General features: G+C 60.9%; 55 protein-coding genes and 3 tRNA genes (1 of these 58 only partly in view). 40 read left to right on the top strand and 18 right to left on the bottom strand.

Translation table 11 applies throughout. The features are described 5' to 3' along the window. From gshA to AC8GFZ_RS16900, 4 genes are all read left to right on the top strand, one after another. Positions 1–583, top strand: partial view of a glutamate--cysteine ligase gene (gene gshA / locus AC8GFZ_RS16915; protein WP_506646097.1) — the final stretch only. 713 nt of this gene lie to the left of the window's left edge; the window shows 583 of its 1,296 coding nt (coding positions 714–1,296); its start codon lies off the left edge, out of view; the stop codon is at positions 581–583. A 103-nt stretch (positions 584–686) separates the two neighbouring features. Continuing rightward, positions 687–2,555, top strand: a complete 1,869-nt coding sequence (locus AC8GFZ_RS16910; protein ID WP_506646096.1) for a potassium transporter Kup — start codon at positions 687–689, stop codon at positions 2,553–2,555. A gap of 43 nt (positions 2,556–2,598) precedes the next feature. Next, on the top strand, positions 2,599–3,543 hold the full coding sequence (gshB, locus tag AC8GFZ_RS16905) for a glutathione synthase (RefSeq protein WP_506646095.1): 945 nt from the start codon (positions 2,599–2,601) through the stop codon (positions 3,541–3,543). Between the two features lie 181 nt (positions 3,544–3,724). After that, a complete protein-coding gene (locus AC8GFZ_RS16900; RefSeq protein ID WP_506646094.1) occupies positions 3,725–4,921 on the top strand; it encodes an FAD-binding domain-containing protein in 1,197 nt (398 codons plus the stop codon). On the opposite strand, the gene AC8GFZ_RS16895 is transcribed toward AC8GFZ_RS16900, so the two are convergent. After that, positions 4,906–5,376, bottom strand: a complete 471-nt coding sequence (locus AC8GFZ_RS16895; protein ID WP_506646093.1) for a hypothetical protein — start codon at positions 5,374–5,376, stop codon at positions 4,906–4,908. The two genes, AC8GFZ_RS16900 and AC8GFZ_RS16895, sit on opposite strands and share 16 nt — an antisense overlap. Positions 5,377–5,446: 70 nt before the next feature. Here AC8GFZ_RS16895 and AC8GFZ_RS16890 point away from each other — a divergent pair, with 70 nt between their 5' ends. Continuing rightward, the gene (locus tag AC8GFZ_RS16890; RefSeq protein ID WP_506646092.1) at positions 5,447–7,900 is read left to right on the top strand and encodes a penicillin acylase family protein; all 2,454 of its coding nucleotides are present in this window, start codon (positions 5,447–5,449) and stop codon (positions 7,898–7,900) included. Positions 7,901–7,919: 19 nt separating this feature from the next. Here AC8GFZ_RS16890 and AC8GFZ_RS16885 read toward each other — a convergent pair whose 3' ends face one another. Together AC8GFZ_RS16885 and AC8GFZ_RS16880 are read right to left on the bottom strand one after the other, a co-directional pair. After that, positions 7,920–8,915 (bottom strand): Bug family tripartite tricarboxylate transporter substrate binding protein, encoded by a 996-nt coding sequence (locus AC8GFZ_RS16885; RefSeq protein ID WP_506646091.1) that lies wholly within the window; start codon positions 8,913–8,915, stop codon positions 7,920–7,922. 29 nt (positions 8,916–8,944) lie between these two features. Then, a complete protein-coding gene (locus AC8GFZ_RS16880) occupies positions 8,945–9,718 on the bottom strand; it encodes an SDR family NAD(P)-dependent oxidoreductase (RefSeq protein ID WP_506646090.1) in 774 nt (257 codons plus the stop codon). Between the two features lie 137 nt (positions 9,719–9,855). On the opposite strand from AC8GFZ_RS16880, the gene AC8GFZ_RS16875 reads away from it, so the two are divergent. From AC8GFZ_RS16875 to AC8GFZ_RS16855, 5 genes are read left to right on the top strand one after another with little or no spacing between them, the layout of a single operon-like run. Then, entirely contained in the window at positions 9,856–10,794 is a 939-nt protein-coding gene (locus AC8GFZ_RS16875) for a branched-chain amino acid ABC transporter permease (protein WP_506646089.1), read from the top strand. Then, the gene (locus tag AC8GFZ_RS16870) at positions 10,794–11,696 is read left to right on the top strand and encodes a branched-chain amino acid ABC transporter permease (RefSeq protein ID WP_506646088.1); all 903 of its coding nucleotides are present in this window, start codon (positions 10,794–10,796) and stop codon (positions 11,694–11,696) included. Before AC8GFZ_RS16875 ends, AC8GFZ_RS16870 begins: the two co-directional genes overlap by 1 nt. Further along, on the top strand, positions 11,693–12,451 hold the full coding sequence (locus tag AC8GFZ_RS16865) for an ABC transporter ATP-binding protein (RefSeq protein ID WP_506646087.1): 759 nt from the start codon (positions 11,693–11,695) through the stop codon (positions 12,449–12,451). The genes AC8GFZ_RS16870 and AC8GFZ_RS16865 overlap by 4 nt, the downstream gene beginning before the upstream one ends. Beyond that, positions 12,441–13,142 carry an ABC transporter ATP-binding protein gene (locus AC8GFZ_RS16860; protein WP_506646086.1) on the top strand — a complete coding sequence of 234 codons (702 nt, stop codon included), beginning with the start codon at positions 12,441–12,443 and terminating at the stop codon, positions 13,140–13,142. The genes AC8GFZ_RS16865 and AC8GFZ_RS16860 overlap by 11 nt, the downstream gene beginning before the upstream one ends. Positions 13,143–13,157: 15 nt before the next feature. After that, a complete protein-coding gene (locus AC8GFZ_RS16855; protein WP_506646085.1) occupies positions 13,158–14,330 on the top strand; it encodes an ABC transporter substrate-binding protein in 1,173 nt (390 codons plus the stop codon). A 134-nt stretch (positions 14,331–14,464) separates the two neighbouring features. Here AC8GFZ_RS16855 and AC8GFZ_RS16850 read toward each other — a convergent pair whose 3' ends face one another. Beyond that, positions 14,465–15,367 carry a polysaccharide deacetylase family protein gene (locus AC8GFZ_RS16850; RefSeq protein WP_506646084.1) on the bottom strand — a complete coding sequence of 301 codons (903 nt, stop codon included), beginning with the start codon at positions 15,365–15,367 and terminating at the stop codon, positions 14,465–14,467. A 102-nt stretch (positions 15,368–15,469) separates the two neighbouring features. Between AC8GFZ_RS16850 and AC8GFZ_RS16845 the strand changes: the two genes are divergently transcribed. Then, the gene (locus tag AC8GFZ_RS16845; protein ID WP_506646083.1) at positions 15,470–16,369 is read left to right on the top strand and encodes an MBL fold metallo-hydrolase; all 900 of its coding nucleotides are present in this window, start codon (positions 15,470–15,472) and stop codon (positions 16,367–16,369) included. Between the two features lie 14 nt (positions 16,370–16,383). Here AC8GFZ_RS16845 and AC8GFZ_RS16840 read toward each other — a convergent pair whose 3' ends face one another. Next, positions 16,384–17,055, bottom strand: coding sequence for a GntR family transcriptional regulator (locus tag AC8GFZ_RS16840; RefSeq protein WP_506646082.1), 672 nt, complete (start codon positions 17,053–17,055; stop codon positions 16,384–16,386). 192 nt (positions 17,056–17,247) lie between these two features. On the opposite strand from AC8GFZ_RS16840, the gene AC8GFZ_RS16835 reads away from it, so the two are divergent. Genes AC8GFZ_RS16835 through AC8GFZ_RS16820 form a run of 4 tightly spaced genes read left to right on the top strand, consistent with a single transcriptional unit; the run spans position 17,248 to position 20,728 of the window. Beyond that, on the top strand, positions 17,248–18,444 hold the full coding sequence (locus AC8GFZ_RS16835) for an FAD-dependent oxidoreductase (RefSeq protein ID WP_506646081.1): 1,197 nt from the start codon (positions 17,248–17,250) through the stop codon (positions 18,442–18,444). Further along, positions 18,441–19,349, top strand: coding sequence for an isocitrate lyase/PEP mutase family protein (locus tag AC8GFZ_RS16830; protein ID WP_506646080.1), 909 nt, complete (start codon positions 18,441–18,443; stop codon positions 19,347–19,349). Before AC8GFZ_RS16835 ends, AC8GFZ_RS16830 begins: the two co-directional genes overlap by 4 nt. Positions 19,350–19,358: 9 nt before the next feature. Continuing rightward, complete coding sequence (locus AC8GFZ_RS16825; protein ID WP_506646079.1) at positions 19,359–19,973, top strand: isochorismatase family protein; 615 nt, start codon at positions 19,359–19,361, stop codon at positions 19,971–19,973. An 11-nt stretch (positions 19,974–19,984) separates the two neighbouring features. Next, positions 19,985–20,728, top strand: coding sequence for a maleate cis-trans isomerase family protein (locus AC8GFZ_RS16820; RefSeq protein ID WP_506646078.1), 744 nt, complete (start codon positions 19,985–19,987; stop codon positions 20,726–20,728). Between the two features lie 188 nt (positions 20,729–20,916). Here the strand turns inward: AC8GFZ_RS16820 and AC8GFZ_RS16815 are convergent, their stop codons facing one another. The 4 genes from AC8GFZ_RS16815 to AC8GFZ_RS16800 all read right to left on the bottom strand — a co-directional run bounded on the left by AC8GFZ_RS16815 (position 20,917) and on the right by AC8GFZ_RS16800 (position 25,955). Then, on the bottom strand, positions 20,917–22,206 hold the full coding sequence (locus tag AC8GFZ_RS16815) for a type II toxin-antitoxin system HipA family toxin (protein WP_506646077.1): 1,290 nt from the start codon (positions 22,204–22,206) through the stop codon (positions 20,917–20,919). Beyond that, positions 22,196–22,534, bottom strand: coding sequence for a helix-turn-helix transcriptional regulator (locus AC8GFZ_RS16810; RefSeq protein ID WP_506646076.1), 339 nt, complete (start codon positions 22,532–22,534; stop codon positions 22,196–22,198). Before AC8GFZ_RS16810 ends, AC8GFZ_RS16815 begins: the two co-directional genes overlap by 11 nt. A 151-nt stretch (positions 22,535–22,685) precedes the next feature. After that, complete coding sequence (gene cuyA, locus AC8GFZ_RS16805) at positions 22,686–23,723, bottom strand: D-cysteate sulfo-lyase (RefSeq protein ID WP_506646075.1); 1,038 nt, start codon at positions 23,721–23,723, stop codon at positions 22,686–22,688. Positions 23,724–23,750: 27 nt separating this feature from the next. Next, positions 23,751–25,955, bottom strand: a complete 2,205-nt coding sequence (locus tag AC8GFZ_RS16800) for a malate synthase G (protein WP_506646074.1) — start codon at positions 25,953–25,955, stop codon at positions 23,751–23,753. Positions 25,956–26,151: 196 nt separating this feature from the next. Here AC8GFZ_RS16800 and AC8GFZ_RS16795 point away from each other — a divergent pair, with 196 nt between their 5' ends. From AC8GFZ_RS16795 to AC8GFZ_RS16755, 9 genes are all read left to right on the top strand, one after another. Next, positions 26,152–26,829, top strand: a complete 678-nt coding sequence (locus AC8GFZ_RS16795; protein ID WP_506646073.1) for an SIMPL domain-containing protein — start codon at positions 26,152–26,154, stop codon at positions 26,827–26,829. Between the two features lie 92 nt (positions 26,830–26,921). After that, positions 26,922–28,655, top strand: a complete 1,734-nt coding sequence (gene argS, locus AC8GFZ_RS16790; protein WP_506646072.1) for an arginine--tRNA ligase — start codon at positions 26,922–26,924, stop codon at positions 28,653–28,655. A gap of 11 nt (positions 28,656–28,666) precedes the next feature. Further along, a complete protein-coding gene (locus AC8GFZ_RS16785) occupies positions 28,667–29,257 on the top strand; it encodes an SPOR domain-containing protein (protein ID WP_506646071.1) in 591 nt (196 codons plus the stop codon). Positions 29,258–29,286: 29 nt separating this feature from the next. After that, on the top strand, positions 29,287–29,934 hold the full coding sequence (locus AC8GFZ_RS16780) for a thiol:disulfide interchange protein DsbA/DsbL (RefSeq protein WP_506646070.1): 648 nt from the start codon (positions 29,287–29,289) through the stop codon (positions 29,932–29,934). A 587-nt stretch (positions 29,935–30,521) separates the two neighbouring features. Beyond that, positions 30,522–31,109, top strand: coding sequence for a lipopolysaccharide transport periplasmic protein LptA (lptA, locus tag AC8GFZ_RS16775; protein ID WP_506646069.1), 588 nt, complete (start codon positions 30,522–30,524; stop codon positions 31,107–31,109). Next, positions 31,106–31,885 (top strand): LPS export ABC transporter ATP-binding protein, encoded by a 780-nt coding sequence (gene lptB, locus AC8GFZ_RS16770; protein WP_506646068.1) that lies wholly within the window; start codon positions 31,106–31,108, stop codon positions 31,883–31,885. The genes lptA and lptB overlap by 4 nt, the downstream gene beginning before the upstream one ends. Further along, positions 31,885–33,450, top strand: coding sequence for an RNA polymerase factor sigma-54 (locus AC8GFZ_RS16765; RefSeq protein ID WP_506646067.1), 1,566 nt, complete (start codon positions 31,885–31,887; stop codon positions 33,448–33,450). The genes lptB and AC8GFZ_RS16765 overlap by 1 nt, the downstream gene beginning before the upstream one ends. Before the next feature lie 9 nt (positions 33,451–33,459). Beyond that, positions 33,460–34,845, top strand: coding sequence for a THUMP domain-containing class I SAM-dependent RNA methyltransferase (locus tag AC8GFZ_RS16760; RefSeq protein WP_506646066.1), 1,386 nt, complete (start codon positions 33,460–33,462; stop codon positions 34,843–34,845). An 8-nt stretch (positions 34,846–34,853) separates the two neighbouring features. Further along, positions 34,854–35,270, top strand: coding sequence for a putative toxin-antitoxin system toxin component, PIN family (locus AC8GFZ_RS16755; protein ID WP_506646065.1), 417 nt, complete (start codon positions 34,854–34,856; stop codon positions 35,268–35,270). A 75-nt stretch (positions 35,271–35,345) separates the two neighbouring features. On the opposite strand, the gene AC8GFZ_RS16750 is transcribed toward AC8GFZ_RS16755, so the two are convergent. After that, positions 35,346–35,882 (bottom strand): DinB family protein, encoded by a 537-nt coding sequence (locus tag AC8GFZ_RS16750; protein ID WP_506646064.1) that lies wholly within the window; start codon positions 35,880–35,882, stop codon positions 35,346–35,348. Between the two features lie 150 nt (positions 35,883–36,032). Here AC8GFZ_RS16750 and AC8GFZ_RS16745 point away from each other — a divergent pair, with 150 nt between their 5' ends. From AC8GFZ_RS16745 to AC8GFZ_RS16730, 4 genes are all read left to right on the top strand, one after another. Further along, positions 36,033–36,338: a type II toxin-antitoxin system Phd/YefM family antitoxin gene (locus AC8GFZ_RS16745; protein WP_506646063.1), complete on the top strand. Its 306-nt coding sequence runs from the start codon at positions 36,033–36,035 to the stop codon at positions 36,336–36,338. Next, a complete protein-coding gene (locus AC8GFZ_RS16740) occupies positions 36,328–36,768 on the top strand; it encodes a putative toxin-antitoxin system toxin component, PIN family (protein ID WP_506646062.1) in 441 nt (146 codons plus the stop codon). Before AC8GFZ_RS16745 ends, AC8GFZ_RS16740 begins: the two co-directional genes overlap by 11 nt. Positions 36,769–36,826: 58 nt before the next feature. Then, positions 36,827–37,213 carry a YybH family protein gene (locus AC8GFZ_RS16735; RefSeq protein WP_506646061.1) on the top strand — a complete coding sequence of 129 codons (387 nt, stop codon included), beginning with the start codon at positions 36,827–36,829 and terminating at the stop codon, positions 37,211–37,213. A gap of 103 nt (positions 37,214–37,316) precedes the next feature. Beyond that, on the top strand, positions 37,317–38,279 hold the full coding sequence (locus AC8GFZ_RS16730) for a Bug family tripartite tricarboxylate transporter substrate binding protein (protein ID WP_506646060.1): 963 nt from the start codon (positions 37,317–37,319) through the stop codon (positions 38,277–38,279). A gap of 45 nt (positions 38,280–38,324) precedes the next feature. Here AC8GFZ_RS16730 and AC8GFZ_RS16725 read toward each other — a convergent pair whose 3' ends face one another. The 6 genes from AC8GFZ_RS16725 to apaG all read right to left on the bottom strand — a co-directional run bounded on the left by AC8GFZ_RS16725 (position 38,325) and on the right by apaG (position 42,445). Next, positions 38,325–39,242, bottom strand: a complete 918-nt coding sequence (locus AC8GFZ_RS16725) for an alpha/beta fold hydrolase (protein ID WP_506646059.1) — start codon at positions 39,240–39,242, stop codon at positions 38,325–38,327. A gap of 75 nt (positions 39,243–39,317) precedes the next feature. Further along, complete coding sequence (locus tag AC8GFZ_RS16720; protein ID WP_506646058.1) at positions 39,318–39,935, bottom strand: pyridoxamine 5'-phosphate oxidase family protein; 618 nt, start codon at positions 39,933–39,935, stop codon at positions 39,318–39,320. Between the two features lie 78 nt (positions 39,936–40,013). Continuing rightward, on the bottom strand, positions 40,014–40,562 hold the full coding sequence (locus tag AC8GFZ_RS16715) for a CinA family protein (RefSeq protein WP_506646057.1): 549 nt from the start codon (positions 40,560–40,562) through the stop codon (positions 40,014–40,016). Continuing rightward, a complete protein-coding gene (locus AC8GFZ_RS16710; protein ID WP_506646056.1) occupies positions 40,559–41,059 on the bottom strand; it encodes a phosphatidylglycerophosphatase A family protein in 501 nt (166 codons plus the stop codon). The genes AC8GFZ_RS16715 and AC8GFZ_RS16710 overlap by 4 nt, the downstream gene beginning before the upstream one ends. After that, positions 41,060–42,043 (bottom strand): thiamine-phosphate kinase, encoded by a 984-nt coding sequence (thiL, locus tag AC8GFZ_RS16705; protein ID WP_506646055.1) that lies wholly within the window; start codon positions 42,041–42,043, stop codon positions 41,060–41,062. A gap of 9 nt (positions 42,044–42,052) precedes the next feature. Then, on the bottom strand, positions 42,053–42,445 hold the full coding sequence (gene apaG, locus AC8GFZ_RS16700) for a Co2+/Mg2+ efflux facilitator ApaG/CorD (protein ID WP_506646054.1): 393 nt from the start codon (positions 42,443–42,445) through the stop codon (positions 42,053–42,055). A 75-nt stretch (positions 42,446–42,520) separates the two neighbouring features. On the opposite strand from apaG, the gene rpe reads away from it, so the two are divergent. After that, the gene (rpe, locus tag AC8GFZ_RS16695) at positions 42,521–43,204 is read left to right on the top strand and encodes a ribulose-phosphate 3-epimerase (RefSeq protein WP_506646053.1); all 684 of its coding nucleotides are present in this window, start codon (positions 42,521–42,523) and stop codon (positions 43,202–43,204) included. 92 nt (positions 43,205–43,296) lie between these two features. On the opposite strand, the gene AC8GFZ_RS16690 is transcribed toward rpe, so the two are convergent. Together AC8GFZ_RS16690 and AC8GFZ_RS16685 are read right to left on the bottom strand one after the other, a co-directional pair. Next, positions 43,297–46,362, bottom strand: coding sequence for an efflux RND transporter permease subunit (locus tag AC8GFZ_RS16690; protein WP_506646120.1), 3,066 nt, complete (start codon positions 46,360–46,362; stop codon positions 43,297–43,299). Next, complete coding sequence (locus AC8GFZ_RS16685; protein WP_506646052.1) at positions 46,362–47,507, bottom strand: efflux RND transporter periplasmic adaptor subunit; 1,146 nt, start codon at positions 47,505–47,507, stop codon at positions 46,362–46,364. Before AC8GFZ_RS16685 ends, AC8GFZ_RS16690 begins: the two co-directional genes overlap by 1 nt. Positions 47,508–47,640: 133 nt before the next feature. Here AC8GFZ_RS16685 and gph point away from each other — a divergent pair, with 133 nt between their 5' ends. The 11 genes from gph to AC8GFZ_RS16630 all read left to right on the top strand — a co-directional run. Continuing rightward, positions 47,641–48,351: a phosphoglycolate phosphatase gene (gene gph / locus AC8GFZ_RS16680; RefSeq protein ID WP_506646051.1), complete on the top strand. Its 711-nt coding sequence runs from the start codon at positions 47,641–47,643 to the stop codon at positions 48,349–48,351. A gap of 226 nt (positions 48,352–48,577) precedes the next feature. Next, the gene (trpE, locus tag AC8GFZ_RS16675) at positions 48,578–50,107 is read left to right on the top strand and encodes an anthranilate synthase component I (protein ID WP_506646050.1); all 1,530 of its coding nucleotides are present in this window, start codon (positions 48,578–48,580) and stop codon (positions 50,105–50,107) included. Beyond that, positions 50,104–50,676, top strand: coding sequence for an anthranilate synthase component II (locus AC8GFZ_RS16670; RefSeq protein ID WP_506646049.1), 573 nt, complete (start codon positions 50,104–50,106; stop codon positions 50,674–50,676). Before trpE ends, AC8GFZ_RS16670 begins: the two co-directional genes overlap by 4 nt. Then, on the top strand, positions 50,673–51,734 hold the full coding sequence (gene ltaE, locus AC8GFZ_RS16665; RefSeq protein ID WP_506646048.1) for a low-specificity L-threonine aldolase: 1,062 nt from the start codon (positions 50,673–50,675) through the stop codon (positions 51,732–51,734). Before AC8GFZ_RS16670 ends, ltaE begins: the two co-directional genes overlap by 4 nt. Positions 51,735–51,778: 44 nt before the next feature. Continuing rightward, complete coding sequence (trpD, locus tag AC8GFZ_RS16660) at positions 51,779–52,810, top strand: anthranilate phosphoribosyltransferase (RefSeq protein ID WP_506646047.1); 1,032 nt, start codon at positions 51,779–51,781, stop codon at positions 52,808–52,810. 3 nt (positions 52,811–52,813) lie between these two features. Then, positions 52,814–53,617, top strand: a complete 804-nt coding sequence (trpC, locus tag AC8GFZ_RS16655; RefSeq protein WP_506646046.1) for an indole-3-glycerol phosphate synthase TrpC — start codon at positions 52,814–52,816, stop codon at positions 53,615–53,617. 27 nt (positions 53,618–53,644) lie between these two features. Beyond that, positions 53,645–54,451, top strand: a complete 807-nt coding sequence (locus AC8GFZ_RS16650) for a uracil-DNA glycosylase (protein ID WP_506646045.1) — start codon at positions 53,645–53,647, stop codon at positions 54,449–54,451. A 45-nt stretch (positions 54,452–54,496) separates the two neighbouring features. Then, positions 54,497–54,582, top strand: a tRNA-Tyr gene (locus AC8GFZ_RS16645). 52 nt (positions 54,583–54,634) lie between these two features. Then, positions 54,635–54,708, top strand: a tRNA-Gly gene (locus tag AC8GFZ_RS16640). 28 nt (positions 54,709–54,736) lie between these two features. Continuing rightward, a tRNA-Thr gene (locus AC8GFZ_RS16635) sits at positions 54,737–54,811 on the top strand. Between the two features lie 52 nt (positions 54,812–54,863). Continuing rightward, on the top strand, positions 54,864–55,104 hold a 241-nt coding region (locus tag AC8GFZ_RS16630), incomplete at its 3' end, for a GTP-binding protein (RefSeq protein ID WP_506646044.1).

The following is a 55,104-nucleotide window of genomic DNA, read 5'->3' as shown; positions in this document are numbered from 1 at the left end:
ATGCGGCGAGGTGGATTTCAGCGAAAGCGCGGGCATGGAGTCGTTGCGCAGCCATGTGGACGCTTTGCTGACCAAAACCCGGCGCAAATACAAAGAGTACGGCATCAATGAAAAGCCGTTTGTGGTGGTCAAGGCCGACAACGGCACCTATGGCATGGGCATCATGACGGTGCGCGATGTCAAAGACCTGGAGGTGATCAACCGCAAAACCCGCAACAAAATGAGCGTCATCAAAGATGGTCAAGAGGTGAGCGAGGTCATCATTCAAGAAGGCGTGCTGACCAACGAGCGCATCAACGACGCGGTGGCCGAGCCGGTGGTCTACATGATGGACCGCTATGTGGTGGGCGGCTTTTACCGGGTGCATGCCGAGCGCGGCGTGGACGAAAACCTCAACGCCCCAGGGTCGAGCTTTGTGCCCTTGGCGTTCGAGCAAAGCGCCCACACGCCCCAACCTGGCGTCAAAGCGGGGGCCAGCGTGCCCAACCGTTTTTACATGTACGGCGTGATTGGCCGTTTGGCCATGTTGGCGGCCAGCTACGAGCTCGAATCCACCGACCCGGACGCGGAAATTTACGATTAAAGGCCTCAGGCGCGATATTTAGAGTCGCCAGCCGATCGAAAAGGGTTTCCAAACGCCCGGAAGCTCGCATAATGCCGCTCTTGCCCGGCTCCGCGCGAATTTCATGCAACATCAAAAATCTTCTTTGGCCGCCCTCACCTTGGGGGCCATCGGTGTGGTCTACGGCGACATTGGCACCAGTGTCTTGTATGCGGTCAAAGAGGTGTTTGGTTCGGGCCATGTGGCCTTCACCCCCGACAATATTTACGGTATTTTGTCCATCTTCTTTTGGACCTTGACCGTCATTGTTTCGCTCAAATATGTGAGTTTGGTGCTGCGGGCCGACAACAACGGCGAGGGTGGTTTGGTGGCCATGTTGGCGCTGGCTTCGCAATCGGTCAAAGACAAGCCCAAGCTGCGCCGGGTGCTGCTGGTGGTGGGTATTTTTGGCACCTGTTTGTTTTATGGCGACGGGGTGATCACCCCGGCCATCTCGGTGCTGTCGGCGGTGGAGGGCTTGGAGGTGATTTCTCCAGGGCTCTCCAAATATGTGGTGCCCCTGACCTTGGTGATTTTGTTTTGTTTGTTTGCGGTGCAAAAGCACGGCACCAGTGGCATTGGCAAGTTGTTTGGCCCGATCACCGTGGTGTGGTTCATCACCATTGCGCTGCTGGGTGTGTATCACATCGCCACTGAACCGATGATTTTGTGGGCCATCAGCCCGCACCATGCCATCCGATTCATGTGGAACGACCCGGGTACCACCTTCATCATTTTGGGCGCGGTGGTGTTGTGCGTGACCGGTGGTGAGGCCTTGTATGCCGACATGGGCCACTTTGGCAAACAGCCCATCCGCATCGCTTGGTTTTCGGTGGTCATGCCTGCGCTCACCCTGAACTACTTTGGCCAAGGTGCTTTGCTGCTCAACAACCCCGATGCGGTGAAAAACCCCTTCTACAACATGGCGCCCGATTGGATGCTGTTGCCCTTGGTCATTTTGGCCACTGCCGCCACGGTGATTGCGTCGCAGGCCTTGATTTCGGGCGCATTCAGCGTGACCAAGCAGGTCATTCAGTTGGGCTTTTTGCCGCGTTTACAGGTGCTGCACACCAGCGTGCGCGACACCGGGCAAATTTACATCCCCTTTGTCAACTGGGGACTGTTTGTGGCCATCGTGTTGGCGGTGGCGCTGTTCAAATCGTCAAGTAATTTGGCGGCGGCTTACGGCATTGCGGTGTGCACCGACATGCTGATCACCACGGTGCTGACGTTTTTTGTCATCCGCTACAGCTGGAATTACCCGCTGTGGTTGTGCCTGGCCGCGACCGGCTTTTTCTTTGTGGTGGACTTGGCGTTTTGGGCCTCCAACTTGCTGAAATTTTCCGATGGTGGCTGGTTCCCCCTGGCCATTGGTGGGCTGATTTTGTTGTTGATGCTCACCTGGCGCGATGGCCGAGAGCTGCTCAGCAACAAGTTGCGTGACGACGCCATTGACCTGCGCTCGTTTTTGGATTCGGTGTTCACCGTGCCGCCCACCCGGGTGTCGGGCACGGCGGTGTTTTTGACCGCTGACCCGGGCGCTGTGCCCAATGCCTTGTTGCACAACCTCAAACACAACAAGGTGCTGCATGCGCAAAACCTGTTTGTCACGGTGCGCAACCACGAGGTGCCCTGGATTGGGCTGGACAAGCGCATTGAGACCGAGTCGCTGGGCCATGACTGTTGGCAGGTGACCATCCATTACGGTTTTAAAAACGACCCCGATGTGCCCTTGGCGCTGAGCTTGTTGCACGGGCGTGGTTGCGACCTCGAGCCGATGAACACCAGCTACTTTTTGTCGCGCGACAGCATCGTGCCCACGGTGCATGGCGAGATGGCGCAGTGGCGCGAAAAACTGTTTGCGCAAATGCACCTCAACGCCAGTGCGGCGGCCGACTTCTTGAAGTTGCCCAGCAACTCGGTGGTGGAGCTGGGCAGCAAAATCGAAATTTGAGCGCGCTGCGCCCAAGTTGCTTTCACTGCTAAGCTTGCCGGCCATGGACATCCTATTTGTTGCCGACCCGCTTGCGTCTTTCAAAATCTACAAAGACAGCACCTTTGTGATGATGCGCGAGGCCCAGCGCCGGGGCCACGCCATCTGGGCCTGCGAAACCCAAGACCTGTCGTGGCGCAGTGGTGGCCAGGTGCAAGCGCCCATGCAGCACATCGTGTTGCAAGAGGGTGCCGACCCGTGGTTTCGCGTGCAAGACAGCGCTGTGCGCGCTTTGCACAGCTTGGGCGCGGTGGTGATGCGCAAAGATCCCCCCTTTGACAGCGAATTTTTTTACGCTACGCATTTGCTCGAGCGTGCCGAGGTGGAGGGCGCGCGGGTGTTCAACAAACCTGCGGCCTTGCGCGACCACCCCGAAAAACTCGCCCTGATGGAATTCGCCCAGTACGCCAGCCCCACGCTGGTCACGCGCAGTGCGCAAGACGTGCGTGACTTTCATGCCGAGCACCACGACATCATCTTGAAGCCCTTGGATGGCATGGGAGGGATGGGCATTTTTCGGGTGCGCGCCGATGGCCTGAACCTGGGCGGCATCATCGAAACCCTGAACCGCGATGGCGCCCAAAGCCTGATGGTGCAAAAGTACATCCCTGCCATTGAACAGGGCGACAAACGCGTGCTGGTGATTGGTGGCCAGGCCGTGCCGTTTGCGCTGGCACGCATCCCCCAAGGCGGTGAGGTGCGCGGCAACCTGGCCGCCGGTGGCAAAGGCGTGGCGCAGCCGCTGAGCGTGCGCGACCAGGCCATTGCCGCCGACCTCGGCCCCCAGTTGGCAGCCCGTGGCCTGTTGTTGGTGGGCTTGGATGTGATTGGCGACTGCCTCACCGAGGTCAATGTCACCAGCCCCACCTGCTTTCGCGAAATCATGGACCAAACCGGCTTTGATGTGGCCGCCATGTTCGTCGACGCCTTGGAACAGGCCCTGGCCTGACCGCGCGGGCCTTCGGCCTGCGCTTGTCGCATGGGGCAGTGGCTTGCGCCCACAAGGTTTGCAACGCAGGCCTGCACCCACCCCCGGGCCTGGGGGTGGTCTGGTTAGAATTCCGCGACTCCCAAGTCCTTGGGACCGCGCGGCCAGTGTGAGCGTGCACAATCTGCTCCCTTTTTGCGCCATGCTGATACACCCTGAATTCCCCCCCACCCTGGAAGCTGCACATGCCCGCATGGCGGCGGTGCAAGTGCACGACTACGCGCGCACGCGCCAATCGCTGCACGGTGCGGTGACGCAACTCTCGCCTTACATCACCCATGGTTACCTGAGCGTGCCAGATGTGGCGCGGGCCATGGTGGCGCGGTTTCGCATCGGCGTCCAACACCGCTTGATCCATGAGCTGGGCTGGCGTGAATATGCGCAGCACCTGTATGTCCATTTGGGCGAAAGCCTGGGCCAGCAGGCCTTGCACCCCGGCCCCTTGCAGGAGGGCGACTTCAAAGCCGAACTGCCGCTGGACGTGCGCCACGCCGCCACCGGGATTGCCGCCATCGACTTGGCGGTGAGCATGTTGTACAGCTGTGGTTACTTGCACCACCAAGCGCGTTTGTGGCTGGCCAGTTACATCGTGCATGTGCGCAAAATCGATTGGCGGGTGGCCGCGCAGTGGATGCAAGGCCATTTGCTCGATGGCGATGTGGCCAGCAATTGGCTCAATTGGCAGCGCGTGGCGGGATTGGCCGGTGACCCGCCATGGGTGTTCAATGCCGAAACCGTGGCCCGCCATGCCCCCGCAGATTGGCACAGCCGGGGCTCGATGATCGACAAGCCCATCGAGATGATGGAGATCATGGCGCACAACGCGGCCTCGTTCACCATTTCTGAAGAACTCAAACGCATCCCCTGGGCCATGAGCGAGCCCGAACTGTTGCACCGTCCCCCCGCTTTGCTGGATTGGCAAAGCCCTGATCCGCAGGCATGGGCCGGACGCGATGTGTGGCTGGTGCATCCGTGGTCGTTGGCCGCCTTGCCCAGCGATTTGCCCAGCGGCGTGGTCGCCGTGGGCTTGTGGTGCGAGGAGTGGATGCAGGCCATGCCTTGGAGTTTCAAGCGCTGGATGTTTGTGGCCCAGCGCATGGGCGCATTGGCACCGGTGTGTGCTTTTGGTTCGGCCACCGATTGGCAGACCGCTTTGTCCCAGGCCAGCAGCGTGGCTTGCTGGGACCACCCGCGGTTACCCGCGTGGACAGGGCTGGCGGTGCAGCGCCGGTCACCAGCGCGTTTGTTCAAAAGCCTGGACGAGCCTTGCCTGTCCTTCACCGCTTGGTGGCAGCAGGTCTCAAGTGGCGTGCGCCACTTTCGTCACTTGGCGGCTTGATCGGGCTCACCCGTTGTGGGTGCGGGGCGCACGGCGGTCACAAAATGCTCGGTATCGCCAAAACAGGCGGGCAAGCCTTTGTGCTGGGCGTACTCGAGCACCACCTTTTGCCCAATGTGGGTGTTGATCTGATCGACCACCGCCGCGTCGCGCACGGTGAACGCAAATTTCTCTGGCATCGCTGGAACTGCCGCCAAGGCGCGCACTTGTTCACCCTCCCAGGTTTTGCAGACCCAGCCTTTGTGCGAAATTTTTTGCACATAGCCCACGCTCTCGCCGCGCGAATACGCAAAGTGATAGGCAGCAAAAAAATAAGCCACCACCAACACCAAGGCGGCCACGCTCAACCACAGCAAGCTGCGCACCAGTTTCAAGGCCCAGCGGCGCAGGGTGAAGGTGGCGTTGTCCATGGTTTGTTTCATGGAGGCATGGTAGCGCACCACTGTCGCAACCATGCGCGCAGGTGTGATGAAATCGGGCACGGGCACCTGTGCGATACAGGGGCCACCATGACTGAGGCAGGGAATGAAAAAAATTGCGGTTTGGGTGTCGGGGCTGGTCTTGGGGGCGGTGTTGCTGGCACTGGGCGTGTGGCGCTACAGCTTGCCCCAGCGCGATGGAAACTTGCCGTTGACAGGTTTGAGCGCTGCCGTTCAGGTGCATTACGACAACTTTGGCGTGCCCCATTTGCAGGCCCAAAACGAGGCCGACTTGTACCGCGCATTGGGCTTTGTGCACGCGCAAGACCGTTTGTTCCAGATGGAGATGATGCGCCGCTTGGCCAAAGGCGAGTTGGCCGCCGTCCTGGGGCCCAAACTGCTGGACACCGATCGGGTGTTTCGCACGGTGGGCCTGCGCCACCATGCCGAGCAAGCAGCTGCGCGCTTTGACACCCAAAGCGAAGCCGGGCAAGCGATGCTCGCGTATTTGGATGGAGTGAACCAGTTTCAAAGCAGCCGGCCTTTGCCGCTGGAGTTTCACCTCTTGCGCATCCAACCCCAGCCGTTCACCCTGGCCGATACCTTCAGCGTGGCCGCATACATGGCCTACAGCTTTGCCGCGGGGTTTCGCACCGAACCGGTGTTGACCCAGATCCACAATGAACTCGGCCCCGCCTACAGCGCTTTGTTTGACCGGCCTTGGCAAGCCGATGGCGTTTGGCGTCAACCGGCCCCGGCCCCAGTGTCGGCACCAGCGGTGGCGCTGGCCGACAGCGGTGCGCCGCGTATGCCAACTGGAGTTTCCATTTCCAAGAGCCCCGCAGCGTTGAGCGATGCCCGCCAATGGATGCGCTGGTCGCATGCGGCGATGGATGTGGCGGGCATGCCGGTGCTCGAGGGCAGCAACGCCTGGGTGGTGTCGGGTCAGCGCACGGCCAGTGGTCGCCCCTTGTTGGCGGGAGACCCGCACATCGCCTACTCGGTGCCAGCGGTTTGGTACGAGGCCCACCTGAGCAGCCCGGGCTTTGAGTTGTATGGCCACTTTTTGGCCCTCAACCCGATGGCCTTGTTGGGCCACAACCGCGACTTTGGTTGGAGCCTGACCATGTTCCAAAACGACGACACCGATTTGGTGGCGCTCACGGTGGACCCGAAAAACCCCAACCGCATTTGGCACCAAGGTGCCTGGGTGGATTTGAGCCTGCGCGAAGAAACCATTGCGGTCAAAGGCGCAGACAGCGTGGTGCTGCAAGTGCGTAGCTCGCCACACGGGCCGGTGATCAATGACGCTTTGCCTTCACCTTCCAGCGGCCAACCCTTGGCCCTGTGGTGGACGCTGTACCACACCGAAAACCCCATCGTGGAGGCTTTTTACCAACTCAACCGCGCCAACACCCTGGACAAAGCGCGCCAGGCGGCCAGCCTGGTCCATGCGCCAGGTTTGAACGTGCTGTGGGCCAATGCGCAAGGCGACATCGGTTGGTGGGCCGCAGCCCGCTTGGCCATTCGCCCCGATGGCGTGGACCCATCGCGCATCTTGGACGATGCGCGTGGCGAGGCGGTCAAACTGGGGTTTTTGCCCTTTGAGCGCAACCCCCAAGAAGAAAACCCAGCACGTGGTTACATCGTGTCGGCCAACCACCAGCCTGCGGGGCCCACCGTGGTGCCCGGTTACTACAACCCCGGCGACCGGGCCCGGCGCTTGTACCAACAGCTTGGCCAAGACACGGTGCGCTGGGACACCAGCAACACCCAAGCCCTGCAACTGGACAACCAAACCGATTACTTTGTGCGCAGCTGGCGACCCATGGCAGATGACTTGCGTGCCGCCGCCGCCAACGACGAGGAGCGCATGTGGGTTGAGTTGCTGCTGGCTTGGGATGGCCAGCACGGTGCCGACAAAATTGCCCCCACCTTGTCGAACCAGTTGGCCTTTGATGTGTTGCAACAAGCCATGGCCGATGAGATGGGGCCGGAATGGATGGCGTTGCTCTTGCGCACCCGCTTGGCCGACATGGCTTTGCCCCGCTTGGCCGCCCATGCCCAGTCGCCGTGGTGGGATCGGCGCGATACCTCTGGCGTGGAAACCCGTGCCCAGGTGGTGGCCGATGCCTGGCGCGCCAGCGTCAAACACTTGAAAACCACTTTTGGTCCTGTGGTGCAAAACTGGGCGTGGGGCCAGGTGCACACCTTGACCCATGTGCACCCCTTGGGCCGTGTCAGCCCTTTGGACCGGGTGTTCAATGTGGGGCCGTTTGCCATGGCCGGTGGGCGCGAAGTGCCCAACAACCAAAGTTATTCGTTGGGTCCTGCACCCTGGTTGGTCACTTATGGGCCTTCTACCCGGCGCGTGATTGACTTTGACCGACCGCAAGCGGCACAAGGTGTGTTGTCGGTGGGGCAAAGCGGCGTGTGGGGCGATCCGCACTACAGCGACCAAGCGCTGATGCATGCCCAAGGCCGCAGCCGAGGCCAGTGGCTGGACGCGCCCGATGTCGACGCGCACACCCGCAGCGTGCTGTTTTTGCGCGCCCCGTGATGGCCGTCAGCGAGGTGGCTTATTCGACTTGGATGCCCGCTGCTTTGACCACCGGTGCATAGCGGCCCAAGTCGCGGCGAATTTCATCGCGAAATGCCTCGGGGCTGCCCGGCGTGGCCTCGATGCCGAGCACGCGCAGTTTGTCGCGCACCACCGGGTCGTTCAAGGTGGCATTGAGTTCGGTATTGAGCTTTTGGATGATGGCCGCCGGTGTTTGCGCTGGTGCCAAAAAACCCACCCATGATGCAGCGTTGAAATCGTTCACGCCGCTCTCGGCAAAGGTGGGCACATCGGGCAATGAACTGGCGCGCTGGAGGCTGGACACGGCCATGGGTTTGAGCTTGCCCGACTTCACATGGTTATAGGCGCCAGCGACTGCGGTGTAGACCAGCGGGATGTTGCCGCCCATCACATCGATCATGGCCTGGCCACCGCCTTTGTAGGGCACGTGGGTGAGTTGCGCGCCCGAGCGAATTTTGAACAGCTCACCGGCGATGTGCGGTGTGCTGCCGGTGCCCGAGGTGCCATAGGACAAACCGCCCGGTGTTTTTTTCGACAAGGCGATCAGCTCTTGCAGGTTTTTGGCTGGCACGTTGGGGTTGGCCACCAAGATCAAAGTGGCGTCTCCAATCTTGCCAATCGGCGCGTAATCATTGATGGGGTCGAAACCCACTTTGGCAAACACGTGGGGGTTGATGACCATGGTGCCGTCAAAGCCCATCACCCAGGTGTAGCCATCCGGCGGCGCGGCCTTGGCCAAGGCCATGCCGATGTTGCCCGAAGCACCAGGTTTGTTGTCGATCACGATTTGCTGGTTCAGCCGCCGCCCCAGGTGCTCGGCCACCAAACGCGCACTGGTGTCGGTCACGCCGCCGGGGGTGAAGGGCACGATGATGCGAATGGGTTTGCTGGGAAAATTGTCGTCGGCGGCGATGGCGCCAGATGCCCACAAGCTGGCCCCCAGGGCCAAGGCCCCTGCGAAGCGACGGCGGTTGAAATGGGAAGTGAAAGCCATGGTGTGTCTCCGTGAAAAGGTGATGTGCCTCAGGGCATGTAAGCGCCGCCGTTGACGAACAGGGTTTGGCCCGTCATGTAGGCAGAAGCGTTGGAAAGCAAAAACAAAACCGGGCCCACGATGTCCTCGGGTGTGGCCATGCGGCCCATCGGCGCGAGCTTGGCCAAAACCTCGGTGGGCAAGGGCGGCTCGCCTTGCTCATCAGAGCGCCCGGTGCCACCACGCAGAAAAGCCGTGTCCACGGGGCCCGGTGCCACGGCGTTGACGCGCACATGGGGCGCGTTTTCCAAAGCCAACTGGCGCATCAGCAACAGCAAGCCTGCTTTGGCCGGTCCATAGGCACCATACATCGGCCTGGCCCAAGCGCCCAAGCCCGAAGAAATATGCACCATGCTGCCGTTGGCGCTGGCGCGCAAATGGGGCATCACTGCGCGAGAAATGTAAAACGCCGAGTCCAAGTTGCCTTGCATGACCTCGTGCCACACCTCGGTGGGCGTGTCTGCCAAGGCCAATGGCGCGGACATATAACCCACCAAATTCACACAGCCATCCACGCCGCCGAGTTTCGCCGCCGCTTGGGCCACAGCCTGGTCCACGCTGGCGGCGTCTTTGGCGTCGATTGGAAACAGGTGCACGCCGGGCAAGGGGTGGCGTTCAATAGAGGCCAGCAAATCCAGCACCGCCACTTGCGCGCCGGCATGCACGGCCGCTTGCGCCACGGCACGGCCTATGCCGCCACAGCCGCCCACCAGCAGCAAGCGCTGCCCAGTTTGGGCCAGGGGGTTGGTTTTCAATTCAGACATCGGTGTACTCCAGGCAAGGGGTGTGGGCAGCTCGCGCGCACCAGCATGGGCTGCGCCAGCACCAAAAACGGTCACAAAGCAGTGGCATGTTAAGGGCTTTTCCGGGCATGGTGCGGCGAATTTTCTGGCATGATGCAATGCATTCATTTGAATCAAATACCTTGCAACTCTTACAACAAATCATCAATGGCTTGATGCTCGGTGGGGTCCTGGCCTTTGTGGCCGTGGCCTTCACCCTCACCATCGGCATGCTCAACTTTTTGAACTTCACCATTCCCGCGCTGTTCATGCTGGCGGGCATGGTCACCTGGGCGTTGTCCACCGCTGGCCCACACTGGATGGGCTGGGGTTGGCACTGGGCTTGGGCGGCGCTGGCGGGTGTGGGGGTGGCGGTGCTGGCCTCCTTGGTGATCGAACGCTTCACCTACCGCTACATGAAGGCGCGTTTTGGTGACGCCACCGAACATGCCTTGCCCCTGGTCAGCTCCTTGGGCTTTTTGATTGTGTTTGAGCACCTGGCCATGGCCTTGTGGGGCGGTGATCCGCAGCGTTTTGAGTTGCCCTTCAAAGACACCAATTTGCAATGGGCGGGGTTGTTTGTGGGTGTGCCGCATTTGATCAGCCTGTGCCTGGCCATTGCTTTGGTCGCGGTCTTGCACCAGGTGCTGGCGCGCACCCAAACGGGTCGCGCTTTGCGCGCGATTGCCGAAAACCCCGATGCCAGCACCTTGATGGGCGTGGAAGTGCAGCACATCGTGCCTTTGGTGTTTGTGATTGCCGGCATGCTCTCGGCCATGGCCGGCATTTTGTATGCCGCCAGCTATGGCACGGTCACCCCTTTCATGGGCGAGGCCATCGCCAGCGATGCCATTGCCGGCATGGTGCTGGGGGGCTTGGGCAATATTTGGGGGGCCATCGCGGGCGGCTTGTTGGTGGGCCTGGTCAAGGTCTTGGCCATCAGTGTGTTTGGGGCCGAGATTGAAAAAATCCCCGTCTGGGGCCTGTTGCTGGCCATTTTGATCGTTCGCCCTTCGGGCTTGTTTGGGCACACCCACATCGGTAAGGGGAAGTTTTGATGTCGGGTTATGTCAGCGGTTTGTTGGCCATGTTGGCCATCAACACCATCATTGCTTATTCGGTGTTTGTACCGGCATCTGCGGGCTTGCTCAACCTGGGTGCCGCTGGCTTTGTGCTGGTGGGCGCCTACAGCGCTGGCGCGCTCACCATGTTGTGGGAGTTGCCCCTGTGGGTGGCCGTGCCCTTGGGGGCGGTGGCGGCGGGCTTGGTGGCCTTTTTGATTGCCTTTCCGATCTTGCGCACCCGTGGCATCTACATGGTGTTGGCCACCTTTGCTTTTGCCGAGGTGGTGGCCGGTGTGTTGATCAACATCCCCGCATTGGGGGGTGCAGCAGGCCTGTCGGTCATGGCGTATGCCGGCTTGCCGGTGGTGGCGCCGGTGGCGGTGTTGGTGGTGTGTTTTGTGGCCTGGTTGATGGCCACCCGCTTTGGTCTGTCGGTGCGCGCGGTGCATGACGATGAAAACGTGGCCCACTTGTTTGGCGTGCACCTGCGCATGACCCAGGTGATGGCGTTGACGATTGGTGGCGCCATCGGTGGTTTGGGCGGGGGTTTGTTGGTGCACCAATTCAACTTCATTGACGTGCAATCGACCGGTGCGATGTTCAGCATTTATGTCTTGTTGTATGTGCTGATGGGGGGCACCCAAACCGTGTGGGGGCCCTTGTTTGGCGCCTTGTTCTTCACCTTGGTGCCCGAGGCCTTGCGCAAACTGTCGGAGCTCGATCCATCGCTCAAGTTTTTGGAAGGCGGGCGCTACATCTTTTTTGGCCTGGCTGTGGTCTTGCTCATGATGTGGCGGCCCCAGGGCGTGGTCACCCGCACCATGCTGGAGAACTTGCGTTCGATGTGGGGTGGTCAACGGGCCCAGGCGGAAACATCTGGCGGGGGTCGCGCATGAGCACGGTGCTGTCGCTGTCGGGTGTGAGCAAATCCTTTGGTGGGTTGAAGGTGATTGACGATGTCAGCTTTGCCGTGCCCAAAGGCAGTCGCACCGCTTTGATCGGCCCCAATGGGGCGGGCAAGTCCACCGTTTTCAACCTGATCTCGGGTGTGTACCCGATCGACAACGGGGGCATCACGGCCCTGGGCCAAGACATCACCCACATGTCGGTGGCGCACCGGGTGGCGCATGGTCTGGCGCGGTCGTTTCAAAACATCCGGCTCATGCCCCACCTGTCCACGGTGGAGAACGTGATGCTGGGCGAGCACCACTTGAGCTCGCCATGGTCTCTGGCCCGTGGCCAGCGTGCCAGCGAACGTGCCCGCGCTGCTTTGGCTGACGCGGGCCTGGGCACTTATCCCGGCCAAGTGGTGGCTGACTTGCCCTATGGCATCCAAAAGCGCATCGAGGTGGTGCGCGCCATCATGGCCCAGCCTCAAATCTTGTTGCTCGATGAACCCGCCGCTGGCTTGAACCATGTGGAGACCAATGAATTGCGCCGCTTGCTCGAGCGCTTGTCCGAGCGCGGCATCACCCTGTTGGTGGTCGAGCACGACATGCCCTTTGTGCGCACCTTGTGCAACCACGTGGTGGTGCTCAACTTCGGCAAAAAGATTTTCGAAGGCACGCCCGAAGCGGTGCACCGCGACCCAGGCGTGCTCGAGGCCTATTTGGGCACGCCCACACCGGCCGGGGGTGACCATGCTGCTTGATGCCCAAGGTTTGAATGTGGTGTACGGCCGCACCCATGCGGTCAAAGATGTGTCGGTTCAAGTGGACCAGGGCGAAATCGTCACCGTGCTGGGCGCCAACGGGGCGGGCAAAAGCTCGCTGCTGCGGGCTTTGCAAGGCATGGTCAAACCCCAACAAGGCGAGTTGTTGTTCAAAGGCCAATCGGTGCTGCGCCAAAGTGCTGCGTGGCGTGTTGGGCAAGGCTTGGTGTTGGTGCCTGAAGGACGGCAAATTTTTGTCAGCCTCACCGTCAACGACAACTTGCTGATGGGCGCTTACATTCGGCGCGACAACCCGCAGCGCGAGATCGACGCCATTTATCAACGCTTTCCCAATTTGGCCGCGCGCCGCGACATGCTGGCCTCGGTGCTATCCGGCGGCGAGCAACAAATGCTGGCGATTGGCCGTGCCTTGCTCAGCAAGCCCGCGCTGATGATGCTCGATGAGCCCTCCTTGGGCCTGAGCCCCTTGTTGGTGCAGGCGCTGTTTGGCTTGCTCAAAGATTTGAACCGTGACGGTTTGTCGATATTGCTCGTGGAGCAAAACACACACATGGCGCTGGCCACCGCCCACAGGGCCTATGTGTTGGAGTTGGGGCGGATGGTTTTGCAAGGCAATGCCCATGACATTGCAGCCGACCCGCGCATGGCGGCTGCTTATTTGGGCGCTTGAACACAGGAGCATGAGATGAACAAACGTATGTGGACCCTGGCTTTGGCCGCAGGCCTGGCCCTGCCGGTTTTGAGCCAAGAGCTGGTGTTGGGTTTGACCCACGCCAAAACCGGCCGCTTTGCGGGCGTGGGCGTGGGCACTGAAATCGCCGTGGACATTGCCGTGGCTGAAATCAACGCCGCTGGTGGCGTGAACGGTAAAAAAATCCGCGTCGAAAAATTCGACACCGGCAGTGACGCCAAAAACGCGCAAATTGCGACCCAAAAATTTGCCGAAGATGCCAAGGCCTTGGCCATCATCGGCCCCTTCTCCAGCCAAGAAGCCCAAGTGGCCTTTGCCGCTGGTGAGCGCTTGGAGATTGTGCAAATCCCCAACGCCGCTTCGGCCCCAGGTCTGACCAAGGACCGCAAATGGGCTTTCCGCGTCACCGAAGACGAGGGCAAGCAGTTTGGCCGCTTGCTCAAGACCATGTCCGCCAAAGGTGGTGTGTCCAACAAAACGGCTGCAGTGATGTTTCCCAGCGACGAATTTGTCGGCAAGTCCTTGGCCACCTGGATGCCCAATTTGCTCGAGGCCAATGGCTGGAAGATGGTGATCCCCGCTGAGGGATTTCCCACCAATGCCACCGATTTGTCGCCCCACATCACCAAGCTGCAAGGCAACTCGCCCGGTGTGTTTGCCTTTGCGGGCTTGCCTGAGGGCACGGCCAAGGTGATGAAAGAGCTGCGCCGCCAAGGCCACAACAGCATGCTGATTGGCGGCCAAATTTTTGCCGACCCCGACATTGCCAAGATCTTGGGCAGCGACGGTGAAAATGCTACTTTTGTGTCCTGGTACTGGTGGGACCTGAACGACCGCACCCGCCAGTTTGAGAAAAAGTTTCTCGATGAAGCCAAAAAGCGTGGCGTCAACAAGACCGGTGCCCACCACGTCGATGCCTCTGCTTACGACATCGTGTATGTGTACGCCGATGTGATGCGCCGTGCTGGCATCTCCGGTGACGCGGCCAAGCTCAAGGCTGAGCGCACCGCTATCCGCGACGCCCTGGCCGCCACCAACCTCGACGGTGTGGTGGGCAAGGTGTGCTTCAGCAAGGAACGTGACTCCGAGCTGGCCGCTTACATCATCCGCATCAAAAATGGCCAGCGCACATTGCTGGACTCGCACGCGCCTGACCGCTGCATGTGAAGCCGCTGTGGGGCCAGCGCGCCCCACGTGAGACCTGCGTTGTCAACGCGCAGGTCAGAGATGACAACGGGGCCCATGGGGCCCCGTTTTTTTGGGTCATACCATCCTGGGCCACGCCAACCCAGCCCGTCCCATCAGGCGATGTGGGTGTGGTGGTTTTGCAGGTACCAGCTGGATATTTCTTCGCGGGTGGTCCACCACACATCGGGGTGGCTTTGGGCGTGGGCCAAGAACTCGCGAAAACACGGCATGCGGTGCGGATGCCCGGACACGTGGGGATGCAGGCCAATGCTCATGATGCGGCTGGACTCGGCGCTTTCGCGGTACAGCTCGTCAAACTGGTCTTTGAGCATGCGCGCGGCGTCCCAGGTCGACATGGCGCGGCGGTGGAAGAACGTGAAGTCGTTCAATTCAATGGTGTAGGGCACGTTGACGATGGGGCCGGATGGCGTGCTGATCAGGTAGGGCTGCTCGTCGTTCATGTAGTCGCAGAAAAACTGCAGGCCTTGCTCGGCCAGCAAGTCGGGCGTGTTGGGTGTGCTGCGCAGCGATGACGACAACCAGCCCTTGGCCTTGCGCCCCACCGTCTTTTCGTACACCGCCAAAGTGGCGGCAATCAGTTGGCGCTCTTTGTCGATGTCAAAGGTGTACTTGGTGAGCAACTCGCCTTGCTCGTAGTTGTGGGCCACGATTTCCCAGTTGCGGGCGTTGGCGTAGGCCACGATCTCGGGCCGCTCCAAAGCGGTCTTGGCATTGATGGTGATGCCAAAGCGCGCACCCATTTCATCAAACAGCTTGAACATGCGCCACACACCGACGCGTTGGCCGTATTCGCGCCAAGTGAAGTTGGGAAAGTCGGCCACATTGCCGGGCAAAGAATCGGGCAACATGGGCGGGCCACCGGCGTAGTAGGGCTCGGTGGTGTCTTTGGTCAAGTCCCAGTACTCGCAATTCATCGTGATGATGACCGCCAACTTTTTGCCATTGGGCCAGCGCAGGGGCTTTCGGTTGATCATCGGTGACCAGGGATAGTGCATGCAAAACTCCTTTTAAACTCGGACAAGAATGGATTGGCCTTTTCGGGCCAAGGGGTGAGGAAAACGCGGGCGCATTGGCGCCACATAACCAAGGGCATCTACATGAAGACGCAACAACTGGGGCAATTCACCATCGATCGGGTCACCGAATACGAGGGCTCGTTTGCTCCGCTGAAAAACATTTTGCCCAGCATCACGCAGGCCGACATCGATGCCCATGCCGATTGGCTCAAGCCCAACTATGTCGACGAACAAGACCGCGCCATCATGTCGTTTCACAGCTACCTGATCCAAACCGGGCGGCACCGCATTTTGGTCGACGCTTGTGTGGGCAACGACAAAGAGCGACCCCACCGGGCGAGTTGGAACCGGGCGCAGTTCCCTTTTATGCAGTCGCTGGCACAGGCCAGGGTGTCGCCCGAAGACATTGACTTTGTCTGTTGCACCCACATGCATGCCGACCACGTGGGCTGGAACACGCGCTTGCAAAACGGGCAATGGGTGCCCACCTTTCCCAACGCACGCTATGTGTTTGCCCAAACCGAATACAGCCACTGGGAGAAAACCCACCGCGAGGCCTTGGCCAAAGGAGAGCCTTCGCCCAACCATGGCTCGTTTGCCGACAGCGTGTTGCCGGTGGTGGAGGCGGGTCGCGCGTTGATGGTGCAAGATGATTTTGAATTCGAGCCCGGCCTGTACCTGGGCGCGGCCCACGGCCACACCCCGGGCAACTGCGTGCTCCATGCCCACAGCCAAGGGCGCCGTGCGATTTTCAGCGGCGACATCTTGCACACCCCGGCCCAGCTGATCAACACCGATTGGTCGTCGAACTTTTGCTTCGACCCGCAGACCTCGGCCCAGGTGCGCAAAGACTTGGTGCACAGCATTGCCGACACCGACACCTTGCTCATGACCGGCCACTTCCCCACACCGGTGGCTGGGCGTGTGGTCAGCCACGGCGACCACTTCCGCTTTGCGGGCGCAGACCAACCGGCGGCTTGACGGTTGGATGGGCGTCACAACAAGCCCAACATGATTTGGCTGTTCTCCACCATGGCCTTGGGTCGGGTGGAAATGATGTGGGTCTGGGTGCGCATCTTGGCCAGCAAGGGGTCGCGGGCGCGCAAGGCCTCGATGATTTCCAGGTGCTGCTGGTTGGAGCGGCGCACCGACACCTCGCCGGGCCAGTTGTGGTTTTTCATTTGCACCAAGGGCAGCTCGATCAAGGGCTTGGCCAGGGCGTTCAAACGCACCGAGCCACTGGCGCGCAGCATCACGCCATGAAACTGGTTGTTGCTGGCCTGAAACTGCGCAAACAATTCGTCGTTGTCCAAGTTGGCTTGCAGCAAATCTTCGATGTGGGCGCTGATGTGCGCCAGCTCCTCGATGTCTTCGGGCTTGGCATGCAGGGCGGCCAAGGCACTGGCGTGGCCTTCCAAGGTGGCGCGCAGTTGAAAAATTTCATCGATCTCGGCCATTGACAACTCGGCCACAAAGGTGCCCCGACTGGGCTCGCTGCGCACCAAACCGTCGGAGGCCAAGCGGCGCAAACTGTCGCGCACCGAGGTGCGCGAGACGCCCACCCGCTGTGCCAATTCTTCCTCGATCATGCGCTGCCCAGGCTGGTATTCGCCCGTCAGGATCAAGCTGCGGATGGATTGGTAGGCGAGGTCGCTGGCGCGGGTCATGGCGGGTGGATTGAGTCGTCAATTGTGTACAAATAATAGATGCCGAGACACTGGATTGGTGGAAGTAAAGGGTAAACACTTAGTTATTGAGGGATTTGGGAGGTTGATTGGGGTTTATTTGGTGAAAAATGCATACAGGCCAGAACAATTGTGTACATTTTGGGCCTTGCCCACCCTTTAAAGAGGTTTCCCTTGAGTCAAGCACATGTGATGATTTCTGGCGCCGGCCCAGTTGGCCTGGTGGCCGCTTTGGTGTTGGCCCGCGCAGGCGTGCGGGTGACCGTGGCCGAAGCGGCCCCCGCCCTGAGTTTGGATTTGCGCGCGTCCACCTTCCACCCGCCCACCTTGGACATGTTGGCCCCCTTGGGTTTGACCGATGGCCTCATTCCCCAGGGCTTGATTGCGCGCTACACCCAGCAGCGCGATCGCCAAGAGGGTTTGATCGCCGAGTTCGACATGGAGTTGCTGCGCGGTGACACCGACCACCCTTACCGCTTGCAGTGCGAGCAATGGAAGCTGACCCAGCTGATCAAAGACCAGCTCGACACCATGCCCCATGTCACGGTGCACCTCAACACCAAGGTGGAAAGCGTTGACCAAACCGCCGACGGCGTGACCACGCGCTTGAGCACCGATGGCCAAGCCCACGAGGTGAAGAGTGATTATTTGATCGGCGCCGATGGGGCCTGGAGCGCGGTGCGCAAAAGCCAAAACATCGAGTTCGAAGGCTTCACTTATCCCGAGCGTTTTTTGGTGGTCTCCACCGCGTTTGAATACGCTGACCACCTGCCCAAGCTGAGCTACGTGAACTATTGCTCCGACCCCAAAGAGTGGTGCGTGCTGCTGCGCGTGCCCACGCTGTGGCGCGTGCTGTTCCCCACCAAGGTCGAAGAAACCGATGATGAGGTGATGGGCGACGAGTCGGTCCAACGCCGCTTGCAAGGCCTGTTGCCCCAGCCCGTGCCCTACCAAACCGTGCACCGTACCTTGTACAAGGTGCACCAGCGCGTGGCCAAAAACTTCCGCCATGGCCGTGTGCTGTTGGCTGGCGACTCGGCCCACATCAACAACCCACTGGGCGGCATGGGCATGAACGGTGGCGTGCACGACGCCATGAACCTGTGCCAAAAACTGTTGGGCGTGATCCAGCAAGGCCACAGCGCCGACATGCTCGACCGCTACGAGCGCCAGCGCCGCAGCATTGCGATCGAATACATCAATGCCAGCACCGCGCGCAACAAAAAAGAAATCGAAGAGCGCGACCCGGTGGCGCGCAAAAAAACCCAAGACGAATTGCGCGCCATCGCCGCCGACCCGAAAGCGGCCAAGGCGTATATTCGCAAGACATCCATGTTGGACGCCCTAGAGCGCGCAGAGGCCATCGCATGAGCAGCATTCACCAAGGCATTTCCACCCTCAGTGGCAACGAACGCCGCGCCCAACTGCGCGCCAAGATCAAAAAAGGCGAGCTGGTCATTGCGCCCGGCGTGTTTGAAATGATCTCGGCCAAAGTGGCCGACCGCATGGGCTTTGACGCTTTGTACATGACCGGCTACGGCACCGTGGCCTCATACCTGGGCTTGCCCGACGCGGGCATCGCCACCTACAGCGACATGGTCAACCGCGTGACGCAATTTGCCAGCATCACATCCACCCCGATGATTTGCGACGGCGACACCGGCTACGGCGGCTTGCTCAATGTGATGCACACCGTGCGGGGTTACGAGATGGCCGGTGCATGCGCCATCCAACTCGAAGACCAAGAGTTCCCCAAGAAATGCGGCCACATGCTGGGCCGTCGGGTGGTGCCAGCCGAGGACATGGCGGCCAAAATCCGCGTGGCGGTGCAAACCCGCACCGACCCCAACTTCATGATCATTGCCCGCACCGATGCGCGCACCACCCATGGCCTGGACGAGGCCTTGCGCCGCGCCGAGATGTACGCCAAAGCTGGGGCCGATTTGTTGTTTGTGGAAAGCCCCGAGTCGGTGGAAGAGATGGAGCGCATTGGGCGCAGCTTCGATTTGCCTTTGGTGGCCAACATGGTCGAGGGCGGTCGCACGCCGGTGCTGCCGTTTGAGCAACTCAAGGCCATTGGCTATGGCCTGGCGATCTTTCCGGCCACCGCCTTTTTGGCCGCCGGTGCCGCCTTTGAGAGCGTGTACAGCACCTTGAAACAAGACCGCTCGACCACCCAGGTTAAAGCGCCCTTGTATGAATTTCAAAAGTTCTCTTCACTGATGGGCTTTGATTGGGTGTCGGCCTTTGACAAAACCCATGCGGCCAACGAATAAGGGGTGGGCATGAACCGCGATGAAATTTACCAACACCAAGGCCTGGGCGGCACCTCGGGCATTGGCCAGCGCTGCGCTTTGATCCTGGTGGACTTTGTCAACGGTTTTGTCGACATCGACCAGTTGGGCGGGCCGCACATCGAGGCCGCTGTCAATGCCACCGTGCCCTTGCTCGCGGCTTTTCGCGCCAAGGGTTTGCCGGTGGCCCACACCCGGGTGGTGTTTGAAGGCGATGGCGCCAATTTCAATGTGTTTGCCTTGCGCGTCAAGCCCTTGCAAAAGCTGACCGAGACCGCGCATGGTTCGCAAATCGTGCCCCAACTTCAACCGGTGGCCGGTGAGTGGGTGATTCGCAAGCAAACCGCGTCGGCGTTTTTCAACACCGGCTTGGCCGATTGGTTGCACCTCAAAGGCGTGGACACCGCGATCATCGTGGGCTGCACCACCAGCGGCTGTGTGCGCGCCAGCGTGGTCGATTCGATGCAACACAACTTTCGCACCGTCGTCATCAGCGACTGCGTGGGCGACCGTGCCATCGAGCCGCACGACGCCAACTTGTTTGACATGCAGCAAAAGTATGCGGATGTCATGACCCGCGACGAATTTTTGGCACAACTGAAATAAGGAGACACACCATGGCCGACCATCTGGGCTACCGCAAAAAACTGGGCACCTTGGGCCCATCCACCAACACCATCGTGCAGCCCGACTTTGACGACCTGCGCCCAGTGGGGGTGACCAACCACTACAGCCGCATCGCCATCCCCAACAACCCGGTCAACGACAACGAAAGCTTTTTGAAGCTGGTCGACAACATCAACAAAGCCACCGTAGAAGCAGTCGACACGCTGACCTCGTGTGAGATGGACTACCTGGTCATGGGCATGTCGGCGGCCACCTTTTGGAACGGTCGCGATGGCGCGGAAAAATACCTGAAGATGATGACCGAGCGCGCCGGCGTGGGCGTGTCTTGCGGCTCATTTGCCACCGAGGCCGCGCTCAACACCTACAAGGCCAAGCGGATTGCCTTCATGTCGCCTTACTTCGAAGTGGCCAACGAACAAGTCAAGCGCTTTTACCAAGACTGCGGCTTCACCGTGGTGCGCGACATTTGCTTTCACCGGCCCAGCCCGGTGCAAATTGCCCACACCAACGATGACATGATGCGCAAAGCCATTTTGGAACTCAATGGCGACGATGTCGACGCCATCGTGCAGGTGGGCACCAACATGTCGATGATCCGCTTGGCCGCTGCGGCCGAGTTGTTTCTGGGCAAGCCCGTGATTGCCATCAACACCGCCACCTACTGGCATGCCCTGCGCGCTTGTGGCATCCCCGACAAAAAGGCTGGCTTTGGCCAGTTGATGGAATTCCATTGAGCTAGCGCTCCCACTGGCGCGGCCATTGATGCTGGCCGTGCCCGATGCCGCCGAGAATGACGCCCTGGGCTAGGCCGGGTTGCAGAGCCGCTTGCCAGACAGTGCAGCCGAGCCCATGCGCAGCCACCGATGAAAGCGAAGAGCACTGGGCTCGTCGCTTTCATGTATGAAGGACTTGCTGTTTCAGCTTATGAGCCAGCGGGGACCAGGACGCTCTCGGGCGCGTTCAGAAAAGCAAACGGGTTCAAGAACTGCCTTCGCCAAAACAAAGCCCGATCCACCTCGCTCAAACCCGCTTCATCGCAAATGGACGGCCATTCGTTTTCGATCGTTCTGAGCTGGTGGTTGACGATGGCAATCGCTGCTTCAGACCCGAGCAGAAAGGACGGTGCAGCCGCCATGCAGGTGGCGATCTGGCTCCTGCGATCACTGCCGTGAATGAGCATGGCCTGCGAAGCCTGTTGACCTGTGCGCGATTGCGGGCAAATGTCATAGGCAGGTGTCAACGCCAACTGATGACCGTCCCAGAACGCTGAGTGGTTGCGTGCGTGATCATCGGTGTTGCCGCACAAAATGTTGAAGACCATGCGGGCGAAAAGTTCGTGCAAGCTGGCCGTTGAATGGGCGAACCGATGGCGGATGCATTCTGCGAGCTTTTCATAACTGGCATAGGCGGCCATCATTTCGTCCAACTCAAAAATCGTTAACGCCGACACCATGGCGCGCCTGCGCCACCGGTCTCCGTGTCGAACCCGATCAAAGCGCTCAATCAGTAACACATCTTTCCCCATGGCCGTGCGCAAATGGACGGTCGCCACGTTCAGACCTACTTTGCGTGCCAAGCGCATGGCGATGAATTCGGCTTTCACCACACTGTAGAGATCATGGCTGGAAGAAAATTTAGCGATGAACTTGCGATCACCATCGTCCAGCAATACTTTGGGGCGCGCGCCCCCCAAGGCGGTCCCGTGCAGCAAGGCCTGGTCCAATTCTGGCGAAAGCGCAATGCCTTGCTCGACCTTTTCGGCAGCTGTCAGCAACTCTTCCAGCGAAGGCTGCTGCGTCTGCCGCGGCACATACTGGGTCGGTGATGTCTGAAAATCCAACGCGCCAATTCTGTCCGAGCCAGACTCCAGCAGATAGGTCAATTCATCCAGTTCGAACTGGGCAGCGTCTGTGCCTTTTACCCCTAATTTTTGATGGATCAGGACGCGACGCCCCCAAGCGTCTGGCGATGCATCGCGAAGGCAACTCGGCATGTTCAAGCCGGGGATGATAGAGAGGCTGCCCGGCTGAAGCGGTAGTTCGGGGGCATACAAAGAAATGGCATCCGGGCGAGCCAGGTAGCTGCGGCCATAGTTGAACACCAACTGGGCGCCTTGCTGGGTCAGCAAGCCTGCGACAACGGGCTCTGTGGCATTCGGCAGCCAAGCCCAGACGTAAGCTTCTGAGTGCGAAGTGTGGGCATCAGAAGTCATCTTTCACCCCTTGGGTGCGGGCGCGCACGGCTTTGGGCATGAGCGCCATTTTTTCTCGGTGCAAGGCCAAATGGGTGTTCAACTGTCGCTGCTCTTGGTCGAACAGCGGTACCCCACAAATGGTGGCCACTTCGAACACCGCACCGATAGAGCAACCAGGGTCACCCCGCTCAATGCGTTGCAGCAACGCACGCGAGATACCTGCGCGTGCAGCCAAGTCTGTGGTGGTCAAGGCTTTGTTCAGACGGGCCGCGCGCACAAGCTGCCCCAACAACTCAAGTGCACTCAAGTTGTACTGGGAATAGGGACGCGAGATGGGTTTGACCATGAATTTGACTCATTAAAAGGTCTTTGCACGGCATTGTGCAACATTAATGAGTCATTTTTTCATGGATTGCTGGCCAGGTCAACTGTGGCTTGAGCCATTCATGAATCGCCAAGGGGCCCTAAGCCCCTTTCATACCGCAAAAATTGCCGTTTCAATCAGCCACCGCTACCCGCCCCAGCACTTCGCCTTCATACATGTGCAGCGCAGGCAGGCCGCCGGTGTGCATGAACAGCACTTTTTCGCCGGCTTTGAAATAGCCTTTGCGCGCCAAACCCATCAGGCCCGCCATGGCTTTGCCGGTGTAGACCGGGTCAAGCAAGATGCTTTCGGTTCGCGCCAGCATTTGCACGGCCTCGACCATCTTGGCGTTGGGAATGGAGTATTTGGGCTGCCAGTAGCCGCCGTGGGTGACCACCGCTTCGCGCGGCACTTGGATGCCGGTACCCAGCAAGTCCATCACCGCTTGCGCGTCTTTGTGCACCAAGGGGTCTTGGTCGGCCGGGTCGCGGCTCACACCAATGCCAATCAGCGGGATGTTGATGTGGTTGCCCAAAAAGCCAGCCAGCATGCCGCCGTGCGTGCCAGAGCTGCCCGAACCCACGATGACCTTGTCAAAAGCCGCGCCCGAGTCATACCACTGCTGTTGCATTTCTTGCACGCAGGCCACATAGCCCAAGCTGCCCAGCGCGTTCGAGCCGCCGCCGGGGATGATGTAACCCTTGCGCCCTTGGGCTTGCAAGGCGCTGGCGATTTTGCCCATGGCCTCGGCCATGTTGCTGCCCGCAGGCACCAAGGTGATGTTTTCCACGCCCAGCAGGTGGAACATGAAGTTGTTGCCGGATGCATCGGTTTTATAGGTGCCGGGCACGCGCTCTTCAATCACAAACTGGCAGCGCATGCCTTCTTTGACAGCAGCGGCCAAGGTGATGCGGCAGTGGTTGGATTGCGGGGCACCGCAGGTGATCAAGGTGTCGGCACCTTGGGCCAGCGCATCGGCGGCCAAAAATTCCAGCTTGCGGGTTTTGTTGCCCCCGGGAAACAGGCCCAGCATGTCGTCGCGCTTGATCCAAATGTCGGGGCCCACCCCGCCCGGGCAACTCGCCGCCAGCGCTTTGGAAAAGCGCGGTGCGTGGTCGATGGGCGTGGGCGCGTGGGTGTATTGGCGGCGGGGAAAGCGGGACAAATCCATGAGGGGTTCCTGGTGGGGGGCGAAAAATCAATGCGCTTTGACGCGCAAACGCCAAGCGTGCAGCAGCGGCTCGGTGTAACCACTGGGTTGGGCCTTGCCCTTAAACACCAAATCGCAAGCCGCTTGGTAGGCCTTGGAGGTGTCAAAGTGGCCGGCCATGTTTTGGTACAGCGGGTCGTGTGCGTTTTGCTTGTCGACCACCGCGGCCATGCGCTCAAACGTGGCACGCACCTCGGATTCGCTGACCACGCCATGGTGCAACCAGTTGGCAATGTGTTGGCTGGAAATGCGCAGTGTGGCGCGGTCTTCCATCAAGCCCACGTTGTGGATGTCGGGCACTTTGGAGCAGCCCACACCTTGGTCAATCCAACGCACCACATAGCCCAAAATGCCTTGCACGTTGTTGTCGAGTTCTTGCTGCTTGTCGGTAGCGTTCCAGTCGGCCTTGGCCACCACGGGGACGGTGAGCAGGTCTTTGAGCAAACTGTCGCGTTGCTTGTCGGCATCGATTTTTTCCAGCTCTTTTTGCACATCGCTCACCAACACCTGGTGGTAGTGCATGGCGTGCAGCGTGGCGCCTGTCGGGCTGGGCACCCAAGCGGTGTTGGCACCGGCCTTGGGGTGGCCGATTTTTTGTTCCATCATGGCTTTCATCAGGTCGGGCATGGCCCACATGCCCTTGCCAATTTGCGCCTTGCCTCGCAAGCCGCAGGACAAACCCACCAACACGTTGTTGCGCTCGTAAGCGGCAATCCAGGCGCTGCTCTTCATATCGCCCTTACGCAGCATGGGGCCGGCCAGCATGGCGGTGTGCATCTCGTCGCCAGTGCGATCCAAAAAGCCAGTGTTGATGAAAGCCACGCGGCTCGATGCCGCAGCGATACAGGCTTTCAAGTTGACGCTGGTGCGGCGCTCTTCGTCCATGATGCCCAGCTTCACCGTGCTATCGGGCAAGCCCAAGACCTGTTCGACACGGCCAAACAACTCGGAGGCAAACGCTACCTCGGCGGGGCCGTGCATTTTGGGTTTGACGATGTAGACAGAACCGGTGCGGGAGTTGCGAATGCCGTTGGCACCGTGCCCTTGCAAGTCGTGCATGGCGATGGCGGTGGTGACCATGGCGTCCATGATGCCCTCGGGGATCTCATGCGTTTGGCCGTTGGTACCGGTGTAGAGGATGGCCGGGTTGGTCATCAGGTGGCCCACATTGCGCAAGAACAAGAGCGAGCGGCCATGCAGCTTGACCTCGCCGTTGCCCTTGGGCGCGTGGTAGACGCGGTCGGCGTTCAAGCCGCGCTTGAAGGTGGTGCCGCCCTTGCTCACGTCTTCGGTGAGCGTGCCTTTCAAAATGCCCAGCCAGTTGCTGTAGGCCAAGAGTTTGTCCTCGGCGTCCACCGCGGCCACGGAGTCTTCCAGGTCGAGGATGGTGGACAAAGCGGCTTCGACCACCAAGTCGCACACTCCGGCTGGGTCGGTGGCACCGATGGGGTGCTTGGCGTTGATTTGGATGTCCAAATGCAAGCCGTTGTGGATCAGCAAAACCGAGGAGGGGTGCGTTGCATCGCCTTGGTAGCCGACAAATTGCTTGGGGTCGGCCAAGGCGGAGGTTTTGCCGCCCTTGAGGGTGACCACCAAAGCGCCTTTGACCACGGCGTAGCCGATGGAGTCGATGTGTGAGCCATGCTTTAGCGGCGCGGTACGGTCCAGCACATAGCGGGCGTACTCAATCACTTTGGCGCCGCGCTTCTCGTTGTAGCCCGGGCCTTTGGCGCAACCGTCGGATTCAGAGATGACGTCGGTGCCATACAAAGCGTCGTACAGCGAGCCCCAACGCGCATTGGCCGCGTTCAAGGCGTAGCGGGCATTCAAGATGGGCACCACCAATTGGGGGCCGGCTTGCTGGGCCAACTCGGCGTCGACGTGGCGGGTGCTGACCTTGAAGGCTTTGGGCGGCTTGACCAAATAGCCAATGCCTTCCAAAAAGGCCTTGTAGGCCTTCATGTCGGCCACCGGCCCTGGGTGGGCTTGGTGCCAGGCATCCAACTCAGTTTGCAAGCGGTCGCGCTCGGCCAGCAGGGCCAGGTTTTTCGGGGCCAGGTCGGCCACGATGGCATCAAAGCCTTGCCAAAAATGGGCGCTGGTAATGCCGGTGCCGGGCAACACCTGCTGGTCAATGAACTGCAGTAAGGCGGCGTCAACATGAAGGCGGTGGATGGCGGTGCGTGCGGTCATGGTGTGGGTCAAAAAAGGTTTGGGAATCGATCATCTTAAATTAATCAGCGTTGGCCCTCGGCTGGGTCTTTGACCCGTCGCTGCCTGCATGCAGAGCCTTCTGTGGCTACTTATTGCCAAAGCATGCCGAAAATAGCCATAAAGAATTAATAATAAGGCTTTTGATCGCCCCTCACCCCCCTCAAGGAGCCACCCCATGAAACGATTTGTTTTGGCCATCGCCTGTGCTGTTGCTATGCCACTCTGGGCCCAAACCACGCCGGTGAGCACCCAATTGGACGCCCAAGCCAGCATCGAAGTGGACAACGACGAACTCACCGTGGTGTTGTCCGTCAGCCGAGACGGGCCGCGCCCTGCCGCTTTGACCCAAGCTGTGTTGGGCGTGCTCACCAAGGTCACCGAACAGGTCAAGCGGGTCGATGGCGTACAACAACAGGTGGGCGATGTGTCCGCCTTTCCCGTCTGGGGCCCCAAAGGCAAGACCGATCAATGGAGCGCCCGGGCCAGTTTGGTCTTGGTGTCAAAAAACCTGGGCGCTTTGGCAGCCTTGGCATCCGAGTTGACAGCCGATATGCAGTTGGGCAGCGTCAACTTCCACCTGTCCAAAGAAAAGCGCAAGGCCCTGGAAAAGCAACTCATGGGGGACTTGGCGGGGGAAGTTCACAGCAAGTCGAATGCGGTGGCACAGGCTTTCGCGTTCAAGGGCTATGCCATCCAAAGCCTGAACCTGAGCGAGCAACGCCAAGCCGTGGCCATGCCCATGGCGCGCATGGCCATGGCCAGCGCCATGGCCGACAGCGTGCCCATTCCCACCCAGGCGGGCAAATCGATGGTGTCCCTGCAAGCCCAGGCCACCGTGCTGTTGAAGCCGTGAGGGCGGGTCGCATCTACCCAGGCCAGCCAAAACCACTGCGCGCTGACAGTGTGTCCCTGGGCAGGGAGCCTGGCCCGTAAAATCGCGCCCCTATGCTTCTTGTCAAACAACAACTGCTGGCCGATCTGGGCCAAGCCCTGAGCGCGCTGGTGCCGGGCCACGCCCACAACCCCCAACTGGAATCGCCCAAAGTGGCGGCGCATGGGGATTGGGCCATCACCGCCGCCTTGCAATGGGCCAAGCCCTTGGGCCAAGCCCCGCGCCAAGTCGCAGAGCGGCTGCGCGCCGATCTGCAGGCCCGACCGGCGTTTGCCCAATGGGTGGACAGCATGGACATCGCCGGGCCTGGTTTCATCAATTTGCGCTTGAAGCCAGCAGCCCACCAAAACATCGTCCGCGAGGTGCTGCAAGCGGGCGCCGCCTTTGGGCACCAGGCCAGCAGCGGAGCGCGCATTTTGGTGGAGTTTGTTTCTGCCAACCCAACCGGCCCTTTGCACGTGGGCCACGGCCGACAAGCCGCCTTGGGCGACGCCATTTGCCAGCTGCTGCAAAGCCAAGGCCATGCGGTCTACCGCGAGTTTTATTACAACGACGCCGGGGTGCAAATCGCCACCTTGGCAACATCGACCCAACTGCGCGCCCAAGGCCTGAAACCAGGCCAAACCGGTTGGCCTGAGCAGGCCTACAACGGCGACTACATCCAAGACATTGCCGACGCCTTCATGGCGCGCCAAACCGTGCAAGCCGATGACCGCCGCTTCACCGCCAGCGGCGACATCAACGACCTGGACGGCATGCGCCAATTTGCCGTGGCCTACCTGCGCCATGAGCAAGACCTGGACTTGCGCGCTTTTGCGGTGCGCTTTGACAACTACTACCTCGAGTCCAGCCTGTACACCAGTGGCCGGGTTGAGCAAGCAGTACAGCGCTTGCAAGCCGCTGGCAAAACCTACGAGCAAGACGGCGCCCTGTGGCTGCGCAGCACCGATTACGGCGACGACAAAGACCGGGTGATGCGCAAAAGCGACGGCAGCTACACCTACTTTGTGCCCGATGTGGCCTATCACATCACCAAGTGGGAGCGGGGCTTCACCCGCGTGGTCAACATCCAAGGCACCGACCACCACGGCACCATTGCCCGGGTGCGTGCGGGCTTGCAAGCGGCGAATGTGGGCATCCCCACCGGCTACCCCGACTATGTGTTGCACACCATGGTGCGGGTGGTGCGCGGTGGCGAGGAAGTGAAAATTTCCAAACGCGCAGGCAGCTATGTCACCTTGCGCGATTTGATTGAATGGACCAGCAAAGACGCGGTGCGCTTCTTCTTGCTCAGCCGCAAGCCCGACACCGAATACGTGTTCGACATCGATTTGGCGCTGGCGCAAAACAACGACAACCCGGTGTTTTATGTGCAGTACGCCCATGCGCGCATTTGCTCGGTGTTGCTGCGCCAGGCTTGGCCCGAAGAAGCCCAGCGCAACGCCCTGAGCCCTGAGCAGCGTGTCGCCGGCGTGGCCCAGGCCATGGCCGACTTGCAAGCGGTGGACTTGCAGCCCTTGGACAGCCCCCCAGCCCGCGCCTTGATGCTCAAGTTGGCCCAATACCCCGAGATGCTGAGCGCCGCAGCACGCGATTTTGCGCCCCACGATGTGTCGTTTTACCTGCGCGACTTGGCCGCCAGCTACCACAGCTATTACGACGCCGAACGCATTTGGGTCGACGATGTGCCGGTGCGCCAAGCCCGCATGGCCTTGGTCGCGGCCACTGCGCAGGTGTTGCACAATGGTTTGCAAATGTTGGGCGTATCGGCGCCCACCAGCATGTAAGGACGGGGCACATGAGGCAACAACAGGGCGGCACGCTGCTGGGTTTTATTTTGGGGTTGATCGTGGGCCTGGCCGTGGCCTTGGTGGTGGCGGTGTATGTGACCAAGGTGCCCATTCCCTTCATGAACAAGGCCCAAAGCCGCAATGCCGAGCAAGACGCGGCCGAAGTCAAGAAAAACAAGGACTGGGACCCCAACGCCCCCTTGTACGGCAAAAACCCAGCCAAACCCGCTGCACCGGCCGAACCCACGGATGCGGCACCGACCCCGGCAACGCCAGCGGTCACTGGGGCCGGTGCCAGCGCTGAGGATAAAAAAACCGACGACCCTTTGGGCGACTTGGCCCGCGCCAAAGCCGGTGCCGACCCCTTTGTGTATTTTGTCCAGGCCGGTGCTTACCGCAGCGAGCCTGAGGCGCAAGCCCAAAAAGCCAAGCTGGCCCTCAAAGGCATGGCCTCTGCGGTGAGCGAACGCGAGCAAGACGGGCGCACCGTGTACCGCGTGCGCTTGGGCCCGTTTGACAGCAAGGACGATGCCGAAGGCACCAAGAAAAAACTCGACAGCGCCAAAATTGAATCCGCCTTGGTGCGGGTGCAGCGCTAAAACCTGAACCCCAAGCAAAGGAACAAGCCATGAAACGACGCGACTTCGCACTCGCCGCCAGTGCCGGACTGCCGCTGTGGGCCCTGGCCCAAGGCCCCGCCCCCACCAAACCTGCCCCCCAAGAAGGCATTGAATACGTCACCTTGGACAAGCGCGTGCCAGCCGAGTCCAACGACGGCAAGATCGAGGTGATCGAATTCTTTTGGTACAGCTGCCCCCATTGCAACGCTTTTGAGCCGCGCTTTGCCCAGTGGATCAAAGCCGCGCCCAAGGACGTGGTGGTGCGCCGCGTGCCAGTGCGTTTTCGCGATGACTTTGAACCGCAGCAACGCATGTTCTACACCTTGGAGGCGATGGGCAAGCTTGAAGCCTTGCACGTCAAACTGTTCACAAGCATCCATGGCGAAAAGCAAAAGCTCGACTCTTTTGACGCCCTGAGCGCTTGGGCTGTTAAAAATGGTTTGGACAAAGCCAAATTCGCTGAAGTCTTCAACTCCTTCGGCGTGGCCACCAAAGCCCGCCGGGCGACGCAGTTGCAAGAGGCTTTCAAGGTGCAAGGCGTGCCGTCCTTGGGCATCGCTGGGCGCTTTTACACCGACGGCAGCTTGGCCTCCAACATGGAGTCGGCTTTGGCTGTGACCGATTACCTGATCGGACAAGTGCGCAAAGGGCGTTGATTTAATTGGGGTCAGATTCCAATTTCTTTGGCTCCCATGTTTGCTGAGCCCGCCCCGCTGGCGGGTACGCCGCCCTCCGCCAGTCGCTGCGCTCCGATGTTGTCGGGACGACGCACCCACCATCGGTGCTGCGAACAGCAAATCTGCGAGTGAAAAAATATGCATGCCTTCTTGGTGGTGAATCGCAGAAGCCTTTGCTGCTCAACTATTTGCAAACCCACATCACATAGAAACCGACACGAGTGGGTGTGCGGGCCGACGACGTTGGAGCGAAGCGACCGGAGGAGGCCTGCATACCCCGAGATGGCGGTTTATGAGGGGGAGTCCAAAGCCACGCATACCCCGAGATGGCGGTTTATGAGGGGGAGTCCAAAGCCACGCATACCCCGAGATGGCGGTTTGTGAAGGGGAGTTCAGGGCACCTCATACCCCGAGATGGCGGTTTACGAGGGGGAGTCTAAAGCCACGCATCCCCCGAGTTGGGGGTTGAGTAGGGGCAGTTCAATGACACGCAAATCTTGAGCAGAGATGAGCCCCAAAAATGGCGTTCCCCAGCGACAAGTGCACCGCTACAATCGCGCCCAACCATGTCCAGCAAGATTCATGCCTTCGCCATTCAAGCCAGTTTGACCCTGGTCATGGGCCTGTCTTCCACGGCCGGGTGGGCAGAGCGGGCGGACCGTGACAAGCCGCTCAACATCGAGGCCGACAACCTGCGCCACGACGAACTCAAACAAATCAGCGTATTTACTGGCAAGGTCGTGGCCACCAAGGGCAGCATCGTCATGCGCGGTAACCGCTTGGAAGTGCGCCAAGACCCTGAGGGCTATCAGCATGCGGTGCTCAGCGCCGAAGAAAACTCCCGTGCTTTTTTCCGACAAAAACGCGAAGGCTTTAACGAATTCATGGAGGGTGAGGCCCAAAGCATTGAATACGACGGCCGCGCCGACCAAGTTCGTTTCAGCCAGCGCGCCGAGCTGCGCCGCTTGCGCGGCACGGTGGTGAGTGACGAAATCGTCGGTCAGTCCATCACCTACAACAACCTCACCGAGGTGTTCACGGTGGATGGCCGCAGTGATGGCAGCAAAACCACGCCAGCAATGGGCGTCAAACCCGATGGCTCACGGGTGCGAGCGGTCTTGTCGCCGCGCACAGACAGCGGGGCCAAAAAATGATTGCGGTATCGGGCGCGCTGTCGGCGTCCGGTGCGGACAGTCGCCTGCAGGCCCTGCACTTGCGCAAGTCTTACGGCAGCCGGGTGGTTGTGCAAGACGTCTCGATTGGCGTCAACAAAGGTGAAGTGGTGGGTTTGCTCGGCCCCAATGGCGCCGGCAAAACCACTTCTTTTTACATGATCGTGGGCTTGGTGCGCTCGGATGGGGGCACCATCAGCATCGACGGCCAGGCCATTGAGCGCCTGCCCATCCACCGCCGCGCTCGGCTGGGTTTGAGTTACTTGCCGCAAGAGGCGTCGATTTTTCGCAAGCTCAATGTGCAAGACAACGTGCGCGCCGTGCTCGAGTTGCAGCGCGACGACAACGATCGCCCGTTGTCGGGCCCCGAGATCGAGCGCCGCTTGGCCACCTTGCTCGGTGAGTTGCGGGTCGACCACCTGCGCGATTCCCCGGCCCAGGCTTTGTCGGGCGGCGAGCGCCGACGCGTGGAAATCGCCCGTGCGCTGGCCACCCAACCGCGCTTCATCTTGCTGGACGAACCGTTTGCCGGCATCGACCCGATCGCGGTGATCGAGATCCAGCGCATCATTGGCTTTCTCAAGTCGCGCGGCATTGGGGTGCTCATCACCGACCACAATGTGCGCGAAACCTTGGGCATTTGCGACCACGCTTGCATCATCAACGACGGCCGTGTGCTGGCCCAGGGCACGCCCGCCGAGATCATTGACAACGCCGATGTGCGCCGGGTGTACCTCGGTGAGCACTTCAAAATGTGATGAAGCAAGGTCTCTCCCTTCGCGTCTCCCAGCACCTGGCGCTCACGCCCCAGTTGCAGCAGTCGATCCGTTTGCTCCAGCTCTCCACCATGGAGCTGAGCCAAGAGATCGACCAAATGCTCGACGACAACCCGTTTCTGGAAAAGGAAATGGAAGAGGCTCCGCGCGAGGAATTTGGCTTGACCAAGGCCGATGCCCCGGCCCAAAACGATGGCGAAGAGGTGATGGACTTTGTCCCCGGCTCTTCTGTCAGCGAGGTGGCGGTGGACAACAGCGCCAGCGACACCGAGCCATCGGTGGACGGTGTGGCCGAGAGCTGGGAGGGCGACGGAAGCAGCGAAACCCATGCCGACGACCCCGAGTGGGGCGGCGATGCGCCTGCGCGCAACGGGGCCAATGACGGCGACGACACCGATGCCACGGAGCTGGCGCGCAGCCAAGAGTCGCTCACCGCTTTCTTGCACCGCCAAGCCTTGGCGCTGCGCTTGAGCGAAACCGACCGGGCTGCCTTGCGTTTTTTGATCGAGTCGCTCAACGACGATGGTTATTTGGAAGACAGCTTGCTCAGCTTGGCCCAGGGCCTGGCCGGGGACGATGAAGAACAGATCGAAGAGTTGCAAGAGCGCTTCCAAATGGCCTTGCATTTGTTGCACAGCTTAGAGCCGGTGGGCGTTGGCGCGCGCCATTTGGGCGAGTGCTTGACCTTGCAACTCAAGGCCTTGTCGCCCAGCTCGGAGGAGGCCATGGGGGTGCGCGACTGTGCTTTGCGCATTTGTGCCCAACCCCTGGAGCTGTTGGCGCGCCGCGACGTCAAGCGCTTGGTGCTGGCGGTCAACGACAGCGAGACCACCATCAAATTGTCGATTGCCTTGATCGCCCGCCTCGAGCCCAAACCCGGGCGTCGCTTCATCGATGTGGAACGCAATGCGGTGGTGCCCGACGTGTTGGTCACCCGCACGGGCACCGACCGCCAGGGCAACCCCAAGTTTCGCGTGGCACTCAACCCCGATGTGATGCCGCGCCTGCGGGTGCATGACATTTATGCCAACGCGCTCAAATCGGCCGGCAAGGGCGAAGGCCACCAAGGTTTGCAGCAGCGCTTGCAAGAGGCGCGCTGGTTCATCAAAAACATCCAGCAACGCTTTGACACCATCTTGCGCGTGGGCACGGCCATTGCCGAGCGCCAAAAAAGCTTTTTGCAACACGGTGAATTGGCCATGCGGCCGATGGTGCTGCGCGAGATCGCCGACGAGCTGGGTTTGCATGAGTCCACCATCAGCCGGGTCACCACGGCCAAGTACATGCACACGCCCTATGGCACCTTTGAGCTCAAGTATTTCTTTGGTTCGGGTCTGGGCACCGAGAGCGGCAACAACGCGTCGAGCACCGCCGTGCGGGCCTTGATCAAGCAGTTTGTGGCCAATGAAAACCCGAAAAAACCGCTCAGCGACAACCAGCTGTCAGACATGCTCAAGGAGCAAGGCATCGACTGCGCCCGCCGCACCGTGGCCAAGTACCGCGAATCCCTGCGCATTGCGCCCACCAATTTGCGCAAGACGCTCTGAGGCTTTGCCATGAACCAACTGGACTTGTTTTTGCCCTGTGCGGCTGGGGTGGAACATTTCCTGGCCCAGGAAGTGCGCAGCGTGGTGGCCGACCCCGGCTTGCACGTGGGCGTGGCCCGTGGCGGTGTGCGCTTGCACGGCTCATGGCGCATGGCCATGCAACTCAACCTGCACAGCCGCTTGGCCATGCGGGTGTTGGTGCAGTTGTCGCACACCCCGTATCGGCATGAGGACGATGTGTACGCCGGTGCCCATGCGGTGGCGTGGGAGGCTTGGTTCACGCCACAACACAGCTTCAAGGTCGAGGTCACGGCCCAGCACAGCCCGCTCAAAAGCCTGAACTTTGCCACCTTGCGCGTCAAAGACGCTGTGGCCGATCGCTTCCGTTCCAAAGGCGGCGAGCGCCCCAGCGTCAACACCCAGTGGCCCGATGTGCGCTTGTACGCTCACCTCACCAGCGACCACATGACGCTGTACATCGATACCTCGGGTGAGCCCCTGTTCAAACGCGGCTGGCGCGTGGACAAAGGTGATGCCCCTTTGAAAGAAACCTTGGCCGCGGCCATGCTGGCCGCCAGTGGATGGAGCATGCCACTCATCAGCGCCCCGGGTGAAGCGCCCCCTGCCTCGCCCGCGGTTTGTGGCGTGGAGTTGGGCTTGCCCTTGTACGACCCGTGTTGTGGCAGCGGCACCATTGCCATTGAGGCGGCCGCCATCGCTTGCAACATGGCACCTGCCTTGATGCGCCGCTTTGCGTTTGAAAAATTGCTGCCCTACCAAGCCCATGTGTGGGATGGTTTGCGCGACCAAGCCCGCGCCGCCCAAGTGGCACCGCGTGCCACGGTGTTTGGCAGCGATGTGGCGTTTCGCATGGTCGACTTTGCCCAACGCAACGCCGACCGCGCCGGTGTGGCCCACGCCCTGGTGCTGCGCGGTGGCGACGCCTTGCAGCGCATGCCGCCCTGTGACAGCCCTGGGGTGATGCTGCTGAATCCACCGTATGGCGAGCGCATCGAGGTGGCCGGTGTGGCGGGCGCGGCCACGCGCCGGGGCAACCCCCTTGCCGCTCAAGCCACCGCGCCCGACTGGGACACCGACAACGACGGGCCCACACAACACGGTCAGTCGCGCAGCGATGCGGGTGCGCGCGAGCAAGCGCAAGTCACGGACGGTGGCGACTTCTTTGTGCAACTGGCCAGCCACTGGAAGAAAAACTACACCGGTTGGAGCGCCTGGGTGCTCACCCCCGACCTCAAATTGCCGGGGCGCATGCGCTTGAAAGAATCGCGCCGCGTGCCCATGTGGAATGGCCCCATCGAATGTCGGTTGTTCCGCTTTGACATGTCGGCGGGCTCACTGCGCCGCCCGGCCAAAACCGACACCCCTGCCGCCTGAGCCCACCCATGCGGGGCGTGGTCATCGACACCAACATCGTGCTCGACATGTGGGTGTTTGACGACCCGCGCTCTCGCCCCTTGAACCAAGCTTTGCAAAGCGGCGACGTGCACTGGTGGGCCAGCGCCGAGATGCGCGAAGAGTTGCTGCGGGTGCTGGCCTACCCGCATTTGTTGGCCCGCCAGGCATTGCGCGGTATCAATGCCCTGGACGTGCTGGCGCAGTTTGACCAGCATGCCCACAGCGTGTCCAGCGCCGAGCGCGCGCCTTATGTGTGCAACGACGCCGACGACCAAAAATTCATCGACCTGGCCGTGGCCCAACAAGCCACGCTCATCAGCAAAGACAAGGAAGTCTTGCGCATGAAAAACCGCCTGGCCCGCCTGGGTGTGGCGGTGTTGCCGGTGTGGGTGCCGCCCGTCTAATGCGGGCGGCTTGGCTTGGCCTGGCGATGGATGCGCCTTGGCGCGAGCGACAGCTTGTGCAAAACCCAGGTTCGCTCAGTCCACAGCGTCGGGAATGAGGGCCAGCAAATCGGTCACCCCCACATCCACGTCTATTTGGTGGAGCAAGGTGCTGGCTTGACCCCGGTGGTGGGTTTGGTGGTTGAAAAAGTGGGTCACCAGCGGGGCAAACGCCTTGCATTGCTTCACCCCTGCCATGTTCGTGTAGTGCAGCGGTTGCGCGAAATGCACAGGCTGAATTTCCTGGGACCACGCCACCAGCGTGGCGTCCAATTGCTGGCGATAGGCTTGCAAATCGGCCCATTGCCTGAACAACTGCTGATTCAAGGCCGTCGGCTTGGGGCCGTTTTGCAGGGGCCTCAGCGATGCAAAACCAGCGGGGTGCGTGGCAAAGCGCAACAGCCAAATGGTGTCGGCCACGGCGATGTGTTGCAGCGTGCCAAACACCGAACCAAAAAACGCCCCTTGGTCTTTCATCAACAGGTCCGCCCCCAGCCGAGATGCCGCCTCATACATGCGCTGGTTCATCCACTGGTTGTAGTGGGCCATCAGTTGGGTGAATTCAGGGATCATGGTGCATGCCTGTTCAGTGAAAAATGAATAATATAAGGCTAATAAAAACGGTTGAAGATGGTTCATTGAGGCGGCGTTGAAGCCGAAATCAATCAAAAACGCCTAAAACAGCCATAATAGTTGTAATGTCCATTTTTAAGGCTTGCGAACATGATCACGATGACGTCTCTGGCCGCTCAAAACCAGTTTGGAACCCTCATTGATGCCTCTCAAAGGCAACCGGTGACTGTGACTCGCCACGGCCGCCCGGTGGCGGTGGTGATGTCTTTTGAGGACTATCAGGCCAGCATGCAAACCATTGCGCCCCATGTGGCGGCCCTGATCGGTGAAAGTTATCCGCTGCGTGGCAAAGCGGCGGGGGACTCAATGCGCCAGCACTTGGCCAGCATGAGCAATTTGGCAGCCGAAGAGGGCTTGACCTCAGCCGATGTCACCCGCATGCTCCATGAACCATAAGCCTGCCTATATCGTTGTCGATACCAATGTGTTGATCAGCGCCGGTTTGCTGCCCCAATCCACTACGGCGCAAGCATTGGCCTTGGCCGTTGAGCATTTTGTGATGGCCCAAAACGAGGACACATGGCATGAACTGGAAACACGCATCGCACGGCCTAAATTTGACCGCTACTTTGGCGAATTTGGCCGCCTGCGCCATCTGATCAAAATTGCCCAATCGGTTGAGTTTTTCGAGGTCACTGCGCAAGCCTCTGTCAGTCGCGACAAAAGCGATGACAAATTTTTGGCCTTGGCCATTGACGCAGGGGCCCGTTGGGTTATTTCTGGCGACCCGGATTTGAAAAATGTGCAGGTGTACAAAGGTGTGGAGGTCCTATCGCCCACAGAATTTCTTGACCGCATGAGCCAAAAACCAAAACACATCGCATAGACAGACGGTGTGGCCAAAGCCGAAAGAAGAAAGTTCAACCCAATGTCGGGGAGTCGTCATGTCACCACAAGCTGCATCTGACTTCGCCAACGCTTGGATACGCGCTTGGAATGCGCGTGACTTGCCCGCCATCTTGGCGCACTATGCCGATGATTGTGTGTTGCATACCCCCCTGGCGCAGTGGTTGAACCCCAGCACCCAAGGGGTGTTGTTGGGCAAGCCGGCGATGGCGGCTTATTGGCACAAGGCCTTGCAACACCCGGGCGAATGGCAGTTTGCGCTGACCCATGTGCACACCGGTGTGAACAGCCTGGTCCTGGCGTACGAGGGGCCGTTGGGGCCCGTGACCGAGTTTTGCGTCTTCAATGCCCAGCACTTGGTGTGCCAGTCTCATGTGCTGTACGCACCAGAGCGTTTGCAGGCGCTGTTCCATCGCTCCGTTTGAGTTGCTGGCTGGCACCCCCGTGGCACACAGGCATACTGGGGGCGTTTATCTTTCACTGACCAAACTGCAGAAATGCGGCGGTCGGTTCTTTCAGGGGTTCAACATGATGCGTCGTTTGTTTTGGTTGTGTGTGGGTTTGTGGTGTATTCAAGCGCCGGTGTGGGCCCAAGAGTGGCCGAGCAAGCCGATCCGGTTGATCGTGCCGTTTCCCGCGGGTGGCCCGACCGATTTGGTCGGGCGCGAAGCGGCCAACATCTTGCGCGACGAACTCAAGCAAAGCGTGGTGGTGGAAAACCGCCCCGGTGGCAATGGCGTCACGGGTTTGGTCGCCTTGGCCAAAGCGCCGCCTGACGGCTACACCATTGGCTTGTTGGCCATCACGGCGGCCATCGCGCCGCATGTGGGCGAGCCGGGTTTTGATGCTTTCAAAGACTTTGCGCCCATCACCAATTTTGTGTCGATGACGCCGGTGCTCATCGCCAACAAAGACGCCCCGTTCAACAGCTTGGCCGAGATGATCAAAGCGGCCAAGGCCGGGGCCAAGTTGGCGTATGGCACCCCAGGCGTGGCCACGGTGCCGCACCTGGCCGCCGAGTTGCTGCAAGCCCAAGCCGGCATCTCATTGCTGCATGTGCCCTACAAAGGCGCGACCCAGCAAATCCAAGACCTGATCGGGGGCTCCACGCAATTGGACTTTCAAAGCTCTTTGGTGGTGGCCTTACCACAAATCAAGGCCGGCAAGGTCAAGGCCTTGGCGGTGTTTTCGGCCAAGCGCTCGCCGCAATTGCCCGACGTGCCCTCTGCGGCCGAGGCGGGTTACCCGGCTTTGGTGGTGCAACCGTGGTTTGGCTTTGGCGCACCGGCGGGCACTCCGCCTGCATTGGTGCAAAGAATGCACGCTGCACTGGTCAAGGGCTTGCAAAACCCCGAGGTGATCGAGCGCTTCACCAACATCGGCGCCACCTTGCACCCGAGCGCCTCACCGGCTGAATTCGCCGCCTACATCCGGCGCGAGCACGAGCGCTGGGGCAAGGTCATCAAAGACGCCAACATCAAGCCAGAGTAAGCCGCCACTTGGGTGTGGGCGCGCCCCGCTCACCCGCAAAGGGGTTCAGCCGTGAAAGGCCAATAACTCAGCGGCGGTCTCGGTGGGCAAGGCCTCGGGGATGAAGTGACCGCAGGCCATGGCACGGCCACTCAAGGGGCCGCTGCACTGGGCTTGCCACAAGGCCATGGGGTCAAACAGGCGCTGCACCACGCCTTGCGCGCCCCACAGCACATGCAAGGGGCACACCACTTTGTCCCCTTGCGCTCGGTTGGCGCGCTCGTGTTCCAAGTCGATGCTGGCACCGGCCCGGTAGTCTTCGCAGGCGGTGTGGATGGCGGCGGGCAAACCATTGGCCGCCAGCGTGGGGTTGGTGAAGCAGCGTTCATATTCGGCCAGCGCCTCAGGCTCGATGTGGCCCAGGCCCGCGCTGCCCCAACCGCCCAGCTTGGCGTGCAGGTAGGCAAGTGGATTGCCCGCGATCATGGTCTCGGGCAATGGCGCGGCTTGGGTCAAATGAAACCAGTGGTAATAGGCCTGTGCAAAGGCCATGTCGGTGGCGTTGTACATGTCCAGGGTGGGCGCGATGTCGAGCACGCTCAGGCGCAGCACCCGATCGGGGTGGTCCAGCGCCAAGCGGTAAGCGACCCGGCCACCCCGGTCGTGGCCGCTGAGGTGAAAGGCTTTCACGCCCAGCGCATCCAGCAAGCCCACCACATCGCTGGCCATGGCCCGCTTGCTGTGGTGGCTGTGGTCAGGCCCGCCCAGGTGGTGTGAAGAGTCGCCATAGCCGCGCAAGTCGGGCATCACCACGAAGAAGTGGTGCTTGAGTGCTTGCGCCACCCGGTGCCACATCACATGGGTTTGTGGAAAGCCGTGCAACAGCACCAACACGGGTGCGCCCAACTTCCCGCCCGTGCGGTAGCACACCGTTTGCCCGTTGACCTCGGTGGTGTGGCGGGTGAAGCCTTCAAACCAAGTCATGTCTGTCTCCTGATCGTTGGCAGCGTTTGATGGGGCCTGGGGGAGGAGCCCAGCACGCTACGGTACACAGTGTATTCACAGTGATTGGCGGTAACGCGCCATCATGTTCTCTTGGGTTTCGGCTTCAATGGCATGGCCTTGCGTGGCTTGTATTTGATCGCGCAGCATCTCACCCATGCTGGGCATGAGGTGACGTTGGGCGTGATTGGAGGGGTTCCACAGCTGAGCCCGCATAAAGGCCTTGGCGCAATGCAAATACACCGCCTGCACCTTGACCCGAATGACCAGCGCGGGTGTGCGTCGCGCATCGGTGCAAAGTTGGCGCTCAGTTGGGTCGGTCGACAGGGATGCTTGGCCATTGATGCGCAGGGTTTCGTCAAAGCCGGGCAGCATGAAGAGCAAGCCCAGTTGGCTTGTGTCGATGATGTTCTCCAGCGTGTCCAGACGGTTGTTGCCCGGTGCATCCGGGATCAACAAGGTCTGGTTATCGATGACTTTCACAAAGCCCGGGTCACCCCCGCGTGGGGATGCGTCCATTTGGCCCAACGCGTTTGAGCTGGCCAGCACCACAAAGGGAGACAGGGCGATGAACTGCTGGGCATGTCGATCCAATGACCGCATCTCTTTCAGCGTGGCACGTTCGCTGGCGGCTCCATACAGTTGGCGCAGCTGGTCACGGGTGGTGAGGTTCATGTTTACCCCTTTGCAAATGAATGGGTCTGTGCTCGGCCTGTCGTTTGTCAAGTCGTCCGATGACTGATGGAAAAACGTTCAAGCCTTGGCGGGTGGTTTTTGTCCCAACCAAAGCAACAAACTGCGCAAGGCGTGTTGCACGGTGGCGCGGCGCACTTGGGCGCGGTCGCCGTCAAAGTGCTGGCGCTCGGTTTTGACCCATGCGGTGTCGGCCCCCAGGGTGGGGCCGCTGTCGCTGGGCAAGGCCCAAGCAAAGCACACCGTACCCACGGGGCGTGAGGCGCTGCCCCCGGTGGGGCCAGCCACACCGGTCACCGCCAGGCTGACCTGCGCTTTGGAATGGCGCAAGGCACCCAAGGCCATGGCCTGGGCCACCGGCTCGCTGACCGCGCCGACACGGGCAATCAGGGCCGCATCCACACCCAAGGACTCATGCTTGGCGTCGTTCGAGTAAGTGACAAACCCCCGCTCGAACCATTGGCTAGACCCAGCCAATTCGGTGCAGGCCGCAGAGATCAGGCCGCCGGTGCAACTCTCGGCGGTGGCCAGGCTCCAGCCGCGTTGCAGCAGTGCCTGGGCCAGTTGCTCGACCAAGGCCGAGGTGTCATCGGTGGGGTGTGAACTCATGTGACGGTCCTCCATAAAGCGATCACCAACAGGGTGCAGAAAGCGGCCACCAGGTCGTCAAACATGATGCCAAAGCCGCCACGCCAACCAAAGCCTTTGAACGACTTGTCGGCCCAGCCCACCGGCCCAGGTTTGGCGGCATCGAAAAAGCGAAACAGCACAAAGGCCCAAAACTGGGCCCAAAAACCCGCTGGCAGCAGCAACCACAGCACCAACCAAAAGGCGACGATTTCGTCCCATACGATGTTGCCCGGGTCGCTCACGCCCAAGTTGCGCGCGGTGACGGTGCAGGCCCACCAACCCAGGGGCAGGCTCAGGCCAATCAACCAGGCCAACTGGACGGCATCAAAGTACAAATGCAAAACGGAAAAACTGGCCCATGCCCACAGGGTGCCCACCGTGCCAGGGGCCCACAGGCTGAGCCCGGCGCCAAACCCCAGGGCAATGACATGCGCGGGGTGGCGCTTCATGAATTGGCGGTCGATGGCGATGTTCATTCAGGCAAAGTGGTCAAAACTGGTGAGGCGGCTCACATCGATGGCTTGGCCTTGGGGGTCGAGCACGCGCAATCCAGCGGGGGTGATGCGGCCCACCCGGCTGACGGGTGTGGCGCTGGCTTGGGCGGCGGCCCACACGGCAGCGCGATGTTCGGGCGCGGCGGTGAACAGCAATTCGTAGTCATCGCCACCGGTCAAGCCACAGGCCAGGGCTTGCACCCAGGGCAGGGCGGCCAGGTCGGGGCAATGGGCGGGCCAAGCGGTGTCGCCATCGCTGGCATGAAGCAGCCAGCGGGTGTCGATGTCCGCGCCCACACCCGATGCCTTCAAGATGTGGTCCAAGTCGCCGAGCAAACCGTCGCTCAGGTCGATGGCCGCATGGGCCACACCCCGCAAGGCCTGGCCCAGGGCCACACGTGGCGTGGGCCGCTCCATGCGCGCACGGGCGCGCTCAAAGGCGTCGATGGGCAAATGCAGTTGGCCGCGAAACACCTCCAGGGCCATGCGCGCTTGACCAACCACGCCGCTGATATAAATGTCGTCGCCCACCTGAGCTGAGCTGCGCAGCAAAGCTTGGCCGGGGGGCAACTCGCCCCACACGGTGATGGCGATGGTCAAGGGCCCACGGGTGGTGTCGCCGCCGATCAATTCGCAGCCATGCGTGTCGGCCAGCGCCCACAGGCCTTGGGCAAAACCACGCAGCCAAGCGTCATCGGCCTGGGGCAAGGCCAGGGCCAGGGTGAAAGCGCAAGGGGTGGCGCCACACGCGGCCAGGTCGCTCAGGTTGACCGCCAAGGCCTTGTGGCCCAGGGCTGCTGGGTCGACGGTGGACAAAAAGTGGCGACCTTCGACCAGCATGTCGCTGGAGATGGCCAGGGCCTGGCCGGGGGTGGGCATCCAAATGGCGCAGTCGTCGCCCACACCGACTTGAGCGCGCTGGGGCGGGCGTTTGAAATAACGCTCGATGAGCTCAAACTCGCCCATGCGGTTGGCTCAGTGCAGGTTGCGCGAGCCGGGCTCGTGGCTCAAGGCGTCGAGCACAAACATGGGGATATCGACGTCGAATTTCTCGCCGTCTTCGGCCACGCAAAAGTACTGGCCGTGCATGGTGCCGGTGGGGGTGCGCAGCCGCGTGCCACTGGTGTATTCAAACGATTCACCCGAGCGCAGCAAAGGCTGATGTCCCACCACCCCCAGGCCGCGCACTTTTTCGTGCAGGCCTTGGGCGTCGTTGATGTTCCAGGTGCGCGAGATCAGTTGCGCGGCCAAGCTGCCGGTGTTGGTGATGGTGATGGTGTAGGCGAACATGTACAGGGACGCACTGGGGTCGGACTGTTCGGGCAAAAACTGCGGTTTGACGTCGACGCGAAACTGGTATTTGGGCATGGTGTGTGTTCGCTCAAGGGTGGGTGATTTTGTCTCATGGCCAATCGGGTGTGTCGGGGGTGAAATAATCGCCCCATGAACACGCCCACCTATCGCATCGCCCCATCCATTTTGTCGGCTGACTTTGCCCGCCTCGGTGAGGAGGTGCGCCAAGTCATTGATGCCGGCGCAGACTGGATTCATTTCGATGTGATGGACAACCATTATGTGCCCAACCTCACCTTTGGTCCGATGGTGTGCCAAGCCCTCAAGCCACATGCCAAAACCGCGGCCGGCGTGGCGGTGCCGATCGACGTGCATTTGATGGTCTCGCCAGTGGACGCCTTGGCCCAGGCCTTTGCCAAAGCCGGTGCCGATCTGATCAGTTTTCATCCCGACGCCAGCACCCATGTGCACCGCAGTGTGCAAGCCATCCAGGGCGCGGGTTGCCAGGTGGGTTTGGTGTTCAACCCCGCCGAGCCGTTGGACGTGCTCGATTGGCTGATCGACGACATTGATTTGATTTTGATCATGAGCGTCAACCCCGGCTTTGGCGGCCAGGGCTTCATCGACTCGGCCTTGCGCAAGGTGGAACAAGCGCGAAAGCGCATCCAAGCCAGCGGGCGCGACATCCGCTTGGAGGTGGACGGCGGCATCAAGCCCGACAACATCCGCCGGGTGGCCGATGCCGGGGCCGACACCTTTGTCGCGGGCAGCGCGATTTTTGGCCAGCCCGACTACGCCAGCGTGGTGCGCGCCATGCGCCAGGCCTTGTCCTGAAGTCCAACCGCTTCAAGGCCAGGTGACTGACGGTACCTGGGGCCATGGCGAGGGCCACCCGCTGACGTTCCTCAACAGAATTTAGCCAACTTTCAGGCCATGCCGCGCCACTTGCGCCAGCGTGTGCTCACGCCCATGCGCAGGCCTTCGAGCAGGCTGTAGACCACCGGGATCACCAGCAGGCTGAGCACGGTCGAGGTGATGAGGCCGCCGATCACCGCGATCGACATGGGCGAGCGAAAGCTGGGGTCGGCCAAGCCCCAGCCGAAGGCCAGGGGCAACATGCCCGCGCCCATGGCGATGGTGGTCATGATGATGGGGCGGGCGCGCTTGTGGCATGCATCCATCAAGGCGGCCATGCGACCCAGGCCTTGGTCGCGCTGGGCGACGATGGCGTACTCCACCAGCAAGATGGAGTTTTTGGTGGCAATGCCCATCAGCATGATCAAGCCAATCAGCGAGGGCATGGAAAAGCTTTTGTTGGCCAACAGCAAGCCGACAAAAGCGCCACCCAGCGACAAAGGCAAGGCAGCCAAGATGGTCAGCGGGTGCAAAAAGCCTTTGAACAGCAACACCAGCACGATGTAAATGCACAGCACCCCGGTGAGCATGGCCAAGCCAAAGCTGGCGAACAACTCGCCCATGGCCTCGGCGTCGCCGACCTCGACCACCGCAATGCCAGCAGGCAGGTTTTTCACTGCGGGCAGGTTTTTCACTTGCTCGGTCACATCGCCCAGGGGCAGGCCAGAGAGTTCAATTTCAAATTTGATGTTGCGCGCACGGTCGTAGCGGTCGATCACCGCGGGGCCCGAGCCCATGCTGATCTGGGCCACCTGGGCCAACATGACCGGGCCGCGCTTGCCGGGCACGCTCAGGCGCCCCAAGGTGTCCAGGTCTTGGCGGGCACTGTCTTGCAGTTTGACCACGATGGGGATTTGGCGCTGGTCCAAGTTGAGTTTCGCCAGGCCCGCGTCGTAGTCGCCGGAGGTGGCCATGCGCAAGGTCTCGCCAATCGCCGCGCTGGTCACGCCCAGATCGGCGGCGGCGGCAAAGTCGGGCACCACCACCACCTCGGGGCGCACCAGGCTGGCGCTCGAAGCCACATTGCCCAAACCGGGGATCAGGCGCAACTCGCGCTCAATGGCCTGGGCCGAGCTGAACAAAGCTTCGCGGTTTTCGCCGGTCAGCACCAAGATGTATTTTTCGCCCGAGCCGCCCAAGCCAACTTTGCTGCGCACCCCGGGCAGGGCGGTGAGGGCTTGGCGGATTTGTTGCTCGATGACTTGCTTTTTCGGGCGCTCGCCACGCTCGCTCATCAGCAAGGTGAGGGTGGCTTTGCGCGGCTCGCCCGCGCCCGAGGTGTCAAACGGGTCGGCACCCGCTGCTCCGCCACCAATGGTGGTGTAAATGCTTTTCACATGCGGCACTTGGCTCAACATCTGCCGCGCGGCTTCGGCGCTGGCCTGGGTTTGGGCCAGCTTGGTGCCGGGGGGCAACTCCAAATAAACCTGGGTTTGGCTGTTGTCGTCGGGCGGGATGAAGCCGGTGGGCAACAAGGGCACCAAAGACAGGGAGCCGATGAAAAACGCCAGGGCGCCCAAAACCGTCCACCAGCGGTGCTGCAAACACCACTGGGCCAAACGCAAGTAGCCGCCCATCCAGGCCGGGCGTGCCTCGGCGTGCACGATGGGGCGCAACAGGTAAGCGGCCATCATGGGGGTGAGGGCGCGCGCCACGACCAAAGAGGCAAACACAGCCAGCGATGCCGTCCAACCAAACTGCTTGAAAAACTTGCCCGGGATGCCGGCCATGAAGGCGGTGGGCAAAAACACCGCAATCAAAGTGAAAGTGGTGGCAATCACTGCCAGCCCAATTTCATCGGCGGCTTCCATGGCCGCTTGGTAAGGTGACTTGCCCATGCGCAAATGGCGCACGATGTTCTCCACCTCTACGATGGCGTCGTCGACCAAGATGCCCACCACCAGCGACAAGGCCAGCAGGGTCACCACGTTGATGGAAAAGCCCAGGGCTTGCATGCCAATGAAGGCCGGGATCACCGACAAAGGCAGGGCCACGGCGGTGACAAAGGTGGCGCGCCAGTCGCGCAAGAACAACCACACCACCAACACCGCCAAGATGGCCCCTTCATACAGCAGGTGCAAAGAGCCTTGGTACTCCTCGGCCACGGGTGAGACAAAGTCAAAGGCTTCGGTCAGTTCGATGTCGGGGTGGGCCGCGCGCAATTCGGTCAGGGCTTTTTGCACCGCTGCGCCGACCTCGATTTCGCTGGCGCCACGGCTGCGTGAGACTTCAAAGCCCACCACCGGCTGGCCATTGAGCAGGGCCGCAGAACGCGGCTCGGCCACCGTGTCTTGCACCTGGGCCACTTGGTCCAAACGGATGCGCCGGCCATCGGCCAAGGTCAACGACATGCGCGACAAGGTTTGGGCATCGGTGACCGTGCCCAGGGTGCGCACCGGTTGCTCCCCCCCGGCCACATCGGTGCGCCCGCCCGAGCTGTCGGACTGCATTTGTTTGAGTTGGCGCGAAATATCGGCCGCGCTGGCCCCCAGGGCTTGCAAGCGCTGCGGGTCCAAAGCGATGTGGATCTGCCGCTCCACGCCGCCCACCCGGTTGACCGCGCCGACACCGCGCACCGCCAGCAGCTTGCGCGCAATTTGGTTGTCGACAAACCACGACAAGGCCTCCGCATCCATGCTGGGAGAACGCACGGTGTAAGCCAAGATGGGTTGGCCAGCCAGGTCGAGTTTGCTGATGACCGGGTCTTTCAGGTCACCGGGCAATTCGCTGCGCACCCGGTTGACGGCCGAGCGCACATCGTCCAAGGCCTCTTGGATGGGTTTTTCCAAGCGGAATTCGGCGCTGATGGTGGCGCTGCCGTCTTGCACTTTGGTGGTGATGTGCTTCAAGCCTTGCAACGAGGCGATGGCGTTTTCAATCTTGCGCGCCACCTCGGTTTCCATTTGGGCCGGGGCGGTGCCGGGCAGGCTGGCGGTGACCGTGATGGTGGGCAGGTCGATGTCGGGAAAGTTTTGCACCTTCATCGACCCAAACGAGACCATGCCTGCAAAGCAGAGCATGACAAACAGCATGACCGCAGGGATGGGGTTTTTGATCGACCAGGACGAGACGTTGATCATGGTGCGATCCGAACCGTGTCGCCATCATTCAAAAAGCCCGCACCCTGGGTGACCAGCTTCACGCCCTCCGTCAGGCCTTGGGTGATTTCGATCTGGTCACCCACCCGGCGGCCGGTTTGCACCTTGACCAAGCTCACACGGTTGTCGGCCTTGACTTGCATCACATAGTTGAAGCCATCGCGGCTGACCACTGCGGGGGCCGGTACCGTCACGGCGCGGCTGCTGCCCGATTGGATGCTGCCACTGGCATACATGCCGGCCAGCGCAGGGGCGTGTCCGGCGCTGGGGGTTTGCAAGTCCACATACACCAGGGCTTGGCGGGTTTGTGGGTCCACCGTGGGGCCGAGCATGCGCACCCGGCCACTCAAGCTGGCGCCACTGGCGGCCATGAGGCTCACGGCCATGCCAGGTTTGATGCCCCCCAATTCGCTGGCGATCACCTCGGCGCGCCACTCCAGGCGGCCTTGGCGGATCAAGCGAAACAACTCGGTGCCCGGGGTGAGCACCGCGCCGACCGATGCGCTGCGCGCGGCGATGATGCCGCTGTCGGGCGCCAGCACCTGGGTTTGCTGCAGGCGCAGCTGCTGGCTGTCCACACTGGCTTTGGCCGCGGCGACGCGGGCCACAGCGGTTTCTTCAGCGGTGATGTATTGCACATACTGCTGGGCGCTGATCACGCCGGTGGGTTGCAGGCCACGGGCGCGCTCGGCGTTGGCGCGGGCTTCGTTGGCCGCGGCCTGGGCTTGGCTCAGGTTGGCTTGGGCCTGGGCCATGTCGGCTTGCACCGGTGCTGCATGGAACACCGCCAGCACTTGGCCGGCTTTGACCACATCGCCCACATTGACGCGCACCTCGGTCAGGCGCAAACCCCCAATTTCGGTGCCCACGCTGGCCTCTTGCCAAGCGGCGATATTGCCGTTGGCCTTGATTTGCATCGGCAAGGTTTGCACGCTGGGGCTGCCCACGGTGACGGTCAAGGCGGGTTTGGGTGGTGCGGCTTTGGGCGTTTGTGCCCCAGCCATGGGCGTCAAGCAAGACAGACCCAAAAGGAGAGCCAGGTGGGCCGCGCGGGTCAAGGCGGCGTGCCGTGAATAGGAAGTGGGGGTCATGGAGGTGTTGGCGCTGTGAGAAAAAGCGCCCATCAGAAAGATGGCCTCATTTTAAAGGGGTGGTCTGGGTGAACAGTGACTTGGGGATTGCATGCCCTTGGCGGGGGCAGGGGCGGTTGGGGCTGCGCTAGCATCGGGCCCCCAACAAACCGCAGCGGAGCATGCCATGACCATCCAAGCCATCATGATCGACCTGGATGGCACCTTGGTGCACACCTTGGGCGACTTTGCCGCGGCCATCAACCGCATGCTCGGCGATTTGGATTTGCCAGCGGCCAGCACCGAGGTTGTGGCGCACGCGGTGGGCCAGGGGTCAGCGCATTTGATCCGCAGCGTGATCGACCACCAACTCGGCTTGCCTGGGCAACAGCGCTGTGCGGGCCGTTCGGTGGACAACCTGTATGAGCCTGCGTGGCTGCGCTATCAACACCACTATGCGCAAATCAACGGCCAGTTTTCTGAGGTCTACCCAGGTGTGGTGCCCGCTTTGCAAGCTTGGCAAAACCGCGGCATGCCGATGGCGTGCTTGACCAACAAACCCGTGGCTTTTGCCAATGACTTGCTCAAGGCCAAGGGCTTGCATGGCTACTTCCAGTGCGTGTTTGGTGGTGATTCGTTTGCGCGCAAAAAGCCCGACCCTTTGCCGCTGCTGGAAACCTGCTGCGTCTTGGGCCGTGACCCCGCCCACACTTTGATGGTGGGGGACTCGCGCAACGATGCACAGGCTGCCGATGCGGCGGGCTGCCCCTTGGTGTTGGTCACTTATGGTTACAACCACGGTGAACCCATCCAGGCCGTGCCCGCATTGGCGCATGTGGACGACTGCCAACACATCCACGATGGCCAGTCTTGGGTGTGGCAGCGCACCGGCCCTTGAGAGACCACGCGTGTTTGTTACACTGCGCGCCATGTTCATACACCGCATCACCATCACAGGTTGCAGCGACCGGGGAGCTTGGCCCTGGCGTCGCCGCGTTGACCTGGCCGTGCGGGCGCATTGAACCTTTTCCCCTCGGCCTCCCCACCCCCCTTTTTTTGACCCTTTGACGGGTCTTTCCCTGGATTGAACGCCCCTGTGGGGCTGAGCTGTGGAGGCTCTCTCTGTGATCACCGAACTCGAATACAAAAGCCTGGCCTTGCAAGGCCACAACCGCATTCCCCTCATGGCCGAGGCGTTTGCCGATTTGGAAACCCCGCTTTCGCTCTACCTCAAGTTGGCTTTTGCCAAAGACGGCGGCAAGTACAGTTTTTTGCTGGAATCCGTCGTGGGCGGGGAACGGTTTGGGCGCTACAGCTTCATTGGCCTGCCGGCACGCACCTGGTTGCGCTCGCATGGTTTTGGCGAACAGGCGATGACCGAAGTGGTCAAAGACGGGGTGGTGGTGGAGACCGACCACGGCAACCCTTTGGACTTCATCGAGCGCTACCAAAAGCGTTTCAAGGTCGCTTTGCGCCCGGGCATGCCGCGTTTTTGCGGCGGCTTGGCCGGTTATTTTGGTTACGACACGGTGCGCCACATCGAGAAAAAGCTGCAGGCCACTTGTCCCCCGGACAGCCTGGGTTGCCCCGACATCATGCTGCTGCAAACCGAGGAGTTGGCGGTCATCGACAACCTGTCGGGCAAGTTGTACCTGATGGTCTACACCGACCCGGGCGAGGTCGAGGCCTATGCCAATGGCAAGAAGCGTTTGCGCGAACTCAAGGACTTGCTCAAGTACTCCGTCAGCGCACCCCCCTTGCGCCCGAGCACCAGCCACCCGGTGGAGCGCGAATTTGCCAAGGCCGACTATTTAAAGGCGGTGGAGCGCGCCAAAGGCCTGATCGAGGCGGGCGACTTTATGCAGGTGCAGGTCGGCCAGCGGCTGAAAAAGCGCTACACCGAAAGCCCCTTGTCGCTGTACCGAGCCTTGCGCTCCTTGAACCCCAGCCCCTATATGTATTACTACCACATGGGTGACTTTCATGTGGTGGGGGCCTCGCCCGAAATTTTGGTGCGTTTGGAGCACAACAGCCCTGCGACAGGCCTGGCGGCTGAGGGGGGCGCGGGGCGCAAGGTCACCATCCGGCCGCTGGCGGGCACCCGACCGCGTGGCGCCACCCCAGAGAGGGACAAAGCCATTGAGCAAGAGTTGATCCAAGACCCCAAGGAGCGCGCCGAGCATGTGATGCTGATTGATTTGGCGCGCAACGACATTGGCCGCATTGCCCAAGTGGGCAGCGTCCAAGTCACCGAGGCCTTTGCCGTGGAGCGCTACAGCCATGTGATGCACATCGTCAGCCACGTGGAGGGCGTGTTGCGCGAAGGCTTGGACAACATCGACGTGCTCAAGGCGACCTTTCCCGCGGGCACTTTGAGTGGCGCGCCCAAGGTGCATGCGATGGAGTTGATCGACCAGCTCGAGCCGACCAAGCGGGGCATTTATGGCGGGGCTTGCGGTTACCTCAGCTTTGCGGGGGACATGGACTTGGCCATCGCCATCCGCACCGGCATCATCAAAGACGACACCTTGTATGTGCAGGCCGCCGCCGGGGTGGTGGCCGATTCGGTGCCCGAAATGGAGTGGCGCGAAACCGAGCAAAAGGCACGCGCTTTGTTGCGCGCCAGTGAGCTGGTCGAGGAGGGCTTGGAATGAAGCTTTTGATGATCGACAACTACGACAGCTTCACCTACAACATCGTGCAGTACTTTGGTGAGCTGGGTGCGCCTGTGGAGGTGTACCGCAACGATGAAATCAGCTTGGCCGAGATCGCCCAACGCCAGCCCACCCATTTGGTCATCTCACCCGGCCCCTGCGCCCCCGAACAAGCGGGCATTTCGGTGGCGGCGATTCGACACTTCATGGGCCAGTTGCCCATTTTGGGCGTGTGCTTGGGCCATCAAAGCATTGGTGCCGCCTTGGGCGGGCGAATTGTGCGGGCCCAACAGCTCATGCATGGCAAAACCTCGGTCATCCACACCACGGGCGAAGGGGTGTTTGCGGGCTTGCCTGAGCGCTTTGTGGTCAACCGTTACCACTCCCTGGCCATAGAGCGCGACACCTGTCCAGCCGACTTGCTGGTCACCGCGCGCAGCGAAGATGGGGAGATCATGGGGGTGCGACACCGCAGCTTGCCGCTGCAAGGCGTACAGTTTCACCCCGAATCCATCTTGACCGAACATGGCCATGCCATGTTGAAAAACTTCCTCACAGGTGCCGCATGAAAACCGTTGACTTGCGCAGTGATACCGTGACCCAACCCACGCCCGCGATGCGCCAAGCCATGGCCGCGGCCCCCGTGGGTGACGATGTGTTTGGGGGCGACCCATCGGTGAACGCTTTGCAAGACCGCTTGGCCGCGCTCACCGGCAAAGAAGCGGCCTTGTTCATGCCGTCGGGCACCCAAAGCAATTTGTGCGCATTGATGGCGCATTGCGAACGGGGGGACGAATACCTTGTGGGGCAAAACGCCCACACTTATCGCTATGAGGGCGGCGGGGCCGCGGTGCTGGGCAGCATCCAGCCCCAACCCCTGGCCCAAAACGCGCAAGGCCAAATGGCCTTGGCCGACATGGCCGCGGCGATCAAGCCCTTGGACGCCCACTTTGCCCGCAGCCGCTTGCTGTGCCTGGAAAACACCTGGAGCGGGCATGTCATGCCCATGCCCTACCTGCAGCAAACCACCGACTGGGCCCGCCAACGCGGCTTGGCCACCCATTTGGACGGTGCGCGGGTGATGAACGCCGCCGTGGCCCAGGCCCAGACCGAGGGCAGTGACGTTTGGACCGAGTTGCGCCGCATCGCTGACTTGTTTGACAGCGTTTCCATCTGCTTGAGCAAGGGTTTGGGCGCACCGGTCGGGTCGGTCTTGTGCGGATCAAACGCATTGATGGCAAAGGCCCACCGTTGGCGCAAGGTGTTGGGCGGGGGCTTGCGCCAGTCGGGCGTGTTGGCGGCGGCGGCCATGCATGCGCTGGACCACCATGTGCCCGGCTTGGCCCAAGACCATGCGTTGGCACAACGCCTGGCCGCCGGCTTGCAGGGTTTGCCAGGCATGCACGTTGTTTCGGCCCAAACCAATATTGTTTTTCTCGATGTCGACCATGGCTTGGCGCCAGCGTTGCTGGCCCACCTGCGCCAAGATGGTGTGCTGGCCACCGGCATGGCGCGCCTGCGTTTGGTCACCCATTTGGATGTGGATGCCGCGGGCATCGACCAAGCCCTGGCCAGCGTGCAGGCATTTGCCGCGACCCACGCCGAGCGTTTACGGGCGCAACCCTGAATTTGATTGGATTGAAAGCAAACATGAGCCCCAAGGAGAACCCCATGCCCATCACCCCTGTTGAAGCGCTGCAACGCACCATCGAGCACCGCGAAATCTTCCACGACGAAATGCTCAGCGTGGTGCGCATGATCATGAGTGGCGAGCTGTCGCCCGTCATGACCGCGGCCTTGATCACCGGCTTGCGGGTCAAAAAAGAAACCATTGGCGAAATCACCGCTGCGGCCCAGGTCATGCGTGAGTTTTCCACCAAAGTGCATGTCAGCGATGCGCGCCATTTGGTGGACATTGTGGGCACCGGTGGCGATGGGTCACACACTTTCAACATCTCCACTTGCACCATGTTTGTGGCGGCGGCGGCTGGGGCCAAGGTGAGCAAGCACGGTGGGCGCAGTGTGAGCAGCAAAAGCGGCAGCGCCGATGTGCTGGAGGCCTTGGGCGTGAACATCCAGCTCAAGCCCGAGGCCATTTCGCGCTGCATCGAGCAAGTGGGCATTGGTTTCATGTTCGCCCCCAACCACCACCCAGCGATGAAAAATGTGGCACCCATTCGCAAGGAGTTGGGCGTGCGCACCATCTTCAACATCTTGGGGCCGCTGACCAACCCGGCTTCGGCGCCCAATATTTTGATGGGCGTGTTTCACTCCGATCTGGTGGGTATTCAGGTGCGTGCCTTGCAGCGTTTGGGTGCCGAACATGCGTTGGTCGTCTATGGGCGCGATGGCATGGACGAGGTCTCGCTGGGTGCGGCCACCTTGGTGGGTGAACTCAAAAACGGTCATGTGTCCGAATACGAAATACACCCCGAAGACTTTGGCTTGACCATGGTGAGCAACCGTGCCTTGCGCGTGGAGACGCCAGAGGCATCGCGCGACATGTTGCTGGGCGTGTTGCGCAACGAAGCGGGCCCGGCACGGGACATCGTCATCTTCAATGCTGGCGTGGCTTTGTATGCGGCCAACGTGGCCCCAGACATTGCCCAAGGATTGGTGCTGGCGCGCCAGGTCATCGAGTCGGGCCAGGCCATGCAAAGATTGGAGCAACTCATCAGCACCACCCAAAGCTTGGGGGCTTGAACCATGTCCGATATCTTGCAAAAAATTGTCGCCACCAAGCGTGAAGAACTGGCCCTGGCTTTGCGCACCAAGCCCCTGGCTCAGATGCGTGCCGATGCGGAAAGCCGTGTCCTCACACGCGACTTTGTCGGTGCGTTGCGCCGCAAAATCGACGCAGGACAAGCGGCGGTGATTGCCGAAGTCAAAAAAGCCAGCCCGTCCAAAGGTGTTTTGCGCGCTGATTTTGTGCCCGCCGACATTGCCCAAAGCTATGCCCAAGGCGATGGCAGCTTGAGCGCGGCTTGCTTGTCGGTGTTGACCGACCGCACCTATTTTCAGGGGGGCGTGGACGACTTGAAGCAAGCGCGGGCCTCGTGCGACTTGCCCGTGCTGCGCAAGGATTTCATGATCGACGCCTATCAAATCTACCAAGCCCGCGCCATGGGGGCCGACTGCATTTTGCTGATCGCTGCGTGTTTGGACGACGCCCAAATGGCGGATATGGAAGCCGTGGCTCGGGGCCTGGACATGGCGGTGTTGGTGGAAGTGCACGATCAGCACGAAATGGACCGTGCCCTGAAGTTGAAAACGCCGTTGCTGGGGGTGAACAACCGCAATCTGCGCACCTTTGAGGTGTCGTTGCAAACCACCTTGGACCTGCTGGGAGCCTTGCCGGCGGGGCGCATCTTGGTGACCGAAAGCGGCATCCAAACCCGCGAGGATGTACTTCGCTTGCGCCAAGCTGGGGTGCAGGCGTTTTTGGTGGGCGAAGCCTTCATGCGCCAACCTGAGCCCGGCTTGGCCTTGGCCGAACTGTTTCAGGCTTGAAGCCTCAACCGGCGGATCAAGGCGAGCATGCAACAGCCGCTGTGGCATGACGAGGCCGAGGCGTCAAACCGCTTGCGCCACTGGCCACCCGACGCGCAAGGTCAAATGCCCGGTGCGCACGGCGCTGAACCCTTGAGCGAGGCGTGGCAGGCCCTGTGGGGGACATTTGCCCGCAGCGATGCGGGGCGTGCGGTGAACGATTTTTTGGCCGAGCGCTTGGCCGCCGGTGCGGTGATTTACCCCAGCGACCCCTTGCGGGCCCTGCGCTTGACGCCTTTGAGCGCGGTGAGAGTGCTTATCCTGGGGCAAGACCCCTATCACGGGCCTGGGCAGGCCGAGGGCTTGGCCTTTTCGGTGGCGCCCGGTATCAAAATCCCGCCGTCCTTGCGAAATATCGTGCAAGAGGTGCGCCGCGACGTGGGTTTGGACGCGCCTGCGAACGGCTCTTTGACCACCTGGGCCCAGCGTGGGGTGTTGCTGATCAACACCAGTTGGACCGTGGAGCAGGGCCAAGCCGGTAGTCATGCTGGAAAAGGTTGGGATGCGCTCACTGACGAAGTAATCCAATCTGTATCTGCGTTTTCACCGCTGTGTGTGTATATGTTGTGGGGCGCGCATGCCCAGTCCAAAGCCTTGGCGATCGAAAAAACGGCGACCCAATCGGGCCAACAATGCCTGGTTTTGCAGGCCAACCATCCCTCGCCCTTGTCGGCTCGGCGGGGCCCCAGGCCCTTTGTCGGCTGTGGTCACTTCTCTTTGGCCCAGTCTTGGCTGCGCGAGCGGGGCGTGAACTGGCGTTGGGATTGGGCACTGACACCCCAAGGCGCGGCATGAATACCGAGGTCAATCTGCAATATATGCTATAGTGCGCGGTTCTGCGGAGGGGTGCCCGAGTGGCTAAAGGGGGCAGACTGTAAATCTGTTGGCTTACGCCTACGCTGGTTCGAATCCAGCCTCCTCCACCAGTGCAAAGATGTGACTTTGGGTGACCTGCGACTGTGAGGGTGTGAACCCGATGCGGGAGTAGTTCAATGGTAGAACCTTAGCCTTCCAAGCTAATGACGCGGGTTCGATTCCCGTCTCCCGCTCCACGTCTTTGAGGTTGTCGGTTGGTTGAATGCCCATGTGGCTCAGTGGTAGAGCACTCCCTTGGTAAGGGAGAGGTCGCGGGTCCGATTCCCGCCATGGGCACCAGTTTTTTGGTGCAGTGGCACTTTTTGATGTGCTTTTTTTTCGGAGTCGATAAATGGCAAAAGGCAAGTTTGAGCGGACCAAACCGCACGTGAACGTGGGCACGATTGGGCACGTTGACCATGGCAAGACGACGCTGACAGCGGCGATCACGACGATTTTGTCGGCGAAGTTTGGTGGTGAGGCCAAGGCCTACGACCAAATTGACGCAGCACCTGAAGAGAAGGCGCGCGGCATCACGATCAACACAGCTCACGTGGAATACGAGACGGCCAACCGCCACTACGCCCACGTGG

Origin of the sequence: Limnohabitans rimovensis (SeqCode), from assembly GCF_965234775.1 — a bacterium.
In the GTDB taxonomy this organism is placed as follows: domain Bacteria; phylum Pseudomonadota; class Gammaproteobacteria; order Burkholderiales; family Burkholderiaceae_C; genus Limnohabitans; species Limnohabitans rimovensis.
Note: the sequence above shows the minus strand (reverse complement) of the source record. Positions and strands in the feature narration are given on the sequence as shown.

Excerpts from the sequence above, each read along its gene's own strand:
- AC8GFZ_RS16650 (WP_506646045.1), top strand. The coding sequence starts at position 53,645 with ATGCAACAGCCGCTGTGGCATGACGAGGCCGAGGCGTCAAACCGCTTG.
- AC8GFZ_RS16760 (WP_506646066.1), top strand. The coding sequence starts at position 33,460 with ATGAACCAACTGGACTTGTTTTTGCCCTGTGCGGCTGGGGTGGAACAT.
- AC8GFZ_RS16815 (WP_506646077.1), bottom strand. The coding sequence starts at position 22,206 with ATGACTTCTGATGCCCACACTTCGCACTCAGAAGCTTACGTCTGGGCT.
- gshB (WP_506646095.1), top strand. The coding sequence starts at position 2,599 with ATGGACATCCTATTTGTTGCCGACCCGCTTGCGTCTTTCAAAATCTAC.
- AC8GFZ_RS16895 (WP_506646093.1), bottom strand. The coding sequence starts at position 5,376 with ATGGTTGCGACAGTGGTGCGCTACCATGCCTCCATGAAACAAACCATG.
- AC8GFZ_RS16870 (WP_506646088.1), top strand. The coding sequence starts at position 10,794 with ATGTCGGGTTATGTCAGCGGTTTGTTGGCCATGTTGGCCATCAACACC.
- AC8GFZ_RS16745 (WP_506646063.1), top strand. The coding sequence starts at position 36,033 with ATGATCACGATGACGTCTCTGGCCGCTCAAAACCAGTTTGGAACCCTC.
- apaG (WP_506646054.1), bottom strand. The coding sequence starts at position 42,445 with ATGCCCAAATACCAGTTTCGCGTCGACGTCAAACCGCAGTTTTTGCCC.
- AC8GFZ_RS16900 (WP_506646094.1), top strand. The coding sequence starts at position 3,725 with ATGCTGATACACCCTGAATTCCCCCCCACCCTGGAAGCTGCACATGCC.
- lptA (WP_506646069.1), top strand. The coding sequence starts at position 30,522 with ATGTCCAGCAAGATTCATGCCTTCGCCATTCAAGCCAGTTTGACCCTG.
- AC8GFZ_RS16730 (WP_506646060.1), top strand. The coding sequence starts at position 37,317 with ATGATGCGTCGTTTGTTTTGGTTGTGTGTGGGTTTGTGGTGTATTCAA.
- AC8GFZ_RS16735 (WP_506646061.1), top strand. The coding sequence starts at position 36,827 with ATGTCACCACAAGCTGCATCTGACTTCGCCAACGCTTGGATACGCGCT.
- AC8GFZ_RS16750 (WP_506646064.1), bottom strand. The coding sequence starts at position 35,882 with ATGATCCCTGAATTCACCCAACTGATGGCCCACTACAACCAGTGGATG.
- AC8GFZ_RS16800 (WP_506646074.1), bottom strand. The coding sequence starts at position 25,955 with ATGACCGCACGCACCGCCATCCACCGCCTTCATGTTGACGCCGCCTTA.
- AC8GFZ_RS16715 (WP_506646057.1), bottom strand. The coding sequence starts at position 40,562 with ATGAGTTCACACCCCACCGATGACACCTCGGCCTTGGTCGAGCAACTG.
- AC8GFZ_RS16825 (WP_506646079.1), top strand. The coding sequence starts at position 19,359 with ATGAACCGCGATGAAATTTACCAACACCAAGGCCTGGGCGGCACCTCG.
- AC8GFZ_RS16795 (WP_506646073.1), top strand. The coding sequence starts at position 26,152 with ATGAAACGATTTGTTTTGGCCATCGCCTGTGCTGTTGCTATGCCACTC.
- AC8GFZ_RS16810 (WP_506646076.1), bottom strand. The coding sequence starts at position 22,534 with ATGGTCAAACCCATCTCGCGTCCCTATTCCCAGTACAACTTGAGTGCA.
- AC8GFZ_RS16785 (WP_506646071.1), top strand. The coding sequence starts at position 28,667 with ATGAGGCAACAACAGGGCGGCACGCTGCTGGGTTTTATTTTGGGGTTG.
- AC8GFZ_RS16855 (WP_506646085.1), top strand. The coding sequence starts at position 13,158 with ATGAACAAACGTATGTGGACCCTGGCTTTGGCCGCAGGCCTGGCCCTG.
- AC8GFZ_RS16720 (WP_506646058.1), bottom strand. The coding sequence starts at position 39,935 with ATGAACCTCACCACCCGTGACCAGCTGCGCCAACTGTATGGAGCCGCC.
- AC8GFZ_RS16885 (WP_506646091.1), bottom strand. The coding sequence starts at position 8,915 with ATGGCTTTCACTTCCCATTTCAACCGCCGTCGCTTCGCAGGGGCCTTG.
- AC8GFZ_RS16710 (WP_506646056.1), bottom strand. The coding sequence starts at position 41,059 with ATGAACATCGCCATCGACCGCCAATTCATGAAGCGCCACCCCGCGCAT.
- AC8GFZ_RS16875 (WP_506646089.1), top strand. The coding sequence starts at position 9,856 with ATGCATTCATTTGAATCAAATACCTTGCAACTCTTACAACAAATCATC.
- argS (WP_506646072.1), top strand. The coding sequence starts at position 26,922 with ATGCTTCTTGTCAAACAACAACTGCTGGCCGATCTGGGCCAAGCCCTG.
- AC8GFZ_RS16755 (WP_506646065.1), top strand. The coding sequence starts at position 34,854 with ATGCGGGGCGTGGTCATCGACACCAACATCGTGCTCGACATGTGGGTG.
- AC8GFZ_RS16840 (WP_506646082.1), bottom strand. The coding sequence starts at position 17,055 with ATGACCCGCGCCAGCGACCTCGCCTACCAATCCATCCGCAGCTTGATC.
- gph (WP_506646051.1), top strand. The coding sequence starts at position 47,641 with ATGACCATCCAAGCCATCATGATCGACCTGGATGGCACCTTGGTGCAC.
- AC8GFZ_RS16890 (WP_506646092.1), top strand. The coding sequence starts at position 5,447 with ATGAAAAAAATTGCGGTTTGGGTGTCGGGGCTGGTCTTGGGGGCGGTG.
- AC8GFZ_RS16670 (WP_506646049.1), top strand. The coding sequence starts at position 50,104 with ATGAAGCTTTTGATGATCGACAACTACGACAGCTTCACCTACAACATC.
- AC8GFZ_RS16780 (WP_506646070.1), top strand. The coding sequence starts at position 29,287 with ATGAAACGACGCGACTTCGCACTCGCCGCCAGTGCCGGACTGCCGCTG.
- ltaE (WP_506646048.1), top strand. The coding sequence starts at position 50,673 with ATGAAAACCGTTGACTTGCGCAGTGATACCGTGACCCAACCCACGCCC.
- rpe (WP_506646053.1), top strand. The coding sequence starts at position 42,521 with ATGAACACGCCCACCTATCGCATCGCCCCATCCATTTTGTCGGCTGAC.
- lptB (WP_506646068.1), top strand. The coding sequence starts at position 31,106 with ATGATTGCGGTATCGGGCGCGCTGTCGGCGTCCGGTGCGGACAGTCGC.
- AC8GFZ_RS16740 (WP_506646062.1), top strand. The coding sequence starts at position 36,328 with ATGAACCATAAGCCTGCCTATATCGTTGTCGATACCAATGTGTTGATC.
- AC8GFZ_RS16830 (WP_506646080.1), top strand. The coding sequence starts at position 18,441 with ATGAGCAGCATTCACCAAGGCATTTCCACCCTCAGTGGCAACGAACGC.
- AC8GFZ_RS16865 (WP_506646087.1), top strand. The coding sequence starts at position 11,693 with ATGAGCACGGTGCTGTCGCTGTCGGGTGTGAGCAAATCCTTTGGTGGG.
- AC8GFZ_RS16845 (WP_506646083.1), top strand. The coding sequence starts at position 15,470 with ATGAAGACGCAACAACTGGGGCAATTCACCATCGATCGGGTCACCGAA.
- AC8GFZ_RS16685 (WP_506646052.1), bottom strand. The coding sequence starts at position 47,507 with ATGGGCGCTTTTTCTCACAGCGCCAACACCTCCATGACCCCCACTTCC.
- trpD (WP_506646047.1), top strand. The coding sequence starts at position 51,779 with ATGCCCATCACCCCTGTTGAAGCGCTGCAACGCACCATCGAGCACCGC.
- AC8GFZ_RS16765 (WP_506646067.1), top strand. The coding sequence starts at position 31,885 with ATGAAGCAAGGTCTCTCCCTTCGCGTCTCCCAGCACCTGGCGCTCACG.
- AC8GFZ_RS16880 (WP_506646090.1), bottom strand. The coding sequence starts at position 9,718 with ATGTCTGAATTGAAAACCAACCCCCTGGCCCAAACTGGGCAGCGCTTG.
- AC8GFZ_RS16725 (WP_506646059.1), bottom strand. The coding sequence starts at position 39,242 with ATGACTTGGTTTGAAGGCTTCACCCGCCACACCACCGAGGTCAACGGG.
- trpC (WP_506646046.1), top strand. The coding sequence starts at position 52,814 with ATGTCCGATATCTTGCAAAAAATTGTCGCCACCAAGCGTGAAGAACTG.
- cuyA (WP_506646075.1), bottom strand. The coding sequence starts at position 23,723 with ATGGATTTGTCCCGCTTTCCCCGCCGCCAATACACCCACGCGCCCACG.
- thiL (WP_506646055.1), bottom strand. The coding sequence starts at position 42,043 with ATGGGCGAGTTTGAGCTCATCGAGCGTTATTTCAAACGCCCGCCCCAG.
- AC8GFZ_RS16910 (WP_506646096.1), top strand. The coding sequence starts at position 687 with ATGCAACATCAAAAATCTTCTTTGGCCGCCCTCACCTTGGGGGCCATC.
- AC8GFZ_RS16820 (WP_506646078.1), top strand. The coding sequence starts at position 19,985 with ATGGCCGACCATCTGGGCTACCGCAAAAAACTGGGCACCTTGGGCCCA.
- AC8GFZ_RS16850 (WP_506646084.1), bottom strand. The coding sequence starts at position 15,367 with ATGCACTATCCCTGGTCACCGATGATCAACCGAAAGCCCCTGCGCTGG.
- AC8GFZ_RS16860 (WP_506646086.1), top strand. The coding sequence starts at position 12,441 with ATGCTGCTTGATGCCCAAGGTTTGAATGTGGTGTACGGCCGCACCCAT.